Source organism: Frankia sp. RB5 (genome assembly GCF_059816245.1).
In genome coordinates this window covers 115344-172017 of sequence record NZ_JCBATA010000002.1, presented here as the reverse complement: position 1 = coordinate 172017, position 56674 = coordinate 115344, and the positions used below count along the sequence as shown (strand labels likewise).

Below are 56674 nucleotides of genomic sequence, written 5' to 3'. Positions count from 1 at the left end.
TGTAGGCCAGCGGGGCGACCTCGATGGTGCCGCTCTGCATCAGCCGCGGGATCGAGTCCGGGTCGACCATGTCGTGCAGCGCGTCGTACAGCGGCCGCAGGTACGGGTCGATCTTCTCGTACAGGGTGCCGGGCAGGAAGCCGAGCCGCTCGCCGGCCTCGACCGCCGGGCGGGTGAGGATGATCCGGTTGACCTTCTTCGCCTGCAGCGCCTGCACGGCCTTGGCCATGGCCAGGTACGTCTTGCCGGTGCCGGCCGGGCCGATCCCGAACACGATCGTGTGCTGGTCGATCGCGTCGACGTAACGCTTCTGGTTGAGGGTCTTGGGCCGGATCGTGCGGCCCCGGTTGGAGAGGATGTTGAGGGTGAGGACCTCGGCCGGGCGCTCGCCGGCACCGCTGCGCAGCATCGCCAGCGAGTGGTCGATGTGCTGCGGACTGAGCTCCGTGCCCGCGTCGAGCAGCGCGATGAGCTCGGCGAACAGCTTCGCGGCCAGCTCGTTCTCCGCCGGCGCGCCGGTGATGGTGATCTCGTTGCCGCGCACGTGGATGTCGGAGGAGAAGGCCCGCTCGATGGTGCGCAGCAGCTCGTCCTGGTGGCCGAGCAGGCTCACCATGCTGTGCGGACCGGGTACGACGAGGCGCGTCGTGGCGGGAACGGCCGACGCGACGGATGGCGTGACGGATTCGGGCATAGAGAGCGGCCAGCTACGGCCGCGGCACCTCTCAGAATCGATTACCGTGGTGATGGGTCGGCGACTCGTGGGCCACGGCGCCTTATGGGCTACGGAGTGAACCACGGGTGCTACCCGTCCAGTCTATCCATCATCACCCGGGCCGTCCCAGCGACCGAGTTCGGCCTGCACGACGGCCGCCGCGACCACGCCGGCCGTGGACGTGCGCAGCACCGTGGGCCCGAGCCTCGCCACGGCCGCGCCGGCCTGCCGCAACGCGTCGACCTCGCCGTCGTCGAGCCCGCCCTCGGGACCGACGACGAGCAGGATCTCCCCCGCCGGGTCCGCATCGAGGCCCCCGGCCGGACCGACACCGCCGGCGTCCACGGCGGCACCGGCCTCGGCACGCCATCGCCGCGCCAGGCCGACCAGCGGCTCCTTCGCCTGCTCGTGCAGCGCGACCGCGAACGACACCGATGCCACCCGCCGTGCCAGCTCCGCGGTGCCCACGAGCTCCGTGACGCACGGCCAGTGCAGGCGGTGGGACTGCTTCGCCGCCTCGGCGGCGGTGCGTGCCCAGCGCTGGCGGGCCCGCGCGCCGCGCTCGCCCTCCCACCGGACCACCGACCGCGCCGAGGACCACGGAACGATCTCGTCGACGCCGACCTCGGTCAGCATCTCCACGGCCCGCTCGCCGCGGTCCCCCTTGGCAAGCGCCTGCACGACGACCAGCCGCGGCCGCGGCGGCGGTACCCGCACCCGGCCGCGCACCGCACAGTCGATCTCGTCTCGGCGCACCGCGACGACGATGCACTCCAGACCGCCGCCGACGCCGTCGGTGACATCGACGGGCTCACCCGCCCGCAGCCGGCGCACCGCCGCCGCGTGATGACCCTCCGGGCCGTCGAGCGTGAAGGCGTCCCCGCTCGGCAGCGGCGAGACCTGGAACAGCGCGCTGGTCAGGGGATGTCCTCGAAGTCCTGGCGGTGCCGGCGCGGCGCGTCAGCGGCCACGCCGGGAGCCGCGCCGGCGGAACAGGCCGCTCGCACCGCCGCCGGTGGAACCACCCACCACCGCGGGAGCCTCCTCGTCGCGCAGCTTCGCGAGCTCCCGCAGCAGCCGTTCCTGCTCCGCGTCCAGCTTGGTCGGCGTCTCGATGTTGATGTGGATGTGCAGGTGGCCACGCCCGGCGGCGCGCAGGTGCGGCACCCCGCGACCAGCCAGCTTGATCACCTCGCCGGGCTGGGTGCCGGGCTTGACGGCGATCGTCTCGGTGCCGTCGAGGGTCTCCAGCGTGGCGGACGTGCCCAGCGCCGCCGAGGTCATCGGCAGCGGCAGCTCGCAGTGCAGGTCGTCGCCCTCGCGGGTGAACACCGCGTGCTGCCGCTCGGAGACCTCGACGTACAGGTCGCCGGGCGGGCCGCCACCGGGACCGACCTCACCCTCGCCCGACAGCCGGATGCGCATCCCGTCCTCGACGCCGGACGGGATCTTCACGGTGAGGGTGCGGCGCTTGCGGACCCGGCCGTCCCCGCCGCAGTCGCGGCAGGGGTGCTCGATCACGGTGCCGGTGCCCGAGCAGCGCGGGCACGGGCGGGAGGTCACCATCTGGCCCAGGAAGGACCGGGTGACCTGCTGTACCTCGCCGCGGCCGGCGCAGGTACCGCAGGTCGCCGGGTGCGTCCCGGGCGCGGCACCGGCCCCGGAGCAGGTCGAGCACACCGCCGCGGTGTCCACCGTGATCTCGCGGGTGGCGCCGAAGGCGGTCTCGGACAGGTCGAGCTCGATGCGCAGCAGCGCGTCGTTGCCACGCCGCACGCGCGAGCGCGGGCCACGGTTCGCCCCGCCGCCGAAGAAGGCGTCCATGATGTCGCCGAGCCCACCGAAACCGGCGCCGAACGGCGAGCCGCCACCGCCGCCACCGCCCGGCGCGAGCGGGTCGCCGCCCAGGTCGACGATCTGGCGCTTCTCCGGGTCGGAGAGCACCTCGTAGGCCGCGGTCACCCCACGGAAGCGCTGCTGCGCCTCCGGGTCGGGGTTGACATCCGGATGCAGTTCACGGGCCAGCTTGCGGTAGGCCCGCTTGATCTCGTCGTTCGACGCGTCTCGACGCACGCCAAGAACGGCGTAGTAGTCCACGGCCATCAGTCGGCACCCAAGAGTTCACCCACGTATTTGGCGACGGCCCGGACGGCCGCCATCGTCCACGGATAGTCCATGCGCATCGGCCCGACCACGCCCATGCCGCCCAGTGCGAAGGGGCCGCGGCCGTAGCCGGTGGCCACCACCGCGGTCGACCGCAGGGCGTCAACGTCCGTCTCTCGGCCGATGCGTACCGTTACAGTACCGGTCTCGCGGGCCGAGCCGATGAGCTTCATCAGCACGACCTGTTCTTCGAGCGCCTCGAGGATAGAGCGCAGCGAGTCCGCGAAGTCGACCGTGGCCCGGGTGAGGTTCGCCGTGCCGGCCATGGCGATGCGTTCCTCCGGGCGCTCCACCAGCGCCTCCAGCACCACTCCGGTCATCGTCGCCAGGCACGGCCGGAGCTCGGGCCTGGCCTGGTCGGGCAGCGCCGCGACCACCTCGTGCGCCTCCGCGAGCCGCTGGCCGGTGAGGCCACAGTTCAGCGCCGAACGCAGCTCCGCGGCCATCTCCTCGTCCACCGGGGTGAGCAGGTCGACGATGCGCTGCTCGACCCGACCAGACTCGGTGATGATGACCATAAGCAACCGTCGCGGACCGAGGGTGACAACTTCGATGTGCCGCACGCTGCTGCTCGACATCGACGGGTACTGCACCACGGCGACCTGCCGGGTGAGCTGCGCGAGCAGCCGCACGGAGCGGCGGACGACGTCGTCCAGGTCGACCGCGCCCTCCAGGAAGCTCTGGATCGCGCGCCGCTCCGCGCGGGACAGCGGCTTGACGCCGGACAGCCGGTCGACGAACAACCGGTAGCCCTTGTCCGTGGGGATACGCCCCGCGCTGGTGTGGGGCTGCGTGATGTAGCCCTCTTCCTCCAGCGCCGACATGTCGTTACGAACCGTGGCCGGCGAGACGCCGAGGCTGTGACGCTCCGCCAGCGCCTTGGAACCCACCGGCTCGTTGCTGAGGACGAAGTCCTCGACGATCGCCCGAAGGACTTCGAGCCGCCGATCCTCCAGCACGCGGTCGCACCCCCTTCAGCAGCGGGACGTGGCCGGGCCACGGTGCGTGCACCGGCGAACACCGGAACTGGCACTCGGCCGCAGTGAGTGCCAAGTGTAGCCGCCAACGCTCGGACAAGCACAGAACATCAGCGACCTCACGAATAGCCGGTGAGGATCCGGTAGCCGGTGAGGATCCGGTAGCCGGTGAGGATCCGGCGACGTCCCCCTGCGAGAACGACCCCGCGGCGCGGCGTGTTCCGGGGCACGCCGGACGCCGCGTCAGTCCGGCAGCAACGCGCGCACGACCGTGTCGGTGAGCAGGCGACCGCGCCGGGTCAGGCGCACTCGGCCGAACTCCAGCCCGCCCGGCTCGACCAGGCCCGATCGGGCCAGCTCCGCGCAGGCGGCCAGCCCCGCCTCGGCCAGCTCGCCGACGGGAAGCCCCTCCGCGAGGCGCACGCCCAGCATCACCCGCTCGACCCGCCGGCTCTCGTCGTCGAGCTCCTCACGGGCAAGCGCCGGGCTGCGGTCAGCACCGAGCCGGGCGGCGTACTCGGCGGGATGGCGGACGTTCCACCACCGCACGCCACCCACGTGGCTGTGCGCGCCGGGACCGAAGCCCCACCAGTTGTCCCCGCGCCAGTAGCCCAGGTTGTGCCGGCAGCGGGCATCCGCGCCGCGCGACCAGTTGCTGACCTCGTAGTTGACCAGACCGGCGGCGCCGAGGATGTCGTCCGCGAGCAGGTACCGGTCGGCCAGCAGGTCGTCGTCGGGTTCCAGCAGCTCCCCGCGCCGGACCCGGCGGGACAGCTTGGTGCCCTCCTCCACCGTCAGGGCGTAGGCGCTGACGTGGTCGGGCCCCAGCTGCACCGCGGCGTGCAGGCTCGCCGCCCAGTCGGCCTCCGACTCGCCGGGCGCCCCGTAGATGAGATCGAGGCTCACGTGGTCGAAGCCGGCCTTGCGCGCCCAGCGCATGACCTCGGACACCCGCCCGGGGGTGTGGCGGCGGTCAAGGGCCGCCAGCACGTGCGGCCGGTCGCTCTGCATGCCGAACGAGATCCGGGTGTATCCGGCGGCGCGCAGCTGCTCGAGCTGGGCCGGGTCGACCGACTCCGGGTTCGCCTCGGTCGTGACCTCCGCGCCGGGAGCCAGCCCGAACTCGGCGTCGAGGGCGCGCAGCAGGCGGGCGAGGTCGCCCGCGGGAAGCAGCGTCGGCGTGCCGCCGCCGACGAAGACGGTGGCGATCGGGCCGGCCGCCGCGCCGAGGACCTCGCGGGCCAGCCGGATCTCCCTGGTCGCCATGTCGACGAAGGTCGTCAGGCCCACCGAGGAGATCAGGGCGCCGCCGAGATCCGCGGCCGTGTAGGTGTTGAAGTCACAGTAGCCGCAGCGCGCCGCGCAGTACGGCACGTGCACGTAGGCCCCGAGGGCACGGTGCGCCAGCTCGGCCAGAGCGGCCGCGGGCAGCGCGCCGTCGTCGGGGGGAGGTGCCCCGTCGGGAGGCTTTTGTGGCATGCCCCCAGTGTGCCCCCAACCGATGGATTTACGGCAACGCAAAGTTTGTCAAGCGCACCAGCGGGCCGAGGCTGGCCACAGCAGGACCACGTGCGGACCAGCAGGTCCACACGACCCCCGGCCGGCCAGGGTAGACATCAGCGATGTTTTGCCGACGTTGTGGGCAGAGGGGAGGAATATGGGCGAGGCGTCGTGGACTGGGCGCTCCGTGTACGAAAAGATCCAGTCATGGACGATGACGTCAGGGCCGTTCTGGAGAACATCTTCGAGCTGCTCCCGCCCCGCACCACCGTGTATCGTTCCAGCGCCGCCGCGTCGGGCGGCGGCCGCTCGCTCATCGAGCCGGTGACCGAACCGATCCCGCTGCCCGCCGCGCCGCTGCCCGCCAGCTGACCCGATCCGACCACCCCGGGGCCCCGCGACCGGGCGCCCCCCACCGCGCCGCCGGCCGCGCTCGACGGCGTCACGCCGGGGACTCCGAGACGGAGCGCGACCCGGGCGGCGCCACCACACCTCGGCACCCCCGGCCGCCCCGGTGCTGGTGCTACTTGGGCTGGCTGGTCTTGGTCGCGTCCGTGGACAGCGCCGCGATGAAGGCCTCCTGCGGAACCTCGACCCGACCGATGGTCTTCATCCGCTTCTTGCCCTCCTTCTGCTTCTCCAGCAGTTTGCGCTTGCGGGTGATGTCACCGCCGTAGCACTTCGCCAGCACGTCCTTGCGGATCGCCCGGATGTTCTCGCGGGCGATGATCCGGCTGCCGATGGCCGCCTGGATCGGCACCTCGAACTGCTGGCGGGGAATCAGCTCGCGCAGCTTCGTCGTCATCGACACGCCATAGGTGTAGGCCTTGTCCTTGTGCACGATCGCGGAGAAGGCGTCGACCGTCTCGCCCTGCAGCAGGATGTCGACCTTGACCAGGTCGGCGAGCTGCTCGCCGGCGGGCTCGTAGTCGAGGCTCGCGTAGCCGCGCGTGCGGGACTTCAGCGCGTCGAAGAAGTCGAAGATGATCTCGCCGAGCGGGAGCGTGTACTTGAGTTCCACCCGGTCGGTGGACAGGTAGTCCATACCGCCCAGCACGCCGCGCCGGCCCTGGCAGAGCTCCATGACCGCGCCGACGAAGTCGGTGGGCAGCAGCAGCATCGCCTGGACGATCGGCTCGTGCACCTCGGCGATCTTGCCCCCCGGCCAGTCGCTGGGGTTGGTGACGGTGACCTCCGAGCCGTCCTCCATCACGACCCGGTAGACGACGTTCGGCGCGGTGGAGATGAGCGTCAGGTTGAACTCGCGCTCCAGGCGCTCCCGGACGATCTCCAGATGCAGCAGGCCGAGGAAGCCGCAGCGGAAGCCGAAGCCGAGCGCGGCGGACGTCTCCGGCTCGTAGGTGAGGGCGGCGTCGTTGAGCTGGAGCTTGTCGAGCGCCTCCCGCAGCGCCGGGTACTCGCTGCCGTCGATCGGGTACAGGCCCGAGTAGACCATGGGCAGCGGGTCACGGTAGCCGCCGAGCATCTCGGTGGCCGGGCGCACGCTGGTGGTGATGGTGTCGCCGACGCGGGCCTGGCGGACGTCCTTCACGCCGGGGATGACGTAGCCGACCTCGCCGACCGACAGCGAGCCGGTCGGGTGCGGGTCCGGCGAGATCACGCCGACCTCGAGGGTCTCGTGGCTCGTGCCGGTGGACATCATCAGACAGCGGTCCCGGGTGGTGAGCGTGCCGTCGACGACCCGGACGTAGGTGATGACACCGCGGTAGATGTCGTAGACGCTGTCGAAGATCATGGCCCGGGCCGGGCCGTCGGGGTTGCCGACCGGCGCGGGCACCTGCCGGACGATCTCGTTGAGGAGCTCCGGGACGCCCTGACCGGTCTTGCCGGACACGCGCAGGACGTCGTTCGGGTCGCAGCCGATGATCGCCGCGATCTCCTCGGCGTACTTCTCCGGCTGCGCCGCCGGAAGGTCGATCTTGTTGAGGACCGGGATGATCGTCAGGTCGTTCTCGATCGCGAGGTAGAGGTTCGCGAGAGTCTGGGCCTCGATCCCCTGCGCGGCGTCGACCAGCAGCACCGCCCCCTCGCAGGCGGCGAGCGAGCGGCTCACCTCATAGCTGAAGTCGACATGCCCGGGCGTGTCGATCAGGTGCAGGATGTAGTCCCTGCCATCCTCCGCCCGCCAGGGCAGCCGCACGTTCTGGGCCTTGATCGTGATGCCGCGCTCGCGCTCGATGTCCATCCGGTCGAGGTACTGGGCGCGCATGTTGCGCGCCTCCACGACGCCGGTCACACCGAGCATCCGGTCGGCGAGGGTCGACTTGCCGTGGTCGATGTGGGCGATGATGCAGAAGTTGCGGATCATCGCCGGGTCGGCGCCGGGCGACAGGTGCGGGGCTGCGGACACGCGGAGAGTTCTCGTTTCGCTCGCGGTGGTCACGGGACCCGCGGTGGTGGCGGACGGGTCCCGGGCCGGGATCTGGGGTCGACCTCACCTTCATCGTGCCAGGAGCCGCGGCGAGGTTGCGGTGGTGCACCGGGCGACACCGGGTTCGATCCCACCGGTGCGCGGTTTGATAACGTGAAGACCTCCAGGTGGGCTGCCGGCCCTGACCTGGCTGCAGGTACGGCACAACAGATCCTGATCTGGCCGCGGGTATGGCATGACCAGTACCGAGCGTCAGGTGCGGATCTGCCCATCCCGACTCGACAACCCAGAGGTTCCTCCGCGTGGCCAACATCAAGTCGCAGATCAAGCGCAACCTCACCAACGAGAAGCGGCGGCTGCGCAACAAGGCGGTCAAGTCCGAGCTCAAGACCCACGTGCGTCGCTTCCACGCGGCCGTGGACGCCAAGGACGTCGAGCAGGCCGGTGAGACCCTGCGGATCGCCAACCGCAAGCTCGACAAGGCGGCGAGCAAGGGCGTCATCCACGCCAACCAGGCCGCCAACCGCAAGTCGGCGCTCGCTCTCGCCCACGCGAAGCTGATCGCCAGCTGACCCTCCGCGGCCGAGCCGGGGTGCGTTCGCGCTCCGGCTTTTCTGCGTGTCCGGAGACGGATTCGTTCCGGTGGATACCGCCCTACCGCGGGGCGCCGTCCGGCCCGGGTGGATCCGCCGCGTCGATGGTTGCTTCCGGGCGCATCATGCGCTTCAGCGCCTCGTGGTAGGCGACCATCGCGGCGACGGTGGCCGGCAGCACCACCACGACCCAGGCGCTGGCCAGATCACCGAGCGCGACGACCACCGTCACCAGCGCGGTGATGCCCATGAGCAGCCCACGCATCCACCCGGCCGGCAGTACCCGCAGCCCGAACCAGCCACCCGGCGGTGGCACGTCGGGCTCGGGCCCCGGCGAGGCCGTCGGCGAGGTCATCCGCGTCCCCCTCGGGACCCACGGTCGCGTGAGAGCGAACGGGCCACGGCGACCTCCCGCAACAGCTTCTCCAGGGCGTAGCCGGCGTCGACGGAAGCGCCCTTGACTCCCGCGTCCGCGGTCGCCGCCGCCCGCAGCGCGATCCCCAGCCCGGCGTCCGACCAGCCCCGAGCCGAGCGTTGCGCCTTCTCGACCTTCCAGTCGGGCATCCCGAGCGAGCGGGCGAGGTCCCACTTGGTGCCGGGCCCGGCCGCGGCGACCCGGGCCAGCTCCCGCAGCCCACCGGCGACGGCGCTGGAGATCAGCACCGCCGCCGTGCCGCCCTCCACCGCCTGGCGCAGCAGCGTCAGGGCCTGCGGCAGGTCGCCGCCGATGATCGCGTCCGCGACGGAGAAGCCACTCGCCTCGGCCCGACCGCGATGGAAACGCGCCACCGCGGCCTCGTCGAGCATGCCGCCCTCGGTGTCGGCCACGAGCTGGTCGCACACGGCGGCGAGCTCGCGCAGATCACCACCGATGGCGTCGAGCAGGGCCCGCACCGCGCCGTCACTGATGCGCCCACCGAGCCGGCGGACCTCGGCGACGACGAAATCGTGCCGGTCCCGCGGCTTGGTGATCTTCGCAGCGGTGACGACCCGCGCTCCCGCGGCCTTCATCGCGTCCGCGAGCTTGCGGTTCTTCACCCCGCCGCTGTGGACCAGCACCAGCACGACGTCGTCCAGCGGGTGGCCGAGGTAGGCCAGCAGGCCGTCCCGCAGCTCCTCGCCGAGATCCTGCGCGCCGCGGACGATCACGACCCGCCCGCCGCCGAACATCGACGTGGTGCCGAGGTCGACAAGGTCCGCGTCGGTGAGCTCACCCGCGCCCCGGTCGACGACCTCCACCTCGGGGTCGCGCCGGCGGGCACCGTCGACCACCTCGCGGACGGCTCGCCCGACAAGCAGGTCCTCGTCACCCGTGACGAGGACGAGCGGGGCGGGTGCGGAGGCGGAGGCGGCCACACCGGTGAGCATGTCACGATCCGTCCCCGGCCCGCCGGCGCACCACCGACACGTCACCCGGGAGCGCCACACCGGGGTCTGCCCGTGGGGATGGGCAGGCTCCTCCGCCCCCCACGGCTGCCCCGGTCCGCGCGGGCATGGCCGGGGCGGTGACGGCGAGCGCTCCGTCGCGGTCGGTGCGGGCGACGGCCATGCCGGCCCGGGCCAGGGTCCGCAGCGTCGGCGGCGCGGGGTGGCCGTAGTCGTTTCCCCGGCCCACGCTGACGAGCGCGAAGCGCGCTCCTGACGCGGCGAGAAAGGCCGGGTCCTGGTTCGCCGAGCCGTGATGGGGCACCTTCAGCACGTCCGCCCGCAGCAGCGTCGCCTCCCCCGGCAGGTCGCGCAGGCTCCGCTGGGCGACGGCCTCGACGTCCCCGGTCAGCAGCACGCGCAGCGCGCCGACCCGCGCCGAGACGACGAGCGAGTCGTTGTTCGGATCACTGTCGGTGCCGTGCAGGACCACGCGGGGTCCAAGTGCCGTCCAGCAGACCGCGCCGGCGGCACCGGCGGTCCCGGCCTCGATGGTCCGCAGGGGCACGCGGGCCTGCTGCGCCCACCGGCGCACCAGCCGCCACTGCCCGGCCGGCTCCCGCAGCTGGCCGACGACCACCTCCCCCACCGGCAGCCGGCCCAGCACCGCGGGCAGGCCGTTCACGTGATCGGCGTGCAGGTGGCTGAGCAGGATCAGGGGCAGCGACCGAATGCCCAGCTCGGTGAGACAGCGGGCGAGGAGGCCGGGATCGGGCCCCGCGTCGACGAGCACGGCGCTGCCCGGCCCGGCGCGCAGTACCAGCGCGTCTCCCTGGCCGACGTCGCAGGCCACGAGACGCCAGTCGGCCGGCGGCCAGGCGGCGAATCGCTCCACCACCGCGCAGCGCGCCAGTAACAGGCCGGCCAGCGCCGCCGCGGCGAGCCGTCGGCCCCGCCGCCGGCGCAGCAGCGCCAGCGCGACGGCCACGGCGACGGCGGCGCCGGCCGCACCTTCGGCGCCACCGGGCCAGCCGAGCGTCGCCCGCGGCAGGGCCGCGCAGCGATGCGCCACCGTCACCAGCCACCAGCAGGGCAGGTCGGCCAGGTGCGCGAGCCAGCGCGCCGGCACCGGCGCCACCACGCCGACGCACAGCACCAGCACACCGAGCACCGTCGCGACCGGCACCGCCGGCGCGGCCAGCACGTTCGCCGGGATGGCGACGACGCTGACCCCACCCCCGATCCAGGCCAGCTGGGGTGTGCAGGCGAGCTGCGCCGCGGCCGCGACGGCGAGGACGTCGGCGATCCGCTCCGGCAGCCGCCGGGCCAGCGCGACCCGCCAGCCCGGTGCCAGCACGATCATTCCGGCCGTCGCCTGGACGGACAGCGCGAACCCGACCGACACCGCGAGCGTCGGCTGGACGAGGACGAGGAGGGTCACGCTGGCGGCGAGGGCGGGCAGCACCGCCCGAGGCCGGCCGGCCGCGTAGGCGGCCAGCCCGATCAGCCCCATCACCCCGGCGCGCAGCACGCTCGGCGAGGGCCGGGCCAGGACGACGAAGGAGATCAACGCGCCACCGCCGAGTGCGGCCCGCATTCGCCGGCCGCGCCGGGCCCAGGCCGCGGCGAACAGCACCGACGCGGTCACGATGGCGGCGTTGCCGCCGGACACGGCCGTCAGGTGGGACATCCCGGCGGCGCGGAAGTCGGCCCGCACGCCCGCGTCGAGCCCGGAGACGTCGCCGTCGACGATGGCCGGCAGCAGGCCGCGCCGCGGCTGCGGAAGCCCGGCCGCCGCCTCGCGCAGCCCCGCCCGCAGCCGGCCGGCGGCCCGCTGGACGGGGCTTGGCCGCCCGCGCGGCTGCGGGTCGCCGCTGACGAGCAGCACCGCGGCGACCCCTGGGTCGGACCGGGGCGCCGCCAGCCGACCGGTCACGGCCAGGTGCTGGCTGGGAAGCAGCTCCTGCCAGGCTGAGCCCCGGCCGATCAGGACGACCGCCGCGCGCACCCGCAGCGTCACTCCCGCGGCGGTGACCCGCTCCAGGCGGGCCGGCGTGACGTAGGTCGCCCGCGCGCGATCTGGCGCGAGCTGCCCCTGGCCGGTGCCCTGGCGGGGGTCGTCGGTCACGACGACCTGCGCGGTGGCCGCCGCTTCGCGACGCACCAGGTCGGCGAACGGGCCGCGGTCCCCAGGGCGGGTCCCGAGGCCGCCAGCGATGACGCCGGCTGCGAGAAAGACGACCACGACCGCCCCGAGCGTGACGAGCCGGGGCGGCTCGTCACCCGGGTTCCGGCCCGAAGGGCGCTGATCGGCCTGCCTGGGGCCGCGCCTGGGGCGAGCCCGGGCGGACCCCCGCCGTCCGGGCACACCTCGCCGATACCAACCGGCCAGCAGGGCCGGCACCGCGATGACCGGCACGGCGGCGAGGGTGAGCAGGATGCCCGGCATCGTCCAGCGCACCGCGACCGCGGCGCCGGCCCAGGCGGCGACCGCCGGCAGCACCAGCCGTGCGTCGACCGGTTCCGGCGGTGGCCCGGGCCGCCTGGCCGGCCCGGAGTCCACGGTTGCCTCCCGGGGGTCGTGGGACACCACGACGGTCAGACCCGCACGAGCGGCAGCAGATCCGCCAGCCGCCGATCACCGACGCCGCTGACCTCTCCGAGCTGTTCGGGAGACCGGAACGGGCCGTGCTCCGCACGCCAGTCCACGATCCGCTGCGCCAACACGGGACCGACCCCGGGCAGGCCGTCGAGCTGTTGCGCGCTCGCGCTGTTGAGGTCGAGGGGACCGCCCGACGCCGCGCCAGCCCCGGACGTCCCGCCAGCCCCGCCGCCAGCGGATCCGTCGCTGCCACCGGCCGGTGGCGGGACCGCGGCGGGCGGCGAGCCGGGCCGCCCGTCGACGAGCACCTGCTCGCCGTCGACGAGGATCCTGGCCAGGGCGATGCCGGTGGTGTCGGTTCCCGGCAGGACCCCCCCGGCCCTGTCGATCGCGTCCACGACCCGGGCACCAGCGGGCAGGCGCACCACCCCGGGACGGGTCACCCGACCCGCCACGTCGACCACGACCTCGCCGCCGGCGCCCGCCGAGGCCGATGACCCGGCGGCACTCCCCGACGGACGTGGAGTGGCGGCGCCCGCGGCCCGGGCGACAGGGCCGTCGGCCGCGCCCGCTGAGGCGACGACGAGCGACGACGTCGAGGCGGGCGCCGCGATGGGGACCGGGCGGTGCTGCCAGGCGAGCCAGGTCGCCATGACGGCGGTGGAGAGGGCCACCAGGGCGAGCACGAGCGTCGCACTGGCCGCCGGCGTCGCCACCACGGCGCGCAGGCTCATCGGCAGCCGTTCGGCCAGGCGCGCACGGATCGAGTACCCGCCGGCGGTGGGGTCGGGAACGTCCACGCGGTGCTCCGCCGCCGGCGGCGCCGGCTCCCCAGGCGTCCGGAAGTCGTCCTCGAACGGGTCGCCGTCGGGCTGTTCTACTCGGTCGTCGCGCGGGTGCCGGTGGTCGAACGGATCCGGACCGGCGGGCGGGAACTCCTCGTCGCTCAGGTCGCCGTCGTCGGCGAAGTAGCCGGCGCGCACGCGGGAGGCCGGCGGCGCGACGGGTGGATCGCCCGGCCGGTGCGCGTCGTCGAGGCCGAGGGCGTGATCGGCCGGGTGGGCGAGCGGCGGATTCGGAACGCCGTCGCGAGCGGGCCGTGGCAGCGGGGGCAGCGGGACGGGCGGCGCGGCATGGTGAAGCGCCGGCGTCGTCGGACCGGGTGGGTGGGCCGGCCCGGGGCGGGCGCAGGGCCACCCGGGTCCGGGGGTGACTGTGACCATGAGCGGACGTTAGGTCGACCATCGCCCACGGCGCGGCCCGCCGCGGGGATCTGTGGATGACGCCCTGTCGTCCACAGGCCACCGCACCATTCTGGCCGGGCCTCGAGCGGGTCACTACGGTCATCGACATCTCACCGTCGCGCTCACGGGCACGGCACCCGAGCCGGCCGGAATATCCGCGGGGAGGAGGCGTTGACCCCCGCTGTAACTTGCACACGCAACCGGTCCGCCCCCGACGACCTGCGCACCGCGTCAGTGCGCCCAGCGCGCGGCGCCCATCCCAGGAGGACACACGATGACGGCTCCCACCCTCGGCCAGCTCGACCTGACCGGCACCTGGACGATCGACCCGGCCCACACCCGCATCGGCTTCGCCGCGCGGCACGCGATGGTCACCACCGTGCGCGGCCAGTTCTCCGGGGTCGAGGGGACGCTCCAGCTGAACGGCGCGGAGCCGACGGCGTCCACGGCCACGGTGACCATCCGGACCGACTCCTTCGACACCGGCGTCGCGGACCGCGACGGCCATGTGAAGTCGGCGGACCTGCTGGACGTCGCCACCTACCCGACGATCACCTTCCTCAGCACGGGCGCCACGGCCGGCAGGGGCGACGACGAGTACGTGCTCACGGGCGACCTCACCATCCGCGGCATCACCCAGTCCGTGGACCTCGCCATCACCTTCGAGGGCAGCTCCAGGGACCCGTTCGGCAACACCCGCGCCGGCTTCACCGGCGCGACGACGATCAACCGCAAGGACTTCGGCCTGACCTTCAACGCCGTTCTGGAGACCGGTGGCGTCCTCGTCAGCGACAAGATCAAAATCGAGCTGGACATCTCGGCGATCAAGGCTTCCTGACGCGATGTCAGGGTCGTCGGCGCTGCGGTAGACCACGAGGGGATGTCGCTGTTCCCCGCTCACGGTGGCGGTAAGGTCCAGACGACCACGACATACAAGCATTGCCGGGAGGTTCGCCGATGCGCGTGAACGTCGATTTCGACCGCTGTGCCAGCAGCGGCACGTGTGTCCGGCTGGCTCCGGACATCTTTGAGATTCGGGATGACGGCTACCTCTATCTCCTCAACGGGGAGCCAGACGACTCGCGGCGGGACGATCTTCAGGAGGCGGTCGATTCCTGCCCAACCGAAGCAATCAGCCTCAGCGAGAGCTGACGACATAGATCGGCGTAGCCGCAACGAAGCCTGGTGCTGTGTCCGGTCGGCGATACCCGAACCGGATACGGCAGCAGACGCTGGGTACAACTCCTCGCGACGCGGGTCGGCGTGTGTCGCCGAACGTGCAGGGGAGGTATCTCGATGGCGACGATCTACCGGCAGCAGCGGGACAGCGCGCCGAGCGCCCTGTGGCCCGCCCTGGTTCTCCTCGGCGTCGCCGTCACGGTGCTCGGTCTGCTCCTGATCACGAACCCCTTCGCTACCGCGGGCGCGCTCGCCGCGCTGGCCGGCGTCGCGCTCGTGCTGTCCGGGATCAGCGAGACGATCGCGGCGGCGCGGGCCGAGAACGTCGCGGGCGCCGCGCTGTTCGGGATCCTGCTCGTGCTGGGTGGGATCGTGATCCTGCTCTGGCCTGGCGCGACGCTGCGAGTGGTGGCGCTGGTCGTCGGTTCGGTACTGATCGTCACCGGCGCGGCCCGGGCGATCCTGATCAGAAGGTCCCGGGCGCCGGGCGGCGGCGGTCGAAACGCCCCCACCGGGTACGCGCTCGCCGCGCTCAGTGTCGTACTGGGAGTTCTCGCGCTCGTCTGGCCGGGGGCGACGATCGTGGTGTTGGCCATCCTGTTCGGCATCCAGCTCATCGTCACCGGCGTCGCCGAGACCGCCCTGGGCCTGGCGCTGCGCCCGCACGGCCGGCACGCCTGACAGGAGGGTGGGGCGCGAACGGGTCCGCCGACCGCCAGGCCCGTCACGAAACCCGGTGGGCATCGCGGGGCCGGGCGGTCGGGTGGGCGTGCCCCTGGCGGCTCAGCCGATGATGCGCTCGCGCCACCGGCGGATCGCCTCATCGGAGGTGCCGTGGCCACGCAGCCAGCCGGCGACACCGCCCGGATGGGCGGACGTGGTGGCGAGCACGGCTTCGGCCGCGACCGGCGAGACCCGGACGAGCTCCTTGTCCACGTCCTGCGAACCGCCGCCGGGCAGCAGGGCGTGCCCACGCAGGCGCCGCAGCACGCCGGGCATGTTCGCCTCGGTCGCGAGGTAGTCGGCGAGGACGTCCGCCTCGAGGACGTCCGCGAGGCGCAGCAGCACGGCGACGGTCACCCCGGTGCGGTCCTTGCCCGCGGCGCAGTGCACGAGGATCGGGCCCGGCGCCGCGGCGGCGACCTCGACGATCTCGGCGATCTGTGGGGCGGCGTGCTGGAGCATCGCCTCGTACAGCGAGCGCAGCCCTCCGGTCATCGCGGCAGAGGTGGCGGAGTGCTGACCGGCGCCCGCGTCCTCGCCGAGCAGGGGGAAGACCCGGACCGTCGAGCCGAGGGCGGCGAGCGGGTGAGCATGGGGGCCGCGCTCGGCCGCCGAGCGCAGATCGATCACGGTGGGCGGCGGCCAGGCCAGGGACGCCGGCGGATGGTCACCCTCCTTGGGCATCTCGCTGCGGTAGAGCACGCCCGCGCGGGTGCGGCGGCCGTCCTGCGTCCGCAGGCCGCCGACGTCACGAAGGTTGACCAGGCCGGCGACGTCCGGTGGCGCGGGCGCCTCCAGCGGCGGCGCGCCGTCGGCGGTGTCGGCGGTGTCGGTGGGATCGATGCGAGACGTCATGTCTGTCTCCTCCGGCCGGGGCCGGCAGCGGCCCCGCGGCCGTGCTGCGCCGCGCGTCGGCCGTGCCTGACCTGCTGACTCGCTGTGCTCGGGGAAGGCTGTGCGGTGGCGGCTGTGCTCGGGGACGGCCGCGGCAGTTCCCGGCCCGCCGGGCGTCCTACACCGGCCCGCCGGCCCCGCGCGCACGCCGTGACCAGCCGGCTGAACACGGGCCCTGACCGTCCGCACCCGCCGTCGAGCACCATACTCGCGGACCGGGCCACCGTCGGTGGCCTATCGCCCGATGCGTCCCGCTCCTCACACCGGCCGCACGAACGCCCGAACACCCGGAGGCGGTCAGGCCCCGGACCGGTCGGCGGGCACCGCGAGGTCGGCGGACGCGAACGACGACAGGTCCACCGCGTCGCCCGGCCGGCGCACGGCGGCGGGCAGCGGGCGGTCCACCGCCTCGAACCCGAGCGCCAGAGCGGCCACGGACGGCGCGCCGATCCGCTCGACCGCCTCGGCGACCACGGGATCGAGCTCGACCGGATCCGTGAGGTGCGGCCCCTTGTTGCGCACGTTGCCCACGTCGGCGCCGACCGGGTGCGCGGCGACGGCGCCCGCGGGCGCCGGGCGCAGCAGCGGTTCCAACGCGGCCGCGTCCCCGGCGGGATCCAGCCACCGGTCCCAGGCGGCGACGGGCAGGATCACCGGGGAGCGGTCGTGCAGGAAGGCCAGCCCGTCGGCCGGGCCGGTGGTGAGGATGGTGAACGTCACCAGCGGCTCGTCCCCCTTGCGCCACACCTCGTAGAGGCCGGCGAAGGCGAAGATCCCACCGGTGGCGGGATGGCCGGCCGGATACACGTAGAACGGCTGCCCGCGCCGCGCGGCGCCGCCGGGGCGGAACCACTCGTAGAAGCCGGAGGCGGGGACGAGGCAGCGCCGCGACGCGTACGCCGCGCGGAACGCCGGCCTGGTGGCGACCGTCTCCGCCCGCGCATTGATCATCCTGGCGCCGATCGACCTGTCCTTCGCCCAGGACGGCACCAGCCCCCAGGTCGCCATCCGCAGCGCCCGGCCCGCCTCGGCCACAACGATCGGCATCGTCGACGTCGGCGCCACGTTGGTGTTCTCGCGCACGGCGCCGCCCGTCTCGTCCCGGGCGGACATGGCGGCGACGAGGTCGTCGGTCTTGAGCTTCTGCGTATAACGACCGCACATGCCGCCCAGTGTCGCAGCCGGGTCCGACAGATCCGGGCCCGCGCGGGTGCCAGGCGTCGGCCGGGCGGGCTCAGCCGAACAGCGCGGCCCCACCGAGGGCGGCGCACCCCAGGCCGGTCAGGCCGAAAAGCCCCACCCAGAAGGTCGGCGGCAGGCCGGTGAGGCGGCCGAGCTGGTCGGGGTCGGAGTCGCGGGCCCGCCGCCGGCGGCGCTGCCGCTGCACCTCGACGACCGGCCGCAGCGCCCCGAACAGCAGGAAACAGGCGATGTAGGCGGCGAAGCCGGCCCGCACCGTCGGCGGCGCGAACCAGGAGATCGACAGGATCACCCCGGTGCTCACCAGCAGTGACGCCACCCCGAAGCCGTTGCGGATCACGACGAGCATCGCCAGCAGCAGCGCCACGCACAGCTGGAGCACCAGGCTGAACCGCCCGATCGCGAGCAGCCCGGTGGCGCCGAGTCCGATCAGTGACGGGGCGGGATAGCCGGCGGCCACCGTGGCGATCACTCCCGGGCCGGTCGGGCGGCCGGAGGACACCGTGACGCCGGAGGTGTCCGAGTGCAGCCGGACGCCGGCGAGGCGCCGACCGCAGGCCACGGCGGCCAGGGCGTGACCGCCCTCGTGCGCGATGGTGATCATGTGGCGGGCGACTGGCCACACCCGGTCGCTGAGCACCGTGAGCGCCGCGAGGACGGCGGCCACCACGAGTACCCACTGCGGCGGGCTCGGCTGCGCCTCGAGGCTGCGCCGCAGTATGTCCATCCGTCCGCCCTTCCGCCGCGTGCGTCGTACCAGGTCCGCAGGGCCGGCCCGGTGCCGCCGTCCGTTTCCACCGGGCATCGGCCGGTCCGGCGGCCGATCGCCGGATTGTCCGGCTGCCCGTCCGGTCATCATCGCTGCTGAACCTGAGTGGACAGCGCGGTGGCACGGGCTCGACGGCGTCGGGTTGGCGACGCCAGCCGGCACACATCCCGCAGGTCCGGCGGTAATGTCGGGTCCAGTCAAGGGGCCGACGGCACGTTGGCGGGGGCAGATCGTCGAGCTGGCGTAGTCGAGACAAGAGGTCAGGACGAGCTGGCGAGCACGAGCACGAGCTGAGCTGGCACGAGCTGAGGAGTGGCCTGCCGTGGCGGAGTACGTCTACCGACCGGTCGTCGCCGTCGCCAAGGGACTGTTCGGCGCACTGCGGCTGCGGATCGACATCCAGGGCGTGGAGAACATCCCGGCCTCCGGGGGCGCCGTCGTTCTGATCAACCACATCTCCTACCTCGACTTCGCCCTCGCCGGGCTGCCGTTCTGGCAGGCCGGCCGTCGCCCGGTGCGCTACATGGCGAAGAAGGCGGTCTTCGACCATCGGGTCGCGGGCCCGCTCATGCGCGGGATGCATCACATTCCGGTGGACCGGCAGGCGGGCGCCGCGTCGCTGCGGGAGGCGCTGACCGCGCTGCGCGCCGGCGAGCTGGTCGGCGTCTTCCCCGAGGCGACGATCAACCCGAGCTACTGCCTTGCCTCGTTCAAGTCGGGGGCCGCCCGGATGGCCACCCACACGAAGGTCCCGGTCATCCCGGTGATCCTGTGGGGCAGCCAGCGGACCCTGACCAAGGGACATCCGTTCCGCCCGCGCGAGGCGGTCGGCACGCCCATCACCATCACAGTGGGCACGCCGGTGCCACCGTCGGAGCTGGCCGACCGGCGGGCCGGGACCGACGTGTTGCACAAGGTGATGGTCGACCTGCTCGACACCGCCCAGCGCGGCTACCCGCGTCCCGCGCCGGGGCAGCCCGACTGGTGGCTGCCGGCGCACCTTGGCGGCTCGGCTCCGCCGCCGCTCGCGGCCGACGCCGACGAGGTCTGACCGCCCCGCCGGCGGTGCGCCTCGCCGAGGCGGAGCGACATCGTCGGTCCGTGATGCGCGCATGGCCGAAGCTGACAGCCCTCCGTCAGTTTCCTTGACGGTTCGCGAGCTTTTCGGCGACTGTTGAGCCCGGATATTCGGGGCCCGGTTCCGCCGGGCCGGGCAGCGGTGGAGAGTGACGGTGCGCGAACGTCACCGCGAGACGGATGACGAGATCTTCATCGATTCCCTACCCAAGGTCGACCTGCATTCCAGGCTCGTTTTCCCGGGCATCAGCCGGGACCGCCCTGCACCTGGGGAAACCGATTCTCGCCAGCCTCGTCCGGACGCGGCCCTGTTCGCCGCACTGGCCCGGCGGACGGCGCGGCGACTCGCCGCCCAGCGGGTGCGATATGCCGAACTCAGCGTGTTTCCGATTGATGGCGGATATTCGGACACCCAGGTCGAGGAGATGTTCGCCGGGCTCGATCAGGGCCGGCGCGCGGCGGAACGGCACGTAGGTGTCGCGCTACGCTGGACGGTCCGGATACCCGCCCCGTCCGGCGCCGGGCGGACGGCGATGGCGCGGCACCGGGCGGCGGCGGAACGCGCCGTGGAGCTCGCGCTGTGCTGTGGCCGGGGTGCGGTCGTCGGTCTGGAGCTCGCCGCGGCGGCGCCGGGCCACCCCACAGGCGGTGCCGGCTACCTGGCCGAGGTGTTCGCGGTGGCGCGGGCGGCGGGGCTGCGCAGCCTCCCCCGCGTCGGGCGGCACGGCGGTCCGGCGGCGGTGTGGGAGGCGGTGACCACGCTGGGCGCGCACCGTGTCGGCCACGGTCTCGGTGCGCTCGCCGACCCGGTGCTCGTCCAGTACCTGCGCGACCAGCACATCGCGATCGAGACCTGCGACGGCGGCGGGGACCGCGACGGCCCGTTGGCCGCGGCACTCGGCCGGGGTCTCGCGGTCTGCCTGGGCTCCGCCGGGGTCGCGGGTGGCACGTCCTCGCCACGCGGGGCGTACCTGCGCGCGATGCGGGTCGCGGCGCTGCGCCGGGAGGAGGTGGTCCAGCTCGTCCGCGCCTCGATCGGCCAGGCGTCGCTGCCGGAGCCGGCCCGGGCGCTGCTGTCCGCCGAACTCGACGCCGCGGCGGCCGCGTGGTGCCCCCGGCTGCCCGCCACCGCACCGCCCGGGATCGCGCCGACGCCGGTTCCCGGCGCGCGGGGCCCGGCCCGTCGGTGCCGGCAGGGCGCGTTTGTCGGCGGACGCCCCGGGTATCGTGCGTCCGGATCATGAAGGAGAAGGACGTCACGCGGAGGTTTCCCCGTGTCCACCGTTGGCTGGATCCTGCTGATGGTCTGCGCCGCGGCCACCATCACCCTTGCCGCCCTCGCCGACCGGCGTGGCGGCGGCCGGCTGGCACTGCGGCGCCGGTTCGGCCCGGAATACGACCGCGCGGTCGCCAGGCATCGCGACCGACGTGCCGCGGAACGCCATCTGACCAGCATCGCCGAAAAGCGTGACGCGCTGACGCTCACACCATTGAGTCAACCGGAAAGGGAGGTGTACGCGGCCCGCTGGGAAACATTGCAGACCCGTTTCGTCGACGATCCGACCGGGGCGACGCACCAGGCCGACATGCTGATCGCCGCCGTGATGCACAGCCGCGGATACCCGCCGACCGACGCCGCCGAGCGGGCCGATCTGCTCGCCGCGGACCATCCCCAGCTCGCGATCAGCTACCGGGAGGCCCACGCGGGCGCCGCGGGCGGCGACGGCCGGCCGCCCGACACCGAGCGCCTGCGCATGGCGTTCGTGCGCTACCGCGATCTGTTCGACCGGCTGTGCGGCGTCGGCATCGGGCCGCGGGACCCCGGCGTCCCCGACGACGCGCGGCGCGCCCACCCGGCCGCCCGCACGATCACCCCGACCACCCCGACCACCCCGACCACGCCGCGACAACGGCGGGCGTGATCTCGGCAGGTCGGGAGTCAGGAGGAGGCAGAGGAGCGGACCGTCGCCGCCCGCCGACAGCGCGCCTCGAGGGCGGCGCGCCGCGCCGGCTGGACGTTGGCCAGGCCCAGGTCGCCGCGGTAGTGGGCGAGGACCCGGTGGTCCATCAGCCGGAACCACAGCGGCGGCAGGTAGGCCGCCAGCAGCAGAGTGGCGTACCCGGCGGGCAGCTGCGGGAACTCCTCGAACGAGCGCAGGGCCTGGTAGCGGCGGGTGGGGTTGGCGTGGTGGTCGCTGTGCCGCTGGAGCTGGTAGAGCGCCAGGTTGCTGATCACGGCGTCACTGTTCCAGCTGTGCCGGGGGGTGACCGCCTCATAGCGCCCGGACGGGGTACGCGCCCGGGCCAGACCGTAGTGCTCGATGTAGTTCACCCCTTCGAGCAGGGTGATCCCGACGATCGCCTGGGCCACCAGGAACACCAGCACCGAGGGCCCGAGCACGGCGGCCAGCGACCCGAACAGGGCGGCGGTCAGCAGCCAGCCGAGCAGCACCTCGTTGCGCGGTGAACACACCCGCCCTCCGCGCAGCCGCAGCCGCTGGCTCTCCAGGTCCCAGGCCGAGCGCAGGCCGCCGAGAACGGTGCGCGGCCAGAACCGCCAGAAGCCCTCCCCGAGCCGGGCGCTCGCCGGGTCCCGCGGCGTCGCCACCCGCACGTGGTGGCCTCGGTTGTGCTCGACGAGGAAGTGGCCGTAGGCGGTCGGCGCGAGCATCAGCCGGGCCAGCCAGCGCTCGAGCGGGCCGCGCTTGTGCCCCAGCTCGTGGGCGGTGGTGATGCCGACGCCGGTCACGGTTCCGACGGTGACCACGGCGCCGAGGCGGCCCAGCGGCGTAAGGTGCCCGCCCGACCAGGCCACCGCGCCCAGGACCAGCCCAACGGCGGCCAGCGGCAGGTAGAGGTACGTACAGCGGCGGTAGTAGCGGTCCTCCTCCAGCGCCGGGCAGATCTCCTCCGGCGGGTTGACCGGGTCCGCCGGCGAGGTCAGGTCGAGCAGCGGGACGAGGACGAACACGAACAGCGGGGTGATCCACCAGTGCACCCCGAGACCGGTGCGGTGCCACAGGCCATAGCCGACGACGGCCAGCAGCGGCACCATGACGGCCGTCAGCCACATGTAGCGTTTACCGTCGCGCCACGCGGCGCAGCCGGGTGCGGTGAGCACGGGGGCGGCCACCGGTACCTCCGATCCGCCGGGCCGACCGGCCGGGCATCGATCGCGGCCGATCCGGCCGCGGCAGGCAGGCGTCGGCATGGGGCATCCGACGGTTCGGCAGAACCGATCCGTCAATCTGCCAGCCGCCCACCGGGCACGACAACAGGATCTCGGCCACAAGACACCCGAAGGAAGCACCGCGCCGTGATGACGCAAGGGGTCCCACCGCCGCCCGCCGGCCGGCGCTCCCGGTCGATGACCGACTCGCCGCCCTGGGTCGGCGCGGTGATGATCGCCACTCTGCTGCTGCCGGCGCTCGTCCTCATCACGTACACGCTGCTGCCGCTGCCCGGCCAGGAGCGGTTCGGCCGCGGCAACTACCTGCTGGCCGGGGCGGTGTTCGCGGCGAACATCCTGCTGCCCCGCCTGCTGCGCAGGGTGCGGCGGCTGCGCCGGGCCCTGCGCCGGCACCGCGCCCGCCGACGGGCGCGCCAGGCGGCCCGCGAGCGGTAGTCCGGGCCGGACCCGGGCCGACGCCAGGCGGACCGTCACAGGTCGACGGGCGACAGGATGGCCCACGAGAGGCGGTGCCGCGACAGGCTGTGCCGGGACAGGCTGTGGCCGACGGCGTGGAGTACGCCACGACGGGGCGGTGCGCCGCTGTGCCAGCTGCCACGATGGCCGGGTGTCCGCCTTGGTCGTCCTCGTGGTCGGCCTGCTCGCCGGGATCGTCGTACGCCGGCGCCGGCACCTTCCGCCGGGCGCCGCGGCGGCCGTGAACAGCTGGCTGCTGGACATCGCCCTGCCCGCCCTCGTTCTGCACGAGCTGCACGACGTGCGTTTCCCGGCCAACCTCGCCCTGGTCGTGGCCGCGCCCTACCTGCTGTTCGCCGTGACGATCGGCCTCTACCTGCTCGCGGCGCGGACGATGCGGCTGCCCCGGACGACCGTGACGGCGCTCATCGCGGCGACGGCGGTGGCGAACACCAGCTTCGTCGGCTTCCCGATGGTCACCGTGTTCTACGGCGCCGACTCCGTGCCGATCGCCGTGCTCGTCGATCAGCTCGGTTCGTTCCTGCTGCTCAACACGGTGGTGCTCGGCACCGTCACGATCGTCGCCGGTGCGTCGCTGCCGCGTGCGGAACTGGCGCGCCGTGTCCTGACCGCCCCGGCGCTACTGGCCCTGCTGGCGGCGCTGGTGTTGCGGCCGGTGAGCTTCCCGGGCTGGCTGGACACGGCGCTGGCCTCGCTGGGCGCGACCCTCACCCCGCTCGCGCTGTTCTCGATCGGCCTGCAGCTCGAGGTGCGGGCGGTGCGGCGGTGGTGGTGGGAGCTCGCCCTCGGCCTCGGCGTGAAGCTGGTCGCCGCCCCGGCGATCGTCGTGGGCCTCTACGCGCTGACCGGCCGGCTCGGTGACCATGCCGTGACGATCGCGCTGTTCGAGACGGCGATGCCGCCGATGGTCGCCGGCGCGCTGATCGCCGCCCGGTACGACCTCGCGCCCCCGCTGCCCAGCCTGCTGGTGGGCGTCGGGGTCCCGCTGTCGTTCGCGACGCTGCCGCTGTGGTCACTGGTCCTCGGCTCGTGACGCGTCCCGCCGGCCGTCGGCCACCGTCGCCCGGACCGCGACCTCGCCCAGGCCGCCAAACCGGCACTGGCCTGGGGCAGGGACGAATCTGGTGAGCCGGGCGAGTCCACGAGCTAGGGTGGAAGACGGACACCGGCGAGGTGTCCGGAACCGTGCTTCGCACCAACCTCGCCCCGCGGGGCCGGCGGTCCGCGGCGGGCACGAGCGGGTCCGTGCCGGCTCGGGCGGTGGCGCGCTCGTCGCCCCTCGCGACACGAGGTTCGCGTCGCGGTTCCGACAGTGCCTGCGTCCCGCGTGTGACCGGGAGCCGGCCACCCACAGGGAGTTGTGCGTTCGGTGAGTGCAGTGCAGACGGCGGACCGTGGCAGCGAGGCGACCGTGGACGCGGCGTCGACGCTCACCCGACTCGGCGTGGTCGGCTGTGGCCTGATGGGCTCGGGCATCGCGGAGGTCGCCGCGAAGGCCGGCCTCGACGTGGCGGTCCGGGAGATCGACGAGGCGGCCGCGGCCGCCGGACGGGCCCGGCTGACGACGTCGCTGGACCGCGGGGTGCGCGGTGGCAAGCTCAGTGAGGCCGACCGGGACGCCGTGCTCGGCCGCCTGTCGTTCACGACCGACCTCGGCGACTTCGCCGACCGCGACGTCGTGATCGAGGCCGTCGCGGAGAACGAGCAGCTCAAGGCCGACATCTTCGGCGCGCTCGACAAGGTCGTCACCCGGCCTGACGCGATCTTCGCGTCCAACACGTCATCGATCCCGATCGCGAAGCTGGGGATGGCGACCTCCCGGCCCGAGCAGGTCGTCGGCATCCACTTCTTCAACCCGGTGCCGGTGCAGAAGCTCGTCGAGATCGTCCCGTCACTGCTGACCTCGCCCGAGACCGCGCAGGCCGCGCAGGACTTCGCCACCGGCCGGCTCGGCAAGGAGGTCATCCGCTCGCAGGACCGCGCCGGCTTCGTCGTCAACTCGCTGCTCGTGCCGTACCTGCTCGCCGCGGTGCGGATGCTGGAGTCGGGCTTCGCGGCGGCGGCGGACATCGACCGCGGCATGGTCCTCGGCTGCGCCCACCCGATGGGCCCGCTGGCACTGTGCGACCTCATCGGCCTCGACACGATCAAGGCGGTGGCCGAGTCGATGTACGAGGAGTTCAAGGAGCCGCTGTACGCGCCGCCGCCGCTGCTCATGAGGATGGTCGACGCCGGCCTGCTCGGCAAGAAGTCCGGCCGCGGTTTCCACTCCTACCCGCGCTGAGGACCAGCCGTCCACCGCACCGGGTGGTTCTCCGGGTAGGACCCTCGGAGAGGTAAGAGAAGTTCCTGACGATCAAGGCGGCCGGCCGTGAATCCGAGTTTCAGCCTCTATCAGCTCGCCGAGGAGCACGCAGCGCTGCGGGAGGCGGTGCGCTCGCTCGCCGAGAAGGAGATCGCGCCGCACGCCGCGGACGTCGACGAGCGGGAGCGCTTCCCGCTCGAGGCGCTCGAGGCGCTACGGCGCACCGGGTTCAGCGCGATCCACATCCCCGAGCAGTTCGGCGGGCAGGGGGCGGACTCGGTCGCGACCTGCATCGTCATCGAGGAGGTCGCGCGGGTCTGCGCGTCGAGCTCGCTGCTGCCGGCGGTGAACAAGCTCGGCAGCATGCCGATCATCCTGGCCGGTTCGGAGGACCTGAAGCGGCTGGTCCTGCCGTCGGTGGCGAGCGGCGAGGCGACCATCTCCTACGCGCTGTCCGAGCGGGAGGCCGGCTCGGACACCGCGTCGATGCGCACCCGGGCGCGCCTCGACGGCGATCACTGGGTGCTCGACGGGACGAAGGCCTGGATCACCAACGCCGGCGAGTCGACCTGGTACACGGTGATGGCGGTGACCGATCCGGACGCCGCCCGCCCGGTCGACGGCATCTCGGCGTTCGTGGTGCACCGCGACGACCCCGGCTTCGAGGTCGGTTCGAAGGAGCGCAAGCTCGGCATCAAGGGCTCCCCCACCCGGGAGATCCACTTCACCGGCTGCGCGATTCCCGCCGACCGGATCATCGGCGAGCCCGGGACGGGCCTGCGCACCGCGCTCGCGACCCTCGACCACACCCGCCCGACGATCGGCGCCCAGGCCGTCGGCATCGCCCAGGGCGCACTCGACGCCGCCCTCGGCTACGTCCGGGAGCGGCGCCAGTTCGGCCGGCCGATCGCCGACAACCAGGGCGTCCAGTTCATGCTCGCCGACATGGGCATGAAGATCGAGGCGGCCCGCCACCTCGTCTACGTCTCCGCCGCCCGCGCCGAGCGCGGCGAGCCGAACCTCGGCTTCGTCTCGGCGGCCGCCAAGTGTTTCGCCTCGGACGTGGCCATGGAGGTCACCACCGACGCGGTCCAGCTCTTCGGCGGCGCCGGCTACACCCGCGACTTCCCCGTCGAGCGCATGATGCGCGACGCGAAGATCACCCAGATCTACGAAGGCACCAACCAGATCCAGCGCATGGTCATGTCCCGCGCCCTGCTCGGGCGGTAGGCCGGGAGGTGGGCCGGGCCTCGGCTGACGGCGGGTAGGTCAGTTGATGCAGGCGGCGAGGGCTGTCGTCGTCGGCACGGCCGTGGGGCTCACGGTCGACGAGCTCACCGAACCGGGCACGGCGGGGTCGGTGGGCGCCGGGGAGATGGCGCTCGCCTGGGGCGGCGAGGCCAGACCCGGCTCGCCCGCGCCGCCGCCGGAGGTGCTCCCCTTGTCCGCCGACGTGTCGGTCGCCATGCTCGGTGGCGTGGTCCCGTCCATTGTGCCGGTGCCGCTCGTCAGCGACGCGGTCGGGCCCGAGGTCGACCCCGCGGTGGCGGACGGGTCGGCGGGGCTGGCGGACGGGGTGACGCCGGGGACGTCGAGCGAGCCGCCGGAGCCGGTCCCGGGTGTGGTGGGAGCGGTCGGCGTCGAGGTGGTGCCGCCCATGATGCGGGCGAAGAAGTCGCGCACGGCGGCCGGATCGTAGTGGAAGTAGAAGGCCGGGTAGCTCACCTGGCTGGTGACGGGGACGGTCGCGAAGGTCACGGCGCCCGCGTCCATGCCGCGCAGGCGGTCGGCGAGGCGGCGCAGGTCGGCGAGATCGGTGCCGCGGTCGAGCACGGTGGAGTGGGTCAGCGCGTCCAGGAACGAGGTGAGCTTCGCGGGGCTGAGCAGCACGTCGTTCGAGGTGACCTTGCGGAACACCGCGGCCAGGAACGCCTGCTGACGGTGGATGCGGGACAGGTCGCCGTCGATGAACCCGTGGCGCTGGCGGACGAAGGCGAGCGCCTGCGCCCCGACCAGGTGGTTCGTGCCGGGGTGGCCGACAAAGCCGGAACTCGGGTCGTTGAGGTTCGTCGCGCGCACCCGCCGGCCGTTGTCGAGCACGAGGGGCTCGACGTACGGGGAGGGGGTGAGGCAGACGTCCACCCCGCCGATCGCGGTCGTCATCCGCTGGAAGCCGCCGAAGTCGACCTCGGCGTAGTGGTCGAGACGAATGCCGGTGAGCTGTTCGAGGGTGGCGACCAGCAGGGCCGGGCCGCCGCTGTTGAACGCGCTGTTCACGCGGTCGTGCCGGGCGCGGTGACGCTTGCCGTCGGCATCGGTGTACGCCGGGATCGGCAGGTAGAGGTCGCGCGGGACCGACACGATCGTGGTGCGGCCGTCCGCGTCCAGGTGGGCGATCATCATCGTGTCGGAGCGGGCGCCGCCGACCTTGGCCGCGTCCGAGCCGGTACGCACGTCGGAGCCGACGAGCAGCCAGTTCTCGGTCCCCGCCGGGACGGCCGGGGGGCGGCGGACGTCGGTGTGCGGCAGACCGATGTCGGCCCGGCTGATGTTGCGGTCGTACACGGTCAGGACGACCCAGCCCGCGACCGAGGTGGCGAGCACGGCGAGGCTCAGCGCGCCGGAGAGCACCAGCATGATCCGGGAACCCGGCCGCCGGCGGTGCCGGGGCTCGCCCGGAGCCACCGGCGCGATGCGGTCCGGACCCGCCGGCTCGGCTGGGCCGGTCGGGGGTGTCGGGTCGGCGAGCGGCGGCAGCGCACCCTGGTCGGAGGTGGCACCGGCCGCGCCGTTCCGGTCGCCTTCCCGCCCGATCTTCAGTGCCATATCAGATGAATGAGACATATCGGCACACCGGACGGACGCCGCGACGCGACACGGGCGGTCCGGCTCGGTTCACCTATCGCCTCTTCCCTGCACTGATCCATCGAATTGACGGGTTAGACCCACCACCATAGGCAGAATTTCCGGAACAGGCAGAGGCCATCAGGCCGTATGTGACGACGACCGCGTCTACCTGGGCAAATCCTGCACCGGCCGGATCCCTGCGGCCACTCTGGCCACTCTGGCCACTCTGGCCACTCGGGTCGCGACGCCCCGCACCCCGTCGACCGCATGCCGCCGGATCGACCCGCGCAATACCGCCAGGCCTGGCGCACACCGGTTACTCCGGACTGAATCACGACATCAGCCCGAATCACGACATCAGCCCGAATGCCGCAACACGCCCGGAACCATCGAACCACGGACGACCCACCATCCCCCGCGTCCCGCTGGCACGACACCGGGACCAAACCTCGGGAACGGGTGGGCCGCGTGGGTGATCAGGCGCGATCCGAACGTGGGATCAGGCGCGGTCCAGCTCGGCGAGGGTACGTCGCAGTCCCTCCGCCAGCGGCGTCGGCTCCCAGCCGAGTTCGGCTTGGGCCCGCCCGGCGTCCGGGACCGCGTTCCAGCGCAGGTAGTGCAACTGCCCGCGGGCGAGCGGCGGCGGCCGCCGGGTCAGCCGGGCGGCCCACTCGCCACCGGCCGCCAGCGCGGTGGCCAGCGGCGACGGGAGGGTGGCGAAGGGGGCCCGGCCCCGGCCGGCGACGTCCACCACCGCGGCGGTCAGCTCCCGCAGGCTGACGTGGGCATCGGAAAGGATGTAGCGCTCACCGGGTTGGCCGAGCCGGGCGGCGGCAAGGTGCCCGCGGGCGAGCCCCTCGGTGAACACCAGCCCGAACCCACCCGGCGGGACGACGGGAAGCAGCCCGCGGACCGCGGGCCGGAACATCCGCCGCTCCATCGCGGTGACGCCGTAGGGCGGGAATCCGTACACGGTCGACGGGTTGACGACGACCACCTCGACCCCGCCCGCCGCGGCGAAAACCGCGCGCTCCGCCTCCTGCTTGGACCGTTCGTAGGGAGTGTGTCGGGCGGTGGTGGCGAGGTCCGTCTCGTCGAACCGGCCGCCGGGCCGCGCCTCGAAGACATCGATGGTGCTGGTGTGCACGAATCGGCGTACTCCGGCCCGGTCCGCCGCCCGGGCGAGACTGGCCGAGCCGGTGACGTTCACGCGGGTGAAGCGGCCGGGGTCGGCCAGCCACTGCTCGGGCACACCCATCGCGTTGACCACGACCTCGATCCCGTCGACGGCTGCGGGCAGCGTGTCCGGCTCGGTGACGTCGCCGACCACCTGCCGCGCCGCCGCGGGCATCCTGCCCGTGGCGCGGGCCGGGTCGCGCACGAGGGCGCGCACCTCATGGCCCTCCGCGAGTGCCGCCCGGACGACGGCCGCGCCGACCTTGCCGGTTGCCCCGGTCACCAGGATCCTCACCGGCGGCAGCCTACGGCCTCCCGCTCGCCGCGCCCGCGGGCTCGCCAGGCCGCACCACCCCGCGCGCGGAAGAATTCCGCGGCGAACCTGTGCGCCACGGCGGTGATTGCGCGCGCCACGTACGGGAGACGTCAACCGGTAAAATGGGTCGCAGACTCGGGCGGCGTCAGGCCGACACACGGCGGCGTCCGTCATCCGGTGGTCCCGGCCCGGCGGAATGCCGGTGGCGCCCGCCGCGCTTCCCTTCAGATGACGGGAGCGGCCGGTGGTGTGAGGAGGACCTCGATCGTGCTTGATCCGCGAGAGCTTTTCAGTCTCACCGAGGACGCGTCGGGCGACCCGGTCGACCAGCATCGCCCGATCATGCTGGAGGCGCTGACCGGGGTCGTCGACGCCGGTAACGCGGTCAGTCTCGCCGGCGAGCATCTGCTGACGGCGCTCGACCACCGCATCGTCGCGACCTTCGACATCGACCAGCTGCTGGACTACCGGTCGCGACGTCCCACCATGATCTTCTCCGAGGATCACTGGGAGAGCTACGCCGATCCGGTGCTGGCCATCTACCAGCTGCACGACGAGTCGGACGTGCCGTTCCTGCTGCTCACCGGCCCCGAGCCCGATCTGCAGTGGAAGCGTTTCACCGCCGCGGTCCGCGACCTGATGGGCCAGCTCGGTGTGCGTCTGAGCGTCGGGCTGAACGCCGTCCCGATGGCGGTGCCCCACACCCGGCCGGCGACGGTCACCGCCCATGCCACCCGCAAGGAGCTCATCGCCGGCTACGAGCCCTGGCTGCGCCGCCTGCAGGTCCCCGGCAGCGCCGGCCACCTGCTGGAGTACGAGCTCGGACGTGACGGGCAGGACGCGATGGGCTTCGCCGTCCACGTCCCGCACTACCTGTCGCAGACGACCTACCCCGCGGCCACCGAGGTGCTGCTCACGTCGGTGTCGAAGGCGACTGGGCTCATGCTGCCGCTCGACGGCCTGCGCTCGGCGGCGGAGGCGGTCCACGACGAGGTCAACAACCAGATCGCCCAGGGAGGCGAGGCCGCGGCACTCGTCCACGCGCTGGAGGAGCAGTACGACGCCTACCAGCGCGGGCGGCGCGGCCCCAGCCTGCCGACGGTGGACGGCGAGGAGAAGCTGCCGACCGCCGACGAGCTCGGCGAGGCGCTCGAGCGATTCCTCGCCGAGCAGTCCGAGCCTGGCGGCCCGAACCCGCTGGCCTGATTCACCGGCTACGGCCGGCCTTTATCACGTTCCGCCGAACTGCGCACGCGCATTGCCATTAGATGCGCGTGCGCGGTTTCCGGAAGTTGCCATTTCAGCCTATTCAGATCAGGAGTAGCATTCCGGTTCGCCTGCCCGGAAGTCGTCCGGAACGACAGCGCGCCGTCGCCCCGGTGACACACCGACGGAGAGAACCGGATAATGACCTCATCTGAGATTCCCGCGTGAGCGCCCCCGCCCGCGAATCGGGAAACGCCAGCACAACCGCGCCCACAATGGAAGTCGATCGGCCGGAACCTGACAGTCCACAACCGGTCAGCACGCCACCCGACACTTTGTCGGTGGAGGGTGCATTGCCGGTCGAGGACGCATTGCCGCCAGCGCGCGATGCACTGTCGGGGGATGACGCACCGCCTGCGGACGACGCACCGCCTGCGGACGTGGCGCCGCCGGAGGACGTGGCGGCAGCCGCGGGCGAGGCCGTGGCGGAAGACCAGGCCGTAGCGGCGGACGTGACCTCGGCGGTGGATGCGGCGCCGGCGGTGGACGATGTGACGCCGGCGGATGGCGAGAAGTCCGTCGCGAAGACGCGCGTCTCCTCCACCGGGACCGCCACTCCGCGGTCGGCCCGCCCGCGCACCGCCAAGGACCGGACGAAGCGCGGCAGGACAACCGGGGGGACCGGAAAGGCGACCGAGAGGACCGGCGGCGCGACCGCGACGCTCTCGGTTCCCGCGCCACGGACGGCCACCCCCGACGTCGGCATCGCTTCGTCCCCGAGCGCCGCCGGCGGGGGGTCAGCCCCCGCCAGCACCGGTGTTCGCGGTGACGCCGGCTCGCACGACACCCAGGCTCCGACCGGTCCCGCGGTCGTCGACAGCGATCCTGTCGCCGACCAGAAGACGGCACCTGAGCAGCACAGCGACCCCGACGAGGCGGAGCGGACCCACCCGGCCGAGCCAGCCCAGGCGGAGGAGCGGGCCCACCCGGCCGAGCCAGCCCAGACGGAGGAGCGGGCCCACCCGGCCGAGCCAGCCCAGACGGAGGAGCGGGCCCCCGCGACCGCGCCAGCCCAGACGGAGGAGCGGGACGAGCAGGCCGAGGCGACCGCCGATGGCGAGCCCGGCCAGGCGGCACGCCCGGCGCCGCGGCGGCGGGGAGGCCATCTGCGCAAGCCGATGCGTACCGTCCTGCTGACCATGCACGTGATCGTCAGCGTGGGGTGGAACGGTGTCGCCTTCGCCCAGCTGGTCCTCGCGTCCACGGCGGCGGCCGACGACGGCCTGCGGCACTCGGCCTACGAACTCATGCATGTCGTGGACCGCACCCTGGACATTCCGCTGGCGCTGCTGACGCTGATCACCGGCATCGTGATGTCCCTGAAGACCCGCTGGGGCCTGCTGCGCTATTGGTGGGTCGTCGCGAAGCTCTCCATCACGGTCTTCGCGGTCATCAGCGGCGGTGCGGTCATCCGAACCCTCATCGTCGCCGCCGGGCACGCCACCGCGGGCGGGCAGACCACGTATCCCGCTCAGGCCGTCGCGCTCATCCTGTGCGCGAGCGTCATGAACGTCCTGTTCATCACGGCGACGGTGCTGTCGACGGCGAAACCCTGGGGGCGGACTCCGCGGGGACGGCGGGACCCGGCACTGGCGATGGCACCGGCCGGCTGACGGCCCTGCGCGCCGCTGCGGCCCCCGCCGTCGACACGCGGGGGCCGCAGCGCGCCGCAACGGGCGTGGAGGGCTCTCAGCGGCGGCCGGGCACCCGGCCGATGTCGGCGTCCGACAGGGCACGGACCGCGAGGTCGTCGACGATCCGCTCGACGATCGCTCCCACCGGCAGGCGTTCGACCTCGGCGAGCAGGCGGGTGGCTTCGGCGTCCGCGTCGCGCGCGTCCCAGCCCTGGGCGTCGAGGCTGTTGCGGAACGCCTCGCGGTATTCCGCCTCCGTGATTCCCGGCAGGTCACGCACCATCGCCGTGGTGGTGCCGTAGAAGGAGCCAAGGCCGACGAAGACCCGGCCGCATTCACAACGGCCATGCGGCCGGTCCAGGTGCATGTCACAGAACGCGCGCAGGGTGACGAGCTCGCCTTCCACCGCCCAGTGGAAATCGTCCACACGCAGGCCCTGCGCGTACGCGGTGGCCGTGAGAAGTTTCATGACCTTCAAGCTCCTCGTGGTCGCCCGACCGCTTCCGGGTGGGAAGCGGCTGCCCTCCGGATCTACGAAAAGACAACCATCCCCCACCGACAAAGTCTCGACTTGACCGTGATCGGGTACTCTCGACCCACGTCACGGCCCGGTTGGGCACCCGTCCACGGACGGGTTCGGCGGGCGGAGGCGCTGGGAGGACGGTAGCTCGTGGCCGCAGACGCCGCAGCATCCCCCGGCCCTCTCCCCATCACCGACGGTGCTCCCCCGCCGCCTGCCGTCGCCACCGCCGGCACGCCCGCCGCCGCTCCCGGCAGTGCCGACCCTCCCGGCCACCGGACCGAGAGCGCCGCGCTCGCCGCGACGGCCGAGCGGGCGCGGCCGGCCCGGCTGGCGGCGGGTGGCGCGACCTGGCGGGGGCTCCTGTTCCTGCTGCTGAACCTTCCCCTCGGGCTGGTCGGCTTCGTCTTCGTGACGACGATGCTCGCGCTCGGCGTGGGCCTGGCCGTCACGGTGATCGGGCTGCCGGTGCTGGCCGTCGGCCTGTGGGTGTGCCGCGGTTTCGGCGCCGTCGAACGGGCCCGGGCGCGGTGGCTGCTCGGCCTGCGGATTCCCGCGCCGTCGCGCCCGCCGCGCCGGCGTGTCGACGGGCTCGGCGCCACCTTCGCGGCGCTGGGCGACCCGGTGGCCTGGCGCCACGCGCTCTACCTGTTCATCCGGCTGCCGTGGAGCATCATCAGCTTCGTGGCCGCGCTTGTGCTGGTCACGGTCGGGTGGGTGGTACTCCCCTGGGCCACCCGGGCGCTGGTGGCGGTGGATCGAGCGATGATCCGCGGTCTACTCTCCCCCTCCGAGTCGGTCGAACGGCGGATCCGGGAGCTGGAGGGGGACCGCGGGACCCTCGTCGACTCGGCCGCGGCCGACCTGCGCCGCATCGAGCGCGACCTGCACGACGGCGCCCAGGCCCGCCTCGTCACTCTGGCGATGGGGCTGGGAATGGCGAAGGAGAAGCTCGCCGACGATCCGCACGCCGCGGCGCAGATGGTGGCCGAGGCACACGGGGAGGCGAAGCTGGCGCTCCAGGAGCTGCGCGATCTCGCCCGCGGTATCAACCCGGCGATCCTGACCGACCGCGGCCTGCCCGCGGCACTGGTCTCCCTGGCCGCCCGTTGCACCGTGCCGACCCGCGCCGCCGTCACGCTGGACAGCCGCCCGGCCGCGGCGGTGGAGACCATGCTCTACTTCGCCGCGTCGGAGCTGCTGACCAACATCAGCAAGCACAGCCGGGCCGAGGCCGCCACCGTGGAGCTACGCCGGGTGGACGGTGGGGCCACCCTCGTCCTGGAGGTCGGCGACAACGGGGTGGGCGGGGTGGATCCCCGCGGCGGCTCGGGTATCGCCGGGCTGACCGAACGCGTGGACGCGGTCGACGGCACGCTCGTCGTGGACAGCCCGCCCGGCGGTCCGACCCTGGTCAGCGTCACGGTGCCCTGGCGTGAGTCCACGGAGCTCGTGGAACCCGCGCGACGCTGAGATCACCCGGACCGGGCGGCATGCGAACCCGGCTCGGCGGACGGCGCCGCCTCCTGACCAGGCAGAGACACGGAAGGTTCCGCCACGGCGGACGCCACGTCATCCGGCGTGGCGTCCACGGGCTTCCCGGTCTCGGCGGCCTGCGGACCATCGTCGAGCACCACCCGACCGGGCAGGAGAAGCGCGCAGGGGAGGGCGACGACGGTGGCGCCGAGCGTCCACCAGAAGGACACCGCGAAGGCGTGGGCCTGCGTCGCCGGGTTGGGTGACCCCGCGCCGCGCAGCTCATGCGCGAGGACCACCGCCAGCACGGCCGTGCCCAGGGAGCCGCCGATCTGCTGGAAGATCCGCACCGCGGAGGTCGCCCGCGGGATCTGCGCCGACGCGAGACCCGTGTAGGCGGCCGACATGACCGGAATGGTCGCCGCCGCGAGCCCCATGCCCCGGACGACCAGGGACGCACCGAGCAGCAGCTCACTGGTGTCGGTACCGATCTGGGTGTACGCCACCGAGCCCAGGATCGCGAGGGAGAGGCCGATGAGGACCAGCAGCCGAGGGCTGGTCCGGTCGACCACCCGGCCGAGCAGGATCATCGCGATCATCATGCCCAGGCCCTGCGGGGCGAGCAGCAGCCCGGCATCGGTCGCCCCGCGGCCCCGCACCTGCTGCTCATAGAGGGGAAGCAGGAACATCGCGCCATACAGCGAGATGCCGAACAGGAACATCAGCCCGGCGGACCCGCTGAACGGCGCCGAGCGGAACAGGCGCAGGTCGATGAGCGGGACACCCCGCATCCGCAGGGCGTGGACCGCGAAGGCGACCAGCAGCAGCACCCCGACGACCAGCGGCACGAGGCCCCGCGGATCCGCGAAGTCGCCCCGCCGGCCCGCCTCCGAGAAGCCGTAGACCACCGCAGCGAGCCCGGGCGACAGCAGCGCGAAGCCGAGGCCGTCGAAGGCCTGGTGGCCGGCACCGGGCAGCGGCGGCATCCACCGCCAGGCCAGCGCGAAGGCGATGACACAGACCGGCACGTTGATCAGGAAGATCCACCGCCAGCTCAGCGAGTCGACGAGGACGCCGCCGACCACCGGCCCGAGCACCGGCGTGAGCAGCGCCGGCACGGCCACGGTCGCCATCAGCCGGCCCAGCCGTCGCGGGCCTGCGGCCTGCGCGAGGATCGTCTGCATCAGGGGCAGCAGCAGGCCGCCGCCCAGGCCCTGGACGATCCGGAACGCGATCAGGCTGCCCGCCGACCAGGCCGCCCCGCACAGCGCGGATCCGGCCAGGAACAGTGCCAGCGCGATCAGCCACATCCGCCGGCCGCCGAAGCGGTCCACCAGCCAGCCGGTCAGGGGGATGACCACGGCGAGGGCCAGCAGGTACGCCGTGCTGACCCACTGGATCGTCGCGACACCGGCGTGGAACGAGCGGCCGAGCGTCTCCAGCGCGACGGACACGATCGTGGCATCGAGCTGCACCACGACCGTGCCGGCCAGGACGATCAGCGCCAGCCGGATGAGCGCGGGATCGAGGCGCTCGGGATCGCCACCCGCCCCCGCGTCCTCGGCCGCGCTCGATGCCTGCGATGCCATGACCACCTCCGCGATCGTTCGCGCCGGTCGACAGCCGGGAGCCGAAGCCAGGCGAAGCCGGACACACGAAACGTGCACGCAGAACGATACACCGTCTCGCTTACCGATACGTCGACTCGGTTTCGATAGCGTGTCTCGGTCTCCGACTCCCGCGTAACCTCGAGGCATGGGCGACCAGACCGGCGGTAGCGGCGGCCCGGCCCTCGAGCCGGCGGCCGATCCGGCGCTGGACATGGACGTCGTGGCGAGTGCCGTCGATCTGGTGTGGACCAAGCCCACCGCGCGGCGCCGGCCCGCGCTCACCCGCGAGGCGATCGTCGAGGCCGCGATCGCGATCGCCGACGCCGAGGGGATCGAGGCCGTCTCGATCCGCCGGGTCGCCGCCGCCCTCGACGCCCGGCCGATGACGCTCTACTCCCACATCGCCCGCAAGGATGGCCTGCTCGCGCTCATGGCCGACCACATCGCGGCCGAGGTGCTCGTGCCCGAGCCGCTGCCCGCGCGGTGGCGCGACGCGCTGCGTGCGATCGCCCACCGCACCCGGGACAGCAGCCTGCGACATCCGTGGATGCTGCGCATCCACGCCGGACATCCCCTGCTCGGACCGAACGCGCTGCGCCACGCCGAGCAGTCGGCGGCCGCCGTCGCCGAGCTCCCGCTCCCCCCGCGGCGCCGGGTCGCCCTGCTGCGCGCGATCGACACGTACACCCTCGGCCACGTCGCCACCGAGCTGCACGAACGCCAGGCCCGCGACGCGTACGAGCCCGGCGTGCTCCAGTCCTACCTGGCCGACGTGCTCGGCAGCGGCGACCACCCGCACCTGGCCCAGCTGCCCATGTCGATCGTCGTGGCCTCCGAGACGGACGCGCGGGAGCGCTTCGAGGAGGGCCTCGAGTGGCTGCTCGACGGCATCGCGGCGAGCGTCGACGCGGCGCTCGAGGATCCGGCGGGCGCGGACGCGGCGGGCGCGGACGCGAGTGCGCGGAAGGGACAGCAGCCGGACGGCGTCCGCGTCAGACGCTGCCAAGCACCCGAGTGACGCGGATCTCCAGCACGACCCGGGCCGGGTTGACCCGCGGCTGGCGGTAGCGCAGCGCGTAGCGGCGCTCGGCCTCGGCCACGCTGGCAGGATCGTCGCGCACGACGGCCAGGCCCTCCAGCGTCGACCAGCGGCGCCCGTCGATCTGGCACAGGGCGACGGGGGTGCCCGTCGCGGGGCCCGCGGCGATGATGCGCGCCTTGCGGGACCCACCGCCGGTGATCACCCGGGCGAGGCCGGTGTCGGCGTCGAGCGTGGCGCCGACCGCGACGACGTGCACGCTCCCGTCCGGGCGCACGGTGGTCAGGCTGCACAGGTGCCGTTCCCGCCAGAACTCGGCGAACTCCGGGCCGCGGGACAGCGGAGGCGGCGACGGGCGGGCGGGGCTCGGCACGGGACCAGCCTCCCACGCCCGCGCCACCGACGGACGGACGGACGGGCGGACGGACGGGCGGGCGGACGGGCGGCGTCACCCGTCCCCACGCCCCCTGTCACCATGGGCACCCAAATTGGGACCTTTACCCGCCCGACACGGCATCGTCATGGACAGGAAATGACCAGTGACGACGCTCCGAGTCGCGATGCGGGCGCGGCGCCCGCGGCGGGGGACGGGAGCGACATGCCGTTCGACTTCAGGACGATCAACAGCGGCGACACGGCGTGGGTGCTGTCCAGCGCCGCCCTCGTCCTGCTCATGACGCCCGGCCTCGCCTTCTTCTACGGCGGGATGGTCCGCGTCGAGAACGTCCTCAGCATGATCATGCAGAACTTCTTCTGCATTGGCATCGTCAGCGTGCTCTGGGTGCTGGTGACGTACAGCCTGGCATTCGGTGGGGCGAACGGCCTGATCGGCGGGTTCGACCAGGTCGGCCTCGCGCACCTGGACCGCCAGGTCGCCGGCTACACCGGGCCCGCGGCCCAGACGATCCCGCCGGTGGTGTTCGTCTGCTTCCAGCTGATGTTCGCCGTCATCACGCCCGCGCTCATCACGGGCGCGAGCGCGGACCGGTTCCGGTTCAGCGCCTTCGTGATGTTCATCTCGCTGTGGTCGGTGCTGGTCTACGGCCCGGTCGCGCACTGGGTCTTCTCCCCCACCGGCTGGCTGTACAAGCACGGCGCCGAGGACTTCGCCGGCGGGACGGTCGTGCACGCCAACGCCGGGGCGGCGGCGATCGCGATCTCGATCGTGCTGGGTCGCCGCCGTGGTTGGCCGACGGGCGACTTCCGCCCGCACAACGTGCCCTTCGTACTGCTCGGCGCCGGGCTGCTGTGGTTCGGCTGGTTCGGCTTCAACGCCGGCTCCGCCCTGAGCGCCGGCCGGCTCGCCGGCAACGCGTTCATCAACACCAACACCGCGGCGGCCTGCGCCCTGCTGGGCTGGATCATCGTGGAACGCATCCGGGACGGGATGGCCTCCACCCTCGGCGCGGCCTCCGGTGCGGTGGCCGGGCTGGTCGCCATCACGCCGGCCGCGGGGTACGTGACGCCGATGGGCTCGATCGTCATCGGCTTCCTCGCCGGCGGGGCCTGCGCGCTGGCGACCGCCATCAAAGGCAAGGTCGGCATCGACGACGCCCTGGACGTCGGCGCCGTGCACCTTGTCGGCGGCGCGCTGGGCGCCCTGCTCATCGGCCTGCTGGGCTGCAGCGACGTCGGTGGGCGCGACGGCCTGTTCTACGGCGGCGACGCCGGCCTGCTGCGGGAACAGGCGGTCGCCGTGGTCGCGGTCGTGGCGTACTCGTTCGTCGCGTCGCTGCTCATCGCCGGGGCAGTCCGGCTGGTGCACCGGCTGCGGGTCACGCCGGACGAGGAGGTCGAGGGGCTCGACACCACCCAGCACGGCGAGGTCGCCTACCGGCTCTGGTGACGCGGCGCCACTGCCCCGCGATCCCGCCGCGCGTCTCCTGGTCCCGCGGGACCCGGGTCAGGAGTCAGGCCGGCCCCGGTGCGACGCCGACCCGACGATGGGTGAGCACGGGGAACGCCTCGCGCACCGCGGCCACCCGGGCCGGGTCGAGCTCGGAACACAGCCGCCCCTCGCGCGCGTCGCACTCGGCCACCACCTCGCCCCACGGGTCGACGACGACGCTCGCACCGGCGAGCTCGCGGCCCGCGTGCCGGCCGGCCGCGTTGCAGGCGACGAGGTACACCTGGTTCTCGATGGCACGGGCCCGGGTGAGCACCCGCCAGTGCGCCAACCGGTCCGCCGGCCACGCGGAGACGACCACGACAAGCTCGGCCCCGGCGTCGGCGTAGAGCCGGAACAGTTCGGGGAAGCGCAGGTCGTAGCAGGTCGCCAGCGCGACCCGACCGAGTGCGCTGCCCACCGTCGGCGCGTACGGCACCGCGGCCCGCCCCGGCACGCCCGGCGCTGACGTGCTCCCCCCCAGCTCGGCCGAGGCCGACGTGCTGCCTCCCGGGGCTGCCGGGGCTGCCGGGGCTGACGTGCCCGGCGTCAGCAGTCTGGCCTCGTCCGACTCGTGGCCGAACAGGTGGATCTTGCGGTAGGTCAGCAGGATCTCGCCGGCCGGGTCGACGAGCACCGAGGTGTTGAACAGGCGGCCATCCTCGGCCCGCTCGACGAGGCTGCCCGTGACCAGGTGGAACCGGCCGTCCCGGGCGGCCGCCCGCAGGGCGCTGACCAGCGGGCCGGTCAGCGGCTCGGCCTGCGCGGCGTAGTCGTCGAAGTGGAAGTACCCGGTCGCCCACAGCTCGGGCAGCACGACCAGGTCGGCCTCGACGGCACGCAGCTCGGCGAGGACCCGCCGCACCCTGTCCGCGGCCGGCTCGCCGTCCGGGCAGGCCAGCTGCAGGCACACCGTCCGGATCGGTCCCACACCGACCGCGGCCCGCTCGACACCCGTCGGCGCCGTCATGATCGCCGCCCTTCTCCCACCGATCGCCAACTGACAACCGCCAACCGAGAACCCGCCCGTCAGCCGACGCCGAGCATCGCCTTCCACTGCTGGGCGCTCGCCGGCCGGAAGACGTGGTTCATCCGCTTGACGACGGACAGGTCCTCGGACGCCTTCGGCGAGTACTGGTGCCCGGGGAACACCACGGTCGCGTCCGGCAGGCCGGCCAGGCGACGCAGGCTGTCGTACATCAGGCCCGCGTCCCCGCCGGGCAGGTCCATCCGACCGCAGCCCTCCAGGAACAGCGTGTCGCCGGCGACGAGGCGGCCGTCGATGAGGAAGCACTGGCTGCCGGGGGTGTGGCCGGGGGTGTGCAGCAGCTGGATCGGGATCTGCCCGACCATCACCACATCGCCGTCGTCATGCTCGACGAGGTCGGAGGCGGAGACCTCGGTCGCGCGGCGCACCCACTCGGCCTCGTCCCGGTTGACGTGGACGGGCAGGCTCTCCCGCGCGAGGAGCTGGCGGACGCCCTCGATCTCCAGGCCGAACGCGGACCCGCCCACGTGGTCGGCGTGGTAGTGGGTGACGAGTGCGCCGGTGAGCCGCATGCCGTCGGCGGCGGCCAGATCGATCAGGTCATCGACCTTGTAGGCCGGGTCGACGACCACCGCCTCGCCGGTCTCCCGATCCCCCACGAGGTAGACGAAGTTCACCATCTGGGTACCAACCGGATCACCGACGGCGAAGTCGCGGCCAGACAGCAGCTGGCGGAAGTACAGACGATCGGTCATCCGTTCAGCGTACGAAGGTCGGGCCCGAGAGGTGGGACGCCAAGGGCGGGAGGCTACATTCGGCGACATGACGGGTGACGAGCCCGCGTCGCGGGAACCCCCCGCGGACCGCCCGCGACTGCCCGGTTCCCGGATCACCCCGCGCCAGGTGGCGCACTGGCGGCGCTCGGGACTGGTCCGCGATGCCGGGCGTGACCTGACGGAACTGCGGGTGATCGTGGCCCTGCGCCGCGCCGGGATGAGCCTGGGCCGCATCCGCGCCGCCTTCGAGCACGTGGCCGCCGCCGAGGCCCACGCCGTGTACGCGGGTGAGCTCTACGTGCGTCATCCCGACGGCAGCTGGGAGGGCGACCGCCGACCCGGTCAGCATCCTCGGCTTCGAACTCGGCGCGGACGACTACCTGACGAAGCCGTTCTCCCCGCGGGAGCTCGTCGTCCGCCTGCGCGCGGTGCTGCGGCGCACGGCGGGGACCGCGGCATCGGGCGTGCTGCGGGCCGGCGGCCTCACGGTCGACGTGGCGCGCCGGCGGGTCAGCGCGCACGACCGCCCGGTGGCCCTGACGCTCGCCTCATCGCGACCGCGCGGCAGGTCGGACGACCAGGACAGCATCGCCACCGACCCGCGCACCTTCGTCCGCTCGACGGGAGCTTCGACCTCGCCCGCGTGCTGGAGGAGTTCACCGACTGGTGGATCCAGAACGGCGTACAGCTCACCAGCACCGGCCACTACTCGGAGGCCGCCGCGCAGCTCATCCTGCAGGGCTACCCGCAGCGGCGGTCAACGGGACCGGCATGGTAGTCAAGCGGACCCTCACTGACCCGCCGGCCCTGCCGCCAGCGTCGGCCGCGTCGTCGACGGTGCCGGCGCGCGATGCGCGGTGAAGAAGTCGAGGATCGCGCCGGTGGCGTCGAAGGTCCTGCCAGCGGCGGAGGTGTGCGGATCGCGGCGCGCCTCCGGGCTCGACGGCCAGAAGTGGGTGCCGCCGACCACGGTGTCGAACAGGACCTCCGAGCCGGCGGCGCAGCCGGTGAAGCGCAGCGCGACGACGCCGGCGGCGGGCTGCGTGCTCGCCGGCAGCGGGTCGCAGCCGTACCGGCCGGCATAGCCGCGCATGACGACCGGCGCCGCGGGGACCGGCACGGTGGCACCGACGACCAGGCCACCGTCGTAGGGCACCGAGGGATCTGCCGTGCCGTGCACCGCCATCGTCGCCGGGGCGCGTCCCGCCGGGCAGCGGGCCTCCGACGTCGAGGAGACCATCGCCACGGCGGCGAAGCGGCCGGAATGGCAGACCAGCGCCGCGGCGAACTCCGCGCCGTTGGAGTGGCCGGTGGCGTAGACCCGCCGGGCGTCCAGGCAGAAGCGGCCGCCGAGATCGGTCAGCAGCGCGTCGACGAAACCCAGGTCATCGGCTTTGACCGGATCCCCCGGCGTGTTCCACCGCGTCGGCACTCCGAGTGCGTCCGGGGTCACGACGAGAAATCCCCGGGCGGGGCCGACCGCGCCCATTCTCGACCGTTGTTCCTCCAGCACGCCGTCCGCCTTGAAACCGTGGAAGTCAAAGAGCAGTGGATAGGCGCGGCGGCCGTCATAATGCGTGGGAATCGACAACCGGTAGTGACGTGACGTCCCATGGTAGGCGAACGTGTGGACCCCGGCCGTCAGTGGAATCCGCGCTGGGCCCGGGCCACAGGAGCCGTCCGGGGACAGTCCGGGTGAACCCGCCGCGGTCGATCCCCCAGATGCTCTGGCGGCCGTTCCACCAGCGGCTCCGGTCCGCCCGTGTACCACGAGCAGAACCAGTAGGGTTGTCACGACCACGACAGCGACAATGGCCGCCCTCCACTCTGGGGAGACCCGTTTCCCGTACACCGGTCCATCGTACGAACGGGAATGGCCGGAATGAATATTCGGCCACGGACGAGTACCCGACACCCGGCTTTCGTTCGGCGGGGGTCCGGCCTGGCCCCGGGTGCCTCGGTGCCGGCCCCCGGCCGAGTGAGCCGACGGCCGCCGGCCACTCGTGGTCCGCTTCATGGCGACCTCCGCCGGTTCGAGGTGGTTTCCCGCTCGTGCCTGCTCCCCGCCCCTGCGGACCATAGACTCGCTGAATGTGGCGGTGTGCGGGCGGGCCGCCCGGCGCGCCGGTCCGCCCCCGGGGGTAGGGACGGCGCCGCCGGCAGGCCGTGAACCGCGCCCGAGGCGTCCGCGACGCGCCAGCCATCGATCTCCCCAGGGGGCACCCATGACGACCGAACCGGCAACGCAGGCCGCACCGCGCGCCGAGGGCACGCCCCCCAGCAGCAGCGCCGCGCCGGTACCGGGGCCGGCGGAGTCCCGGGCCCGGGCGCGACCGGCCATCGTGACCGTCGACGACGATCCGAGTGTGTCCCGCGCCGTCGCTCGTGACCTGCGCCGCCAGTACGGCGAGCGGTACCGGATCGTGCGCGCGGACTCGGGGCCGCAGGCGCTGGAGGCGCTGCGCGAAATGAAGCTGCGCGGCGACCGGGTGGCCGTGCTGCTCGCCGACTTCAGGATGCCGGCGATGAACGGCATCGAGTTCCTCGAACAGGCGATGGACCTGTACCCGGCGGCGCGGCGCGTGCTGCTGACCGCCTACGCCGACACGACCGCGGCGATCGACGCGATCAACGTCGTCGACCTCGACCACTATCTGCTCAAGCCGTGGGACCCGCCGCAGGAGAAGCTGTACCCGGTCGTCGACGCCCTGCTGGAGGCCTGGGTCGGCACCGACCACGACACCGCCGCCGAGACCCGGGTGGTCGGGCACCGCTGGTCGGCGCGGTCCTACGAGGTGCGCGACTTCCTCGCCCGCAACCAGGTGCCCTACCGCTGGTACCTGTCGGAGGAGCCGGAGGGCGCGCGGCTGCTCGCCGCGGCCGAGGCGTCGCCCGACGCGCTGCCCGTGGTCATCACCCCCGACGGCGTGACGCTCACCGACCCGACGGACGCGGAGCTCGCCGGCCGGGTGGGCCTGAGCACCACCCCGACCGAGGACTTCTACGACGTGGTGGTGATCGGCGGCGGCCCGGCGGGGCTCGGCTCGGCGGTGTACGCGGCGTCCGAGGGGCTGCGCACCGTGCTCGTCGAGCGGATGGCCACCGGCGGCCAGGCCGGGCAGAGCTCGCGGATCGAGAACTATCTCGGCTTCCCGGACGGCGTCTCCGGCGCGCAGCTCACCGACCGGGCGCGGCGGCAGGCGGTGAAGTTCGGTGCCGAGGTGCTGACCACCCGCGACGCCGTTGCCCTCGAGGTCAACGGCCCGGCCCGCACGGTGCGCTTCGACGACGGGCAGGAGATCTCCGCGCACGCCGTCGTGCTCGCCACCGGGGTGTCCTACCGCCAGCTCGCCGCCCCCGGGGTCAGCGAGTTCACCGGCCGCGGGGTGTTCTACGGCTCGGCGCTCACCGAGGCGCCGTCCTGCTCGGGCCAGGACGTCTACATCGTCGGCGGGGCGAACTCCGCCGGCCAGGCGGCGATGCACTTCGCCCGGCACGCCCGCCGCGTCACCCTGGTGGTGCGCGGGCCGTCGCTGGAGGCGTCGATGTCGCACTACCTCATCCAGCAGATCGCCGCGGTCGACGCGATCACCGTGCGGACCTGCACCGAGGTCGTCGGCGTCGAGGGCGACGGCCACCTGGAGCGGATCACCCTGCGTAACAGTGCCAGCGGCGAGACCGAGACCGTCGACACCCACTGGCTGTTCGTCTTCATCGGTGCCGCGCCACGCACCAGCTGGCTCGACGGTGTGCTGCACCGCGACGAGCGCGGGTTCGTCCTGGCCGGGCCGGACCTCATCGTCGACGGGCTGCGGCCGAGCGGCTGGGCGCTGGACCGCGACCCGTACCACCTGGAGACGTCCGTCCCGGGCGTGTTCGTCGCCGGGGACGCCCGCGCCGAGTCGGTGAAGCGGGTCGCCTCCGCGGTCGGCGAGGGCGCGATGGCGATCGCGCTCGTCCACCGTTATCTCGAGAAGCGCTGACGCCGTCGCGCCACGCGGACGACCGCCCGGGGAGGATGACCATGACGACGACGCCGTGCAGCGCCGCGGAGCTGCGCACGCTGTTCCTGTTCGAGAAGCTCGCCGACGACCAGCTGGACTGGCTGTGCGAGCGCGGGCACGTCGAGCTGCTCGAGCCCGGGCCCGTCTACGCCGAGGGTGACCCGGCGACCTGCTTCTACGTGCTCATCGAGGGCGCGCTGGTGCTGTCCAGCCGGGTCGGCGCCGACGACGTGGAGGTCGTGCGCACCGACCAGCGCGGGGTGTACGCCGGCGCGTGGCACGCCTACCTCGGCGACCGGATGCCCCAGCTCTACAAGAACTCGATGCGGGTCACCGAGCCCAGCCGCTTCTTCGTCCTCGACGCCGAGGACGTGGCCGTGATGATGCGCGAGTGGTTCCCGATGGCCCTGCACATGCTCGAGGGCCTGTTCTTCGGGATGCAGAGCACCCAGCAGATGGTCGGCCAGCGGGAGCGGCTGCTCGCGCTCGGCTCGCTGTCGGCGGGGCTGACCCACGAGCTGAACAACCCGGCCGCCGCGGCCGTGCGGGCGACGGCGGCGCTGCGCGAGCGGGTCGCCGGCATGCGCCACAAGCTCGGCATGATCGCGGCCGGCCCTTACGAACGCCCGGAGCTCGAGTCGCTGGTCCGCCTGCAGGAGGAGGCGGTGGAGCGGGTGGCGAAGGCACCGTCGCTGACCCCGATCGAGACGTCGGACCGCGAGGACACCCTCGGCGACTGGCTCGACGAGCACGGCATCGGCGACGCCTGGGACATCGCGCCGATCTTCGTGCAGGCCGGGCTGGACATCGACTGGCTCGACCACGTGGCCGCCTCGGTGCCCGCGGGCGTGGTCGAGGGGGCGGTGCGCTGGCTGACCTACACGGTCGAGAGCGAGATGCTCATGCGCGAGATCGAGGACTCCACCACCCGCGTCTCCTCGCTCGTCACCGCCGCCAAGCAGTACTCGCAGATGGACCGGGCGCCGTTCCAGACCGTCGACATCCACGAGCTGCTCGACAGCACCCTGATCATGCTGGGCCGCAAGATCGGCGACAATGTCGACATCCGCCGGGACTACGACCGGACCCTGCCGCCGATCCCCGCCTACGCCGCCGAGCTCAACCAGGTCTGGACCAACCTGATCGACAACGCGGTGTCGGCGATGGACCACCGCGGCGTGCTGACCGTGCGCACCTTCGCCGACCACGACAGCCTCGTCGTCGAGATCGGCGACACCGGGCCGGGCATCGACCCGGCGATCCGGGACCGGATCTTCGAGCCGTTCTTCACGACGAAGGCGGTCGGCGAGGGCACCGGACTCGGCCTGGACATCTCGTGGCGGATCGTCGTCAAGAAGCATCACGGCGACCTGCGCGTCGAGTCGGTCCCCGGCGACACCCGCTTCCAGGTCCGCCTGCCGTTCACCGCCCCGAGCTGACGGTGGCGGCGGCGCTCACCGAGACGGGACGGCCCGGCCGCCTCAGGCGACCGGGCTCATGCCGCCGTCGAGGTTGATCGCCGTACCGGTGAGGTAGGCGGCACGGTCGGACACCAGGAAGGCCACCAGGTCGGCGAACTCCTCGGCGTGGCCGAACCGGCCCAGCGGGATGCCCGACGCCGTCCCCATCCGCGCGTACAGCTCGTCGACGGGGACGCCCTGGCCCGCGGCGACCCGCTCCCACTGGCCGCTGCGCACCAGGCCGACGAGGATCGCGTTGACCCGCACCCCGTCCGCACCGAACTCCTTGGACAGCGCCTTGGTCAGGGCGAGTCCGGCGGCCCGGGTCACCGACGTCGGCATGGAGGCCGCGCCGGGCGCGCGGGCCGTCACCGACAGCGAGTTGACGATCGCGCCGCCCCCGGCCCGGCGCAGGTGCGGCAGCACGAGCCGGCAGGCACGGACCGCCGCGTACAGCTTGAGATCCAGATCGGCCTGCCAGACGTCGTCGTCCTGCGTCTCGAACGGCCCGGCGCTGCTCGCCCCGGCGTTGTTGACCAGGCCGTGCACGGCATGCCAGCGGTCGGCGGCGGCGTCGACGAAGCGAGCGAGCGCGTCCGGGTCACGCACGTCCGCGACGATCGGCAGGACCTCCCCGGGGCCCTGCGCGGCCTGCTCGGCGACGGCGAGCAGGCGTGCCTCGTCCCGCCCGCAGAAGGCCACCCGCGCGCCCTCGGCGGCCAGCGTCCGCACGAGCGCGGCGCCGAGACCGTCGGAACCGCCGGTCACCAGCACCACCCGCCCCGCGAGATGCAGGTCCATCGCGCTCCCGTCCCGTCCCTGTCGACGCCCGTGCCCACGGCCCACGGCCCACGGCCCACCCAATCATGCGGCGCCGCAGGATGCTCCGAAGCCACCGAACCCGTGCGCCACGGCCCGCGCGCGGCCTGGGCCGCCTCGTGACCCAGCACCCGCGCCTGCGCCTGCGCCTGCGCCGATGTGATACTGCGGATCGTGGAAGATACGACGATGCGTGCCGCCGTCTGTCGCCAGCTCGGCGAGCCGGGGGCCCTCTCGGTGGAGGCGGTGGACAGGCCGCGGCCGGGTCCCGGCGAGGCGCTGGTGCGCATCCACGCGGCCGGGGTCAACCTGCCCGACGTCCTGATCATGGCGGGCCGGTATCAGGTGGCCGTGGCACCGCCGTTCGTGCTGGGCGCCGAGTTCGCGGGGGTCGTCGCGGAGGTCGGTTCCGGCGTGGGCCGCGTGCGGGTCGGCGACCGGGTGGCCGGGATGGTTACCGGTAACACGGCGGCGAGCGGCGCGTTCGCCGAGTTCGCCGCGGTCCCGGAGTCCGCGCTCACCCCGGTGCCGGAAACGGTCGACCTCGCCGTCGCCGCGGCGACCTGGGTGTGTCACCTGACCGCCTACCACGCGCTGCGGTCAGTCGCCGAGCTGCGCGCCGGGGAGCGGCTGGTCGTCCTCGGCGCGGCCGGCGGGGTCGGCCTCGCGGCGGTGGAGGTGGGCGCGCTGCTCGGGGCCACGGTGGTCGCCGCGGCGTCGAGCCCGGAGAAGCTCGCCGTCTGCCGGGACCAGGGCGCCACGCATCTCATCGACTACGAACGCGAGCCGCTGCGGGACGCGATCCGCGCCGCGTGCGGCGGGGCGGACGTGGTGCTCGACCCGGTCGGCGGCCGGTGGGCGGAGCCGGCGCTGCGCACGCTCGGCTGGGGCGGCCGGTTCGTCACGATCGGCTACGCCAGCGGCGAGATCCCGAAGATCCCGCTCAACCTCGTGCTGCTCAAGGGCATGACCATCCTCGGCTTCGGCAACGCCGGCCTCGAGCTCAACGAGCCCGAACTCGCCGCCCGCGATCGCGCCGAGCTCGGTGACCTGCTCGCCGACGGCAAGCTCGCGCCCCGCATCGGCGCCCGTTATCCGCTCGACGAGGCCGCGGCCGCCCTCGCCCTGGTGGCGAACCGGCAGGCGATCGGCAAGATCGTCCTGGACATCGCTCCCTGACCGCCCCCTAACCGGGCATGTCCGGCCTGACCGGCCCGCCCGGTCCGGTCCGCCTCTGTCCGCCGACGGTGGCGGGCCGGCCCCACTTCACTCCCCAGCGTCGCTACTTTCCGTAGTCAGACGGGCGTGGACGCCCCTCCGAACCGCATGGCGCCAGGACGCTCCGGGTACGGACGTGGTGGTCACCCGGCGGGAGCGGTGAGGAGTCCTGGTGGAGGAACGTCTCGACCTGTTCACACTGCTCGATCTCGCGGTCACCGTGACCGATCCGGGGACGGGACGCATCCAGCGGGTCAACGAGGCGGCGTGCGTCCTGCTCGGCCGGCCGGAACCGGAGCTGATCGGCCTCCGCTGGCGGGACGTGGCCGTGCCCGAGGAGCGTGCCCTGTGGCACCAGGAGATCCACCGCCCGGAGGCGAACTCGTCGCGCCGGCGGCTCGTCCGACTGCTGCGCCCCGACCACAGCGTCGTGCACGCCGTCGTGAGCTCCGCCCGCCTGCCGGCGGCGGACGGCGACGGCGCGCTCCTCATCCAGCTGCAGGACATCTCGGACGAGATCGCCGCGAACGAGCGGCTGCGCCTCATCCTGGACAACACCCCGGTATCGATGTTCCTCGTCGACCGCGACGGCATGGTCCTGGCGAGCAAGGGCCTCATGGACGCGGTGGCCTCCCGCATCTCGCGCCACCCCGACACCTCGGCGTTCGAGCTGTTCGCCGACATGCCCGTGGCCGTCGCGCTGCTGCGCCGGGCACTGGGCGGCGAGCCGGTACACCAGGTCATCGACGTGCTGACGCGCTGCTATGACCTGCACATGGTGCCGATCTTCGGACGGGATCGCGAGGTCAGCTACCTCACCTGCGTGGCCACCGACGTCACCGAGCACCAGCGCCTGCTGGCCACCCTGCGCACCCGGTCCGTGGAGCAGTCGCTGATCGCCAGTCTGGGTCAGCAGGCGCTGGAGTCGCTGAGCGCCACCGCGCTGTGGCAGCACGCCGCGAGCCTTCTTGCCCGCCATCTGCGGGCCGACACGGTCCGTATCCACGAGCTCGACGGCGCGGGGAATCGGACCCGGCTGCTGGCCGCCGTGACGCGGCAGGCGCCGCCCCGCGCCCGCGCCCCGACAACGGGTCCGGAGTCGGGCCCGGAGTCGGGCCCGGAGCCTGAGCCGGCGTCGCTCGGGCCGCGCCTGGCGGAGACCGTCGAGCGCGCGGTGGACTCCGACGCCGACCTCTGCCCCGCCGATGCGACCTCCGGCCTCGCCGTCGGCGGGCACAGCCTCGTCGTCGCCACGGGCCGGGGCGACCATCCACTGGCCGCCGTCGAGGTGGACCGGCAGCCCTCTGTCGCCCCCTTCACCGAGCAGGACGCACAGTTCGTCCGCTCCGTCGGCGCCGTGCTCGGCGCCGCGGCGATGCGGTTCCGGACCGAGGAGGACATCCGCCGACAGTCCCTGCACGACGGCCTCACCGGCCTGCCCAACCGGGTCGCACTGCTCGACCGGCTGGACCGCGCCCTGCGCCGGGCCCGCGCCGACCAGAGCCGCATCGGGGTGCTGTTCATCGACCTCGACGGCTTCAAGACCGTGAACGACACGCTCGGCCACCAGGCTGGCGACCATCTGCTGCGGCTGGCCGCGACCCGTCTGGAGCACGCCGTGCGGCCCGGTGACGTGGTCGGGCGGCTCTCCGGCGACGAGTTCGCGATCCTGTGCGAGCACATCGACTCCCCCGACGACATCGAGGCGATCGCCGACCGGATCCTGACGACGCTGGACACTCCGTGTGTGCTGGACCAGCAGACGGTGATGCTGTCCGCGAGCGTCGGCCTCGCGCTGTCCGAGCCGGAGACCACCAGCGGCGAGGACCTGCTGGGCGCCGCCGACATCGCGATGTACACCGCGAAACGCCGCGGCCCCGGTCGGCGGGCGGCGTTCGACGAGGCGATGCGCACCCGGCTGGTGGCACGGCTCACCGAGCAGGGCGAGCTGCGCCGGGCGGTGGACGCGCAGGAGCTCGTCCTGCGCTACCAGCCGATCCGCGAGGTCGGGAACGGGCTGGTCGGCGCGGAGGCGACGCCGCACTGGCGGCATCCGCGGCGGGGGCTGCTGGCACCGTCGGGGTTCCTGCCGGGGCGCGAGCAGATCGGGCTGCGGGTGCCGATCGACCGGTGGCTGATCGGCCGGGCCTGCCGAGACGTCGCCCGATGGGAGGGCGGTGCCCTCCCCGACGGCCATCCGCTGCTGCTCATGGCGGTCTCCGGGCCCTGCCTGGTCGAGCCGCGCTTCGTGCCGGAGCTGGACGCGCTGCTGGCCAGCACCGGCGCGCGGGCCCGCTACCGGCTGTGCTTCGAGATCGCCGAACAGGAGATCGTGGCCGACGAGGAAGCGGTCCTGCCGGTGTTGCAGAGCCTCACCGGCCTCGGCGTTTCCGTCTGTATCGGAGAATACGGCGCGACCCGGCCGATCGTGTCGAAGGTCCCCCACTTTCCGTTCGGGTATCTGCGCATCAGCGGTGCGTACGTCGACGGCGTCGACGTCAATCCGGTCCGGCAGGCGGCGGCCGCGGCGATCGTGCACTTCGCCCACCAGCTCGGGGTGCGCACCGTCGCCGGCGACGTCTCGACCCGCGAGCAGTACGACATGCTGCGGTCGTTGCGCTGCGACCTCGCCCTCGGCCCGGCCGTGGGACCGCGCCGGCCGGAGCCGCCCCGGCTGGCCGCTTCCCACCTGGACACCGGCGGTCCGGCGGGTCCCGACGGGGCGCCGGCCGACGACGCCGATGGTGCCGATGACGCTGGGTGAGTCATCCACCCTTTGCCATACCGAGAATGCCATTTTCCTCTGTCGCACCGCTCCGTGTTCGGCACACCACGTCACCGTCGAGGCACCGCCCCGGCGGCCGGTGGCACCTGAACCGTGCGGGCAGTAGAAAAAGGGGACGCGTGCCGTCCTTGCCGGACCAGGTACGTACGACGCGGAGGATGGGAAACGCAGGATGGGAAAAAGATGAGTCTTGCTACCAAACCGGGCGCTCGTTTCCGGTCGGCTGTGGACGCGACGGAGATCATTGTGGTGAAGCCGGCGAAGGACCCGGTGGATCTGCGCTGTGGCGGTCAGCCGATGGTCGCGTTGGGCGACGACGTGCCCGGCGGTCTGGCCTTAGACCCGGCGTTCGCCGGCGGGACGCAGCTGGGCAAGCGGTTCGCGGACACCGACACCGGCCTGGAGCTGCTGTGCACGAAGGGCGGTGAGGGGTCGCTGTCGATCGGGCAGACGCCGCTGCCGCTCAAGGACGCCAAGCCGCTGCCCTCCTCGGACTGACGGGGTCGACACGATGCACCTCGGCATGCTCCTCGAGATGGCCGCCGACGGCCTGGCCGACCGGACCGCGCTCGGCCCCGCCGCGGACGGGCCGTCGTTCGCGGAGCTGGGACGCCGCGCGCGTCGCCTGGGCGCGGCGCTGGCGGCCCGGCCGGGCACGCGGATCGGGCTGATCGACCTGAACTCGCCTGCCGTCCCGCTGACCCTGTTCGGCTCGGCGATCGCGGGCAAACCGTTCGTACCGATCAACTACCGGCTCGCCGACCCCCAGCTGCGCGCCATCGTCGCTCGTACCGCCCCTGCCACGATCATCGTCGGAGACGGCGTCGCCGAGCGCGTCGGCCCGGTCGACGGCATCGAGTACCTCACCCGGGCCGAAGCCCTCATGATCGCCGCGGATCCCGACGGCGAGCAGGGCGACGGCTGGGGCGGCGACGCGGACGACATCGCCGTGCTGCTGTTCACCAGTGGCACCACCGGCGAGCCGAAGGCCGCCGTCCTGCGGCACAGCAACCTCACCGAGTACATCATCACGACCGTCGAGTTCGGCGGCGCCGCCGAGGACGAGGCGGCGATCGTCAGCGTCCCTCCGTACCACATCGCCGGCATCTCGGCCGTGTTGTCCTCGACGTACTCCGGCCGACGCGTGGTGCAGCTCGAGGCGTTCGACCCGAAGGAGTGGGTCGAACTCGTCCGGGCCGAATCCGTCACCCAGGCCATGGTCGTCCCGACCATGCTCGGGCGCATCCTCGACATCGTCGAGGCCGACGGCCAGGGCCTGCCCTCGCTGCGCTCGCTGTCCTACGGCGGCGGCCCGATGCCGCTGCCCGTGATCGAGCGCGCCGTCGGACTGCTGCCCCACGTCGGTTTCGTCAACGCCTACGGCCTCACCGAGACCTCCAGCACCATCGCGGTGCTCGGCCCCGACGACCACCATGCCGCCTTCGCCAGTACCGACCCCGCCGTGCGGGCGCGACTCGCCTCGGTCGGCCGGCCGCTGCCGACCCTGGAGGTCTCCATCCGCGACGCCGCCGGCGAGCTCGTGCCCACCGGCGAGCGCGGCGAGATCTGCGTGCGCGGCGGGCAGGTGTCCGGCGAGTACCTCGGCCGCGGCACCACCCTGGACGCCGACGGCTGGTTCCCGACCCGCGACGAGGGTCACCTCGACGACGCCGGCTATCTGTTCGTCCACGGCCGCCTGGACGACGTCATCGTCCGCGGCGGCGAGAACCTCTCCCCCGGCGAGATCGAGGCCGTCCTGCTCGAGCATCCGGCCGTGCTCGAGGCCGCCGTCGTCGGCATCCCGAACAAGGAATGGGGCGAGCAGGTCGCCGCGGCCGTCGTCATCGTCGGCGAGGTCTCCGAGGACGAGCTGAAGGCGCACGTCCGCGCTCGGCTGCGGTCCAGCCGCACCCCGGACCGCATCCAGTTCCGCGCCGACCTGCCCTTCAACGAGAGCGGCAAGCTGCTGCGCCGCGTGCTACGCACCGAGCTCGCCGACGCCTTCGCCTGACGCTCCACCCGCACGTCCCGTTCCACCCGCACCCCCCCGGACGGCCGGCGCGGCGAATCTACTCCCACGCCGGCCGGTCCGTCCGTCGGTCAGACCGGCGACCCGCAGGTGCGCCCGGGAGCGCAGCCGCGGCAGTCCGCTCGCGAGCAGGGCCGAGGTCAGCGAGGCGGTCAGCACGGCGACCTTCACGTGATCGTCCCGCCGCCGCCCGCGCCGAACGTGAGCTCGCCGACCCCGCCGATGCGACGACGCTGACGACCGCGAGCAGCGCCGGATGTCCGACGCGCCACCCGATCGCCGATCCCCCGGCCGAGGCGCCGTCGGCCGATCGCCCGGCGTGCACGGCCGCGACGAGGGCGGCGGCCACCAGGGTGAAGCCGGCCAGCCGGGCGGCGGCCCGACATGGCAGGACCGGCCCCACGAACAGCGCGGGCAGCGCGATCACAGCGAGGCTCTCCCACCGGGCACCGACGGCGGCGGCGCACCCGGCCACCGCCGCGCACGCCCCCAACGCCGCGCCCAGCAGCGCACGCCCGGCCGGCGACCCGCGCCGGTCCGTCCGGCGGTGCCCGACCACCGCGGCGGGCGGGCCACCGACCGGGGCGGGCCGCCGTATCCCTCGCACGTTCGGCCGCTCTCAGCCGCGGGTGTCGGACGTCACGGCGGACGCCGGACGCCGGGCCGGCGGCTCGGGCCGGGGCGGGGCGCCGACCCCCGCGGCGGCGGGCGGCGAGGTGGTCCCCTCCCGGTGGACCTCCCCGTCGGGTCCGTAGCGCACCGGCCAGGACAGCGCGGCCGGACCGAAGCGGCGCAGGTCACGGACCTGGTCGCGCCAGATCACCAGCATCGGCACCACGAACATCGCGCCCAGCAGCACGAGCGCGATGAGTACCTGTCCCCATTCGAAGTCGGAATGCATCTGCGTTCTCCCCTGCTCCAGGAGTCGCCGATCCGCCGTCCGGTGGTCGCCCACGGGCCCACGGGCGGTCACAGGGAGCTCCGCACACCTGGAGCTCCGGAGCCCGGGGCCATGACGCGCCGCGGCCCGCGCGCCAGCCCCTGGTGCCCAGCACGGAGGGCCGGTGCGCCGCGGCCACGGACGGGGGTGAGGCAGGCACGCGAGTCCGCGGGCGCGCATCGGCACGGATACGCCGGACGCGCTCGTGGCCGCACGTGGCGACACAGTCGGGACGCGGCGACACAGGACTCGCCGACGGCGAGCCCGTGCGGCCCGCGGTGGCCGACCGACCGGCGGCGGACGGGCAGAAAAAGGATGAAGGTGGATCCGGCGGCGTGGCAGCGGCCCGCGCGGTGGGGTGCTACCTCGCCGGGAGAACGGGCGGTGGGCCGCGGGCGGCCTGGAAGCGGCCCTCCTCGCCGGGGCGGCCAGCACGACGGGTGATCCGCCGCCGGCGCGCGACCAGGGGAAGCGCCAGCGCCGCCGCGGTCGCGGCGAGCGCGAAGGGGCCGGGCTGCGTGGGCGACCAGGACCCGGCGAGCAGGGTCCTCGCGTCGGGCCGGACGCTGGCCGACTCGGCCGGCCCGACCGGGGCGACGGCGGCCACGGCGGCGGGCAGGGCCCGCTCGACCAGATGCGTCGCGCCCTGGCCACCCGCGCCCGGCGGACCTCCCACCAGGCCGATCAGCAGCAGGAGGGTGGCCACCCAGACCGGGCGCACGCGCCGGTGAGCGGAGATGGCCATGGGACCAGGTTAGAGGAGGGTGCCCATCGCCTCCACGCGGTCGCGGCCGCCCAGCGTCCCTCGCCGGCGGCCCGGCGGGAGACCCCTCGTGGACCGGTCTCGTCACCCACCGTCCGTCGTACGCGACGTTCCGGGCGAGCCTCGCGAACCGGTACCGCCCGCTGCACGTTACATGTAACGTGCAGCGCGGGAGGTCCAGGATGGTGACGTTCTTCTCCGGCTGCCTGCCCCGCACGCCCCTGCGCGAGCAGGTGGCGGCGGCGGCCGCGGCCGGGTTCGACGGGCTGACGATCTGGCCCAACGTGTGGCGCCACGCCCGCCAGCGGGACGGGATGAGCCTCGCGGCGATGCGTGATCTGTTCCAGGAGCACGGCCTGACCCTCGAGGCGGTCGAGTGGACCGCCGACTGGGTGCCGCCCGTGGCCGACCTGACGGGCGGGATGATCCCGCCCGCAGCGTTCCGAGCGGAGGTCTTCGAGGTGGCGAGTGCGCTGGGCGCCACCACGGTCGTCGCGGCCCACGCGCCGGGCGGCGAGGCCGATCCGGACCGCGACGCCGCGTCCTTCGCGCACCTGTGCGACGAGGCCGCCGGGCATGGGCTGCGGGTCGCCCTCGAGTTCGTCCCCTTCACCGGCCTGCCCGACCTGCCGGCGGCGACCACGCTGCTGGCTGCGGCCGGCCGGGCGAACGCCGGACTCGTGGTGGACGTCTGGCACCTGGCCCGTTCGGGCGGTACGGCCGTCGACCTGCGTGGCCTCGACCCGGCGTCCGTCCTGCTGGTGCAGCTCGCCGACGGTCCCACACGGGCCGCCGACGACCTGGCCCGCGAGGCGGCGTCGGCCCGCCTGCTGCCGGGCGACGGGGAGCTCGACGTCGCCGGATGCCTGGCGGTGCTCGCCGAGCTCGGTGTGCGGGCGCCGACGGGTCCCGAGGTCCACCTGGCCGAGTGGCGTGGCCTGCCCGCCGCCGCGCCGATGGCGCAGCTGTTCGCGGCGACCACCCGTGTCCTGCCCCGCGACGCCCCATCAGGTCCCGCGGTGTCCGGTTCCGCGGTGTCCAGTTCCGCGGTGTCCGACGCGACCACCGAAAGGTTCCGCACTTGACGTCCTCTCCCGCGTGAACGCGGGGGATTCCAACTTCTACACACCCACCGGAGGAGGTGCGCAGTGTTGAGGTTCGCGGTTCACGGGCACCGGCAACCCGGTGCCTCCCCGCGCGGCCACGGCCCGTCCGGCCGCGATGGTGCGTGCTGCGTTGACGTCGGCGTTGGCCGTGTGCCCACAGGCAGCGCACCGGAAGACCGCTTGGCTCTCGCGGTTTCCAGGCGCCGTGTGCCCGCAGACCGAGCAACGCCGACTCGTCAAGGCGGCCGGGATCTTCTCGATCCGGCCGGGTGCCTTGTGTTCCAGACGTCGGACGAGGAGTCCCCAACCGTTCGCGAGGATGCCCCGGTTCAGCCCGGCTTTCTGCCGGACGTTGCGGCCTGGCGCCTCGACGGTGCCCCGGGCGGACCGGGTCATGCCCCGAACGTTCAGATCCTCGACGCGGATCAGATCGAACCGTCGAGCGAGATCGGTGGACGTTTTCTCCGCCGCGGCGGCGAACGCCACATGCCAGCGGCCCGCCCGACCACGGGTCACCCGGTAGGACTTCGCAGCCGGGACCGCACGGGAGCGACGGAACTTCACCCAGCCGACCTTCGGCACCCAGCACCGGGACCATCGCCGGTTCAGCTTCTCGACCTTCGCCATCTTCCCGACGATCTGGAAACCCTCG

General features: G+C 73.4%; 52 protein-coding genes (2 of these 52 only partly in view). 25 read left to right on the top strand and 27 right to left on the bottom strand.

The features are described 5' to 3' along the window. The 5 genes from AC6EXY_RS01795 to hemW form a co-directional block, all read right to left on the bottom strand. Positions 1-694, bottom strand: partial view of a PhoH family protein gene (locus AC6EXY_RS01795; protein WP_101830836.1) — the 5' portion only. The gene continues 350 nt to the left of window position 1, outside the view; only the first 694 of its 1044 coding nucleotides appear in the window; its start codon is at positions 692-694; the stop codon falls past the left edge of the window. 123 nt (positions 695-817) lie between these two features. Then, the gene (locus AC6EXY_RS01790; protein WP_101830835.1) at positions 818-1624 is read right to left on the bottom strand and encodes a 16S rRNA (uracil(1498)-N(3))-methyltransferase; all 807 of its coding nucleotides are present in this window, start codon (positions 1622-1624) and stop codon (positions 818-820) included. 51 nt (positions 1625-1675) lie between these two features. Further along, positions 1676-2818, bottom strand: a complete 1143-nt coding sequence (gene dnaJ / locus AC6EXY_RS01785) for a molecular chaperone DnaJ (protein ID WP_101830834.1) — start codon at positions 2816-2818, stop codon at positions 1676-1678. Further along, a complete protein-coding gene (gene hrcA / locus AC6EXY_RS01780; protein WP_101830833.1) occupies positions 2818-3837 on the bottom strand; it encodes a heat-inducible transcriptional repressor HrcA in 1020 nt (339 codons plus the stop codon). Before hrcA ends, dnaJ begins: the two co-directional genes overlap by 1 nt. A gap of 261 nt (positions 3838-4098) precedes the next feature. Beyond that, the gene (gene hemW / locus AC6EXY_RS01775) at positions 4099-5334 is read right to left on the bottom strand and encodes a radical SAM family heme chaperone HemW (RefSeq protein ID WP_101830832.1); all 1236 of its coding nucleotides are present in this window, start codon (positions 5332-5334) and stop codon (positions 4099-4101) included. A gap of 228 nt (positions 5335-5562) precedes the next feature. Here hemW and AC6EXY_RS01770 point away from each other — a divergent pair, with 228 nt between their 5' ends. Next, positions 5563-5727, top strand: a complete 165-nt coding sequence (locus tag AC6EXY_RS01770; protein WP_243407298.1) for a hypothetical protein — start codon at positions 5563-5565, stop codon at positions 5725-5727. Positions 5728-5878: 151 nt separating this feature from the next. Here AC6EXY_RS01770 and lepA read toward each other — a convergent pair whose 3' ends face one another. Then, on the bottom strand, positions 5879-7726 hold the full coding sequence (lepA, locus tag AC6EXY_RS01765) for a translation elongation factor 4 (RefSeq protein ID WP_101830831.1): 1848 nt from the start codon (positions 7724-7726) through the stop codon (positions 5879-5881). 323 nt (positions 7727-8049) lie between these two features. On the opposite strand from lepA, the gene rpsT reads away from it, so the two are divergent. Beyond that, positions 8050-8319: a 30S ribosomal protein S20 gene (gene rpsT, locus AC6EXY_RS01760; protein WP_101830830.1), complete on the top strand. Its 270-nt coding sequence runs from the start codon at positions 8050-8052 to the stop codon at positions 8317-8319. Positions 8320-8401: 82 nt separating this feature from the next. On the opposite strand, the gene AC6EXY_RS01755 is transcribed toward rpsT, so the two are convergent. From AC6EXY_RS01755 to AC6EXY_RS01740, 4 genes are read right to left on the bottom strand one after another with little or no spacing between them, the layout of a single operon-like run. Continuing rightward, the gene (locus AC6EXY_RS01755; protein ID WP_243407297.1) at positions 8402-8695 is read right to left on the bottom strand and encodes a hypothetical protein; all 294 of its coding nucleotides are present in this window, start codon (positions 8693-8695) and stop codon (positions 8402-8404) included. Continuing rightward, the gene (gene holA / locus AC6EXY_RS01750; protein ID WP_101830829.1) at positions 8692-9708 is read right to left on the bottom strand and encodes a DNA polymerase III subunit delta; all 1017 of its coding nucleotides are present in this window, start codon (positions 9706-9708) and stop codon (positions 8692-8694) included. The genes AC6EXY_RS01755 and holA overlap by 4 nt, the downstream gene beginning before the upstream one ends. Position 9709: 1 nt before the next feature. Further along, on the bottom strand, positions 9710-12268 hold the full coding sequence (locus tag AC6EXY_RS01745) for a ComEC/Rec2 family competence protein (protein WP_243407296.1): 2559 nt from the start codon (positions 12266-12268) through the stop codon (positions 9710-9712). 35 nt (positions 12269-12303) lie between these two features. Further along, entirely contained in the window at positions 12304-13530 is a 1227-nt protein-coding gene (locus AC6EXY_RS01740; RefSeq protein ID WP_243407295.1) for a ComEA family DNA-binding protein, read from the bottom strand. Between the two features lie 295 nt (positions 13531-13825). On the opposite strand from AC6EXY_RS01740, the gene AC6EXY_RS01735 reads away from it, so the two are divergent. The 3 genes from AC6EXY_RS01735 to AC6EXY_RS01725 all read left to right on the top strand — a co-directional run bounded on the left by AC6EXY_RS01735 (position 13826) and on the right by AC6EXY_RS01725 (position 15411). After that, positions 13826-14389 carry a YceI family protein gene (locus AC6EXY_RS01735; protein ID WP_101830828.1) on the top strand — a complete coding sequence of 188 codons (564 nt, stop codon included), beginning with the start codon at positions 13826-13828 and terminating at the stop codon, positions 14387-14389. Between the two features lie 119 nt (positions 14390-14508). Further along, positions 14509-14703 (top strand): ferredoxin, encoded by a 195-nt coding sequence (locus AC6EXY_RS01730; RefSeq protein ID WP_101830827.1) that lies wholly within the window; start codon positions 14509-14511, stop codon positions 14701-14703. 144 nt (positions 14704-14847) lie between these two features. Beyond that, positions 14848-15411: an HdeD family acid-resistance protein gene (locus AC6EXY_RS01725; protein ID WP_101830826.1), complete on the top strand. Its 564-nt coding sequence runs from the start codon at positions 14848-14850 to the stop codon at positions 15409-15411. 102 nt (positions 15412-15513) lie between these two features. Here AC6EXY_RS01725 and AC6EXY_RS01720 read toward each other — a convergent pair whose 3' ends face one another. The 3 genes from AC6EXY_RS01720 to AC6EXY_RS01710 form a co-directional block, all read right to left on the bottom strand. Continuing rightward, positions 15514-16308, bottom strand: coding sequence for a tyrosine-protein phosphatase (locus AC6EXY_RS01720; protein WP_101830825.1), 795 nt, complete (start codon positions 16306-16308; stop codon positions 15514-15516). Between the two features lie 336 nt (positions 16309-16644). Beyond that, entirely contained in the window at positions 16645-17511 is an 867-nt protein-coding gene (locus AC6EXY_RS01715; protein ID WP_101830824.1) for an SOS response-associated peptidase, read from the bottom strand. 70 nt (positions 17512-17581) lie between these two features. After that, positions 17582-18274, bottom strand: coding sequence for a M50 family metallopeptidase (locus AC6EXY_RS01710; protein ID WP_101830823.1), 693 nt, complete (start codon positions 18272-18274; stop codon positions 17582-17584). A 364-nt stretch (positions 18275-18638) separates the two neighbouring features. Here AC6EXY_RS01710 and AC6EXY_RS01705 point away from each other — a divergent pair, with 364 nt between their 5' ends. From AC6EXY_RS01705 to AC6EXY_RS01695, 3 genes are all read left to right on the top strand, one after another. Then, positions 18639-19367, top strand: coding sequence for a lysophospholipid acyltransferase family protein (locus AC6EXY_RS01705; protein WP_101830822.1), 729 nt, complete (start codon positions 18639-18641; stop codon positions 19365-19367). A gap of 181 nt (positions 19368-19548) precedes the next feature. Beyond that, entirely contained in the window at positions 19549-20637 is a 1089-nt protein-coding gene (locus AC6EXY_RS01700) for an amidohydrolase family protein (protein ID WP_133150597.1), read from the top strand. Positions 20638-20667: 30 nt separating this feature from the next. Continuing rightward, positions 20668-21315, top strand: coding sequence for a hypothetical protein (locus tag AC6EXY_RS01695; protein ID WP_101830820.1), 648 nt, complete (start codon positions 20668-20670; stop codon positions 21313-21315). A gap of 17 nt (positions 21316-21332) precedes the next feature. Here the strand turns inward: AC6EXY_RS01695 and AC6EXY_RS01690 are convergent, their stop codons facing one another. Then, entirely contained in the window at positions 21333-22526 is a 1194-nt protein-coding gene (locus AC6EXY_RS01690) for an alkane 1-monooxygenase (protein ID WP_101830847.1), read from the bottom strand. A gap of 186 nt (positions 22527-22712) precedes the next feature. Between AC6EXY_RS01690 and AC6EXY_RS01685 the strand changes: the two genes are divergently transcribed. The 4 genes from AC6EXY_RS01685 (at position 22713) to AC6EXY_RS01670 (ending at position 26595) form a co-directional block, all read left to right on the top strand. Continuing rightward, entirely contained in the window at positions 22713-23018 is a 306-nt protein-coding gene (locus tag AC6EXY_RS01685) for a hypothetical protein (RefSeq protein ID WP_243407294.1), read from the top strand. Positions 23019-23190: 172 nt separating this feature from the next. Next, complete coding sequence (locus AC6EXY_RS01680; protein WP_101830819.1) at positions 23191-24093, top strand: AEC family transporter; 903 nt, start codon at positions 23191-23193, stop codon at positions 24091-24093. 345 nt (positions 24094-24438) lie between these two features. Beyond that, positions 24439-25344 (top strand): 3-hydroxybutyryl-CoA dehydrogenase, encoded by a 906-nt coding sequence (locus AC6EXY_RS01675; protein WP_207770211.1) that lies wholly within the window; start codon positions 24439-24441, stop codon positions 25342-25344. 87 nt (positions 25345-25431) lie between these two features. Then, a complete protein-coding gene (locus tag AC6EXY_RS01670; RefSeq protein ID WP_101830817.1) occupies positions 25432-26595 on the top strand; it encodes an acyl-CoA dehydrogenase family protein in 1164 nt (387 codons plus the stop codon). A 39-nt stretch (positions 26596-26634) separates the two neighbouring features. Here AC6EXY_RS01670 and AC6EXY_RS01665 read toward each other — a convergent pair whose 3' ends face one another. Then, the gene (locus AC6EXY_RS01665) at positions 26635-28191 is read right to left on the bottom strand and encodes an LCP family protein (RefSeq protein WP_243407293.1); all 1557 of its coding nucleotides are present in this window, start codon (positions 28189-28191) and stop codon (positions 26635-26637) included. A 520-nt stretch (positions 28192-28711) separates the two neighbouring features. Further along, positions 28712-29671, bottom strand: coding sequence for an NAD-dependent epimerase/dehydratase family protein (locus tag AC6EXY_RS01660; RefSeq protein ID WP_243407292.1), 960 nt, complete (start codon positions 29669-29671; stop codon positions 28712-28714). A gap of 300 nt (positions 29672-29971) precedes the next feature. Here AC6EXY_RS01660 and AC6EXY_RS01655 point away from each other — a divergent pair, with 300 nt between their 5' ends. Both AC6EXY_RS01655 and AC6EXY_RS01650 read left to right on the top strand, forming a co-directional pair. Next, positions 29972-30910 carry a proteasome assembly chaperone family protein gene (locus tag AC6EXY_RS01655; RefSeq protein WP_101830814.1) on the top strand — a complete coding sequence of 313 codons (939 nt, stop codon included), beginning with the start codon at positions 29972-29974 and terminating at the stop codon, positions 30908-30910. Positions 30911-31392: 482 nt separating this feature from the next. After that, positions 31393-32583: a hypothetical protein gene (locus AC6EXY_RS01650; RefSeq protein ID WP_207770208.1), complete on the top strand. Its 1191-nt coding sequence runs from the start codon at positions 31393-31395 to the stop codon at positions 32581-32583. 76 nt (positions 32584-32659) lie between these two features. Here AC6EXY_RS01650 and AC6EXY_RS01645 read toward each other — a convergent pair whose 3' ends face one another. Continuing rightward, complete coding sequence (locus tag AC6EXY_RS01645) at positions 32660-33073, bottom strand: DUF7715 family protein (protein ID WP_101830813.1); 414 nt, start codon at positions 33071-33073, stop codon at positions 32660-32662. A 201-nt stretch (positions 33074-33274) separates the two neighbouring features. Here AC6EXY_RS01645 and AC6EXY_RS01640 point away from each other — a divergent pair, with 201 nt between their 5' ends. After that, the gene (locus AC6EXY_RS01640; protein WP_243407291.1) at positions 33275-34597 is read left to right on the top strand and encodes a sensor histidine kinase; all 1323 of its coding nucleotides are present in this window, start codon (positions 33275-33277) and stop codon (positions 34595-34597) included. Positions 34598-34599: 2 nt separating this feature from the next. Here the strand turns inward: AC6EXY_RS01640 and AC6EXY_RS01635 are convergent, their stop codons facing one another. Then, on the bottom strand, positions 34600-36189 hold the full coding sequence (locus tag AC6EXY_RS01635; protein WP_101830844.1) for an MDR family MFS transporter: 1590 nt from the start codon (positions 36187-36189) through the stop codon (positions 34600-34602). A gap of 166 nt (positions 36190-36355) precedes the next feature. On the opposite strand from AC6EXY_RS01635, the gene AC6EXY_RS01630 reads away from it, so the two are divergent. Continuing rightward, positions 36356-37228 (top strand): TetR/AcrR family transcriptional regulator C-terminal domain-containing protein, encoded by an 873-nt coding sequence (locus AC6EXY_RS01630; RefSeq protein WP_243407290.1) that lies wholly within the window; start codon positions 36356-36358, stop codon positions 37226-37228. Here the strand turns inward: AC6EXY_RS01630 and AC6EXY_RS01625 are convergent. Next, positions 37203-37622, bottom strand: a complete 420-nt coding sequence (locus AC6EXY_RS01625; RefSeq protein ID WP_101830812.1) for a pyridoxamine 5'-phosphate oxidase family protein — start codon at positions 37620-37622, stop codon at positions 37203-37205. The two genes, AC6EXY_RS01630 and AC6EXY_RS01625, sit on opposite strands and share 26 nt — an antisense overlap. Positions 37623-37847: 225 nt before the next feature. Here AC6EXY_RS01625 and AC6EXY_RS01620 point away from each other — a divergent pair, with 225 nt between their 5' ends. Continuing rightward, positions 37848-39095, top strand: a complete 1248-nt coding sequence (locus tag AC6EXY_RS01620) for an ammonium transporter (RefSeq protein WP_101830842.1) — start codon at positions 37848-37850, stop codon at positions 39093-39095. A gap of 64 nt (positions 39096-39159) precedes the next feature. On the opposite strand, the gene AC6EXY_RS01615 is transcribed toward AC6EXY_RS01620, so the two are convergent. Beyond that, entirely contained in the window at positions 39160-40104 is a 945-nt protein-coding gene (locus AC6EXY_RS01615; protein ID WP_499816932.1) for a carbon-nitrogen family hydrolase, read from the bottom strand. 59 nt (positions 40105-40163) lie between these two features. Continuing rightward, positions 40164-40877: an MBL fold metallo-hydrolase gene (locus AC6EXY_RS01610; protein ID WP_101830810.1), complete on the bottom strand. Its 714-nt coding sequence runs from the start codon at positions 40875-40877 to the stop codon at positions 40164-40166. 67 nt (positions 40878-40944) lie between these two features. Here AC6EXY_RS01610 and AC6EXY_RS01605 point away from each other — a divergent pair, with 67 nt between their 5' ends. Next, the gene (locus tag AC6EXY_RS01605) at positions 40945-41676 is read left to right on the top strand and encodes a MerR family transcriptional regulator (protein WP_207770207.1); all 732 of its coding nucleotides are present in this window, start codon (positions 40945-40947) and stop codon (positions 41674-41676) included. A 12-nt stretch (positions 41677-41688) separates the two neighbouring features. Here AC6EXY_RS01605 and AC6EXY_RS01600 read toward each other — a convergent pair whose 3' ends face one another. Continuing rightward, positions 41689-42489 carry a CE1 family esterase gene (locus tag AC6EXY_RS01600; RefSeq protein ID WP_243407289.1) on the bottom strand — a complete coding sequence of 267 codons (801 nt, stop codon included), beginning with the start codon at positions 42487-42489 and terminating at the stop codon, positions 41689-41691. A 634-nt stretch (positions 42490-43123) separates the two neighbouring features. Here AC6EXY_RS01600 and AC6EXY_RS01595 point away from each other — a divergent pair. Both AC6EXY_RS01595 and AC6EXY_RS01590 read left to right on the top strand, forming a co-directional pair. Beyond that, positions 43124-44881 (top strand): NAD(P)/FAD-dependent oxidoreductase, encoded by a 1758-nt coding sequence (locus tag AC6EXY_RS01595; protein ID WP_207770206.1) that lies wholly within the window; start codon positions 43124-43126, stop codon positions 44879-44881. Positions 44882-44922: 41 nt separating this feature from the next. Next, a complete protein-coding gene (locus tag AC6EXY_RS01590; protein ID WP_101830808.1) occupies positions 44923-46341 on the top strand; it encodes an ATP-binding protein in 1419 nt (472 codons plus the stop codon). Positions 46342-46383: 42 nt separating this feature from the next. Here AC6EXY_RS01590 and AC6EXY_RS01585 read toward each other — a convergent pair whose 3' ends face one another. Further along, the gene (locus AC6EXY_RS01585; RefSeq protein WP_101830807.1) at positions 46384-47163 is read right to left on the bottom strand and encodes an SDR family oxidoreductase; all 780 of its coding nucleotides are present in this window, start codon (positions 47161-47163) and stop codon (positions 46384-46386) included. 207 nt (positions 47164-47370) lie between these two features. Here AC6EXY_RS01585 and AC6EXY_RS01580 point away from each other — a divergent pair, with 207 nt between their 5' ends. The 4 genes from AC6EXY_RS01580 to AC6EXY_RS01565 all read left to right on the top strand — a co-directional run bounded on the left by AC6EXY_RS01580 (position 47371) and on the right by AC6EXY_RS01565 (position 53195). Then, positions 47371-48360: an NADPH:quinone oxidoreductase family protein gene (locus tag AC6EXY_RS01580; RefSeq protein ID WP_101830806.1), complete on the top strand. Its 990-nt coding sequence runs from the start codon at positions 47371-47373 to the stop codon at positions 48358-48360. A 211-nt stretch (positions 48361-48571) separates the two neighbouring features. Then, a complete protein-coding gene (locus AC6EXY_RS01575) occupies positions 48572-51163 on the top strand; it encodes a sensor domain-containing protein (RefSeq protein WP_499816933.1) in 2592 nt (863 codons plus the stop codon). Positions 51164-51367: 204 nt separating this feature from the next. Next, positions 51368-51682 (top strand): hypothetical protein, encoded by a 315-nt coding sequence (locus tag AC6EXY_RS01570; protein WP_101830804.1) that lies wholly within the window; start codon positions 51368-51370, stop codon positions 51680-51682. 13 nt (positions 51683-51695) lie between these two features. After that, on the top strand, positions 51696-53195 hold the full coding sequence (locus AC6EXY_RS01565; protein WP_101830803.1) for a class I adenylate-forming enzyme family protein: 1500 nt from the start codon (positions 51696-51698) through the stop codon (positions 53193-53195). On the opposite strand, the gene AC6EXY_RS01560 is transcribed toward AC6EXY_RS01565, so the two are convergent. The 3 genes from AC6EXY_RS01560 to AC6EXY_RS01550 form a co-directional block, all read right to left on the bottom strand. Then, a complete protein-coding gene (locus tag AC6EXY_RS01560) occupies positions 53163-53384 on the bottom strand; it encodes a hypothetical protein (RefSeq protein ID WP_499816934.1) in 222 nt (73 codons plus the stop codon). The genes AC6EXY_RS01565 and AC6EXY_RS01560 overlap by 33 nt on opposite strands. A gap of 448 nt (positions 53385-53832) precedes the next feature. Continuing rightward, positions 53833-54114, bottom strand: coding sequence for a hypothetical protein (locus tag AC6EXY_RS01555; protein WP_207770205.1), 282 nt, complete (start codon positions 54112-54114; stop codon positions 53833-53835). 400 nt (positions 54115-54514) lie between these two features. Further along, the gene (locus tag AC6EXY_RS01550; RefSeq protein ID WP_101830801.1) at positions 54515-54898 is read right to left on the bottom strand and encodes a hypothetical protein; all 384 of its coding nucleotides are present in this window, start codon (positions 54896-54898) and stop codon (positions 54515-54517) included. Positions 54899-55098: 200 nt separating this feature from the next. On the opposite strand from AC6EXY_RS01550, the gene AC6EXY_RS01545 reads away from it, so the two are divergent. Beyond that, a complete protein-coding gene (locus tag AC6EXY_RS01545; RefSeq protein ID WP_101830800.1) occupies positions 55099-56001 on the top strand; it encodes a sugar phosphate isomerase/epimerase family protein in 903 nt (300 codons plus the stop codon). 36 nt (positions 56002-56037) lie between these two features. Here AC6EXY_RS01545 and AC6EXY_RS01540 read toward each other — a convergent pair whose 3' ends face one another. After that, positions 56038-56674 carry the 3' portion of an RNA-guided endonuclease InsQ/TnpB family protein gene (locus AC6EXY_RS01540; RefSeq protein ID WP_499816935.1) on the bottom strand. 305 nt of this gene lie beyond the right edge of the window, so only the last 637 of its 942 coding nucleotides appear in the window; the start codon falls outside the window, past its right edge — the gene reads right to left on this strand; the stop codon is at positions 56038-56040.

Coding starts and splice junctions, on each gene's coding strand:
- AC6EXY_RS01665 (WP_243407293.1), bottom strand. CDS start 28,191: ATGGCACTGAAGATCGGGCGGGAAGGCGACCGGAACGGCGCGGCCGGT.
- AC6EXY_RS01720 (WP_101830825.1), bottom strand. CDS start 16,308: ATGACGTCTCGCATCGATCCCACCGACACCGCCGACACCGCCGACGGC.
- AC6EXY_RS01585 (WP_101830807.1), bottom strand. CDS start 47,163: ATGGACCTGCATCTCGCGGGGCGGGTGGTGCTGGTGACCGGCGGTTCC.
- AC6EXY_RS01550 (WP_101830801.1), bottom strand. CDS start 54,898: ATGGCCATCTCCGCTCACCGGCGCGTGCGCCCGGTCTGGGTGGCCACC.
- AC6EXY_RS01595 (WP_207770206.1), top strand. CDS start 43,124: ATGACGACCGAACCGGCAACGCAGGCCGCACCGCGCGCCGAGGGCACG.
- AC6EXY_RS01685 (WP_243407294.1), top strand. CDS start 22,713: ATGACGCAAGGGGTCCCACCGCCGCCCGCCGGCCGGCGCTCCCGGTCG.
- AC6EXY_RS01590 (WP_101830808.1), top strand. CDS start 44,923: ATGACGACGACGCCGTGCAGCGCCGCGGAGCTGCGCACGCTGTTCCTG.
- AC6EXY_RS01730 (WP_101830827.1), top strand. CDS start 14,509: ATGCGCGTGAACGTCGATTTCGACCGCTGTGCCAGCAGCGGCACGTGT.
- holA (WP_101830829.1), bottom strand. CDS start 9,708: ATGCTCACCGGTGTGGCCGCCTCCGCCTCCGCACCCGCCCCGCTCGTC.
- AC6EXY_RS01635 (WP_101830844.1), bottom strand. CDS start 36,189: ATGGCATCGCAGGCATCGAGCGCGGCCGAGGACGCGGGGGCGGGTGGC.
- AC6EXY_RS01565 (WP_101830803.1), top strand. CDS start 51,696: ATGCACCTCGGCATGCTCCTCGAGATGGCCGCCGACGGCCTGGCCGAC.
- AC6EXY_RS01605 (WP_207770207.1), top strand. CDS start 40,945: ATGACGGGTGACGAGCCCGCGTCGCGGGAACCCCCCGCGGACCGCCCG.
- AC6EXY_RS01545 (WP_101830800.1), top strand. CDS start 55,099: ATGGTGACGTTCTTCTCCGGCTGCCTGCCCCGCACGCCCCTGCGCGAG.
- AC6EXY_RS01620 (WP_101830842.1), top strand. CDS start 37,848: ATGCCGTTCGACTTCAGGACGATCAACAGCGGCGACACGGCGTGGGTG.
- AC6EXY_RS01710 (WP_101830823.1), bottom strand. CDS start 18,274: ATGGACATACTGCGGCGCAGCCTCGAGGCGCAGCCGAGCCCGCCGCAG.
- dnaJ (WP_101830834.1), bottom strand. CDS start 2,818: ATGGCCGTGGACTACTACGCCGTTCTTGGCGTGCGTCGAGACGCGTCG.
- AC6EXY_RS01555 (WP_207770205.1), bottom strand. CDS start 54,114: ATGCATTCCGACTTCGAATGGGGACAGGTACTCATCGCGCTCGTGCTG.
- AC6EXY_RS01580 (WP_101830806.1), top strand. CDS start 47,371: ATGCGTGCCGCCGTCTGTCGCCAGCTCGGCGAGCCGGGGGCCCTCTCG.
- AC6EXY_RS01770 (WP_243407298.1), top strand. CDS start 5,563: ATGGACGATGACGTCAGGGCCGTTCTGGAGAACATCTTCGAGCTGCTC.
- AC6EXY_RS01735 (WP_101830828.1), top strand. CDS start 13,826: ATGACGGCTCCCACCCTCGGCCAGCTCGACCTGACCGGCACCTGGACG.
- hemW (WP_101830832.1), bottom strand. CDS start 5,334: ATGCCACAAAAGCCTCCCGACGGGGCACCTCCCCCCGACGACGGCGCG.
- AC6EXY_RS01645 (WP_101830813.1), bottom strand. CDS start 33,073: ATGAAACTTCTCACGGCCACCGCGTACGCGCAGGGCCTGCGTGTGGAC.
- AC6EXY_RS01570 (WP_101830804.1), top strand. CDS start 51,368: ATGAGTCTTGCTACCAAACCGGGCGCTCGTTTCCGGTCGGCTGTGGAC.
- AC6EXY_RS01615 (WP_499816932.1), bottom strand. CDS start 40,104: ATGACGGCGCCGACGGGTGTCGAGCGGGCCGCGGTCGGTGTGGGACCG.
- AC6EXY_RS01755 (WP_243407297.1), bottom strand. CDS start 8,695: ATGACCTCGCCGACGGCCTCGCCGGGGCCCGAGCCCGACGTGCCACCG.
- AC6EXY_RS01610 (WP_101830810.1), bottom strand. CDS start 40,877: ATGACCGATCGTCTGTACTTCCGCCAGCTGCTGTCTGGCCGCGACTTC.
- AC6EXY_RS01630 (WP_243407290.1), top strand. CDS start 36,356: ATGGGCGACCAGACCGGCGGTAGCGGCGGCCCGGCCCTCGAGCCGGCG.
- AC6EXY_RS01725 (WP_101830826.1), top strand. CDS start 14,848: ATGGCGACGATCTACCGGCAGCAGCGGGACAGCGCGCCGAGCGCCCTG.
- AC6EXY_RS01740 (WP_243407295.1), bottom strand. CDS start 13,530: ATGGTCACAGTCACCCCCGGACCCGGGTGGCCCTGCGCCCGCCCCGGG.
- AC6EXY_RS01715 (WP_101830824.1), bottom strand. CDS start 17,511: ATGTGCGGTCGTTATACGCAGAAGCTCAAGACCGACGACCTCGTCGCC.